This window comes from Variovorax sp. PAMC28562 (assembly GCF_014303735.1).
In the GTDB taxonomy this organism is placed as follows: Bacteria; Pseudomonadota; Gammaproteobacteria; order Burkholderiales; family Burkholderiaceae_C; genus Variovorax.
Window position 1 is genome coordinate 4337118 of record NZ_CP060296.1, and the last position, 56739, is coordinate 4393856.

Genomic DNA, 56739 nt, shown 5'->3' on the forward strand with positions numbered 1-56739 from the left:
CGCTGCTGGCGCCCGTAATCACAATGACCTTGTCCTTGATGCCTGACATGTAGATGTCCTTTCCATACCTGTGCGGTGCCCGATGCGGGCTCAGCGCCGCCGCTCGCTCTCACCCTGTATCGTGGCTATCGACTGGACCGCGGTCGATACTCGAATCGCCTTCATTCATCATCGAACGTACGGACTCATGGACCCACTATCGGACGTCTTTTCGCTGCTCAAAGCGCGATGCGTCACGTCGGCGCGCCTGGACGTTCGAGGACCCTGGGCGATGCGCTTCACCGGGCGCCGTCACATCAAGTTCGCCGGCATTTTGGAAGGCGCGTTCTGGCTTTGGACCGAAGACGGCGAGCCGCCGTTGTATCTGAACACCGGCGATTTCTACCTCCTGACGCGCGGCCAGCCCTACTGCACCGGCAGCGATCCGACACTCGTGCCCATCGATGGGCGCGAAGTGCTTGCCAGTTGCATGGATGCGGATGGCATCGTTCGCTACGGTCAGCACGGCGACAAGGTGAGTGCCGCCGGTGGTCGCTTCGTCTTCGACGCCGATGCGGAGGACCTCTTGCTGAAATTGCTGCCGCCACTCGTCCATGTGCCTGCCGGATCGGAAGGCGCTCCGTCGCTGCGGGCGCTGCTCGAACTCCTTCGCCTAGAAACCGAGGCCGTACGACCCGGCGGCGCGGTCGTCGCGACCAATCTTGCGAACATGGTGCTGATGCAGAGTCTTCGGTTGCGCATGGCGTCCGGGGCTCATCTGCCGGGCTGGCTGGGTGCGCTTGCGGATCCAAAGATCGGAGCAGCCCTGCACCTGCTGCATGCCGACATCGCGCACCGCTGGACAGTCGACGAGCTTGCATCCAGCGTCGCTATGTCTCGCACGACCTTCGCCGAGCGGTTCAAGGCGATGACGGGTGTTCCACCGCTTCGCTACCTGATCGAATGGCGAGTGGCCGTGGCCAGCGCGGCGCTGAAGTCGAACCACCGCAGCATTTCAGAGGTCGCCGAGATCGTCGGCTACGGCTCGGCGGCGGCTTTCAGCTCCGTATTCTTTAAAGTGACCGGGCGGCGGCCTGGGCAGTACCGGGTTGAGAGCGCAGTGGTTGAAAGGGACCCGTGACAGGGCCAGGTTCGCCGCGAGGTAGGCATTGCCGTCCGCCGTGGTTGCGGCCGGCGAGCGGGATGTTGATCTCGTCGCCTCCTTGCGGACCGTGCTCGCTTTCCTTCTCTGGCCGCGGTGCTGCAACAGCACAAGAAGTCATCGCCACGATCGCTACAAAAACACCGACCGTTCGATTTAAGCCAAAAAGTGGCAAGGAGAGCATCCGCCATCTTTTGCAAATTGGTACGGACGCAGCATGTCCCGATCACCCACCGACACAAGCAATTCACATTCTTTTGACTTACATCAGGCAAAGCGCTTATGTCGGATAACTGACAAACTTTACAAATTCATATCACAAAATTCGAAAATATCTAATTAAAACAACAAGTTATAATAGAAATCCCGAAACTGGATGAAATTGACATCGATGAGTGTCGTCAATATCCTACGTACCATGCGTTTATTTGTCTTACCTGCCATCCTTCTCATTGCTTTTGCGGCGCATGCCGCCCCACAACAGGAGCGCAGCGACGACATAGAACGAATGCTTTCGGATAAAGGCTTGATCAGCAAGCTCGATCATGTTCGCCAGACCGTCAGCGATCGCACCTCCGAACTGGTGGTCACCGCCGTCGGTTTCCTGGGCGTACCTTACCGCCGCGGCGGCAACACCGCCGAAACCGGCTTCGACTGCAGTGGCTTTGTCCGTGCCATGTACAACCAGACCATCGGTCTCGTGCTGCCGCGCCGCGCTGTTGAACAGGCTGCAGCCACCGAGCCCATCGCACGCACCGATCTCAAGCCCGGCGACCTCGTGTTTTTCAACACCATGCGCAGGGCGTTCAGCCATGTCGGCATCTACGTCGGTGAAGGCAAGTTCATTCACTCGCCCAAGCCAGGCGCCCAGGTCCGCGTTGAAGACATGAGCGGCAGCTATTGGCAAAGCCGCTTCAATGGCGGACGCCGCGTGCAAGCAGTCCAGGGCGAAGAAGCCAAGGTCGGCGATTGAGCGCTGCCTGAGAGACCGGAGACCGAGGCCCTCCTCTGCAGGGCACGCATGAAAAAACCCGCCGTCGGCGGGTTTTTTGTTGGGCGCGACCTGCTCGACGAGTTCAGCGCTTGACCGGCGGCAAATCGGTGCAGTGACCGTGGAGCGCCTCGGCGGCCAGGCCGATACTTTCACCCAACGTCGGATGCGGGTGGATGGTCTTGCCGATATCGATCGCATCGGCACCCATCTCGATCGCCAGCGCAATCTCGCCGATCATGTCGCCTGCGTGTGTGCCGACGATGCCGCCGCCCAGGATCTGCTCAGTTTCTGCATCGAACAGCAACTTGGTAAAGCCCTCGTCGCGGCCGTTGGCAATAGCGCGGCCTGAAGCGCTCCACGGGAACAGCCCCTTCTTGATCTTGATGCCTTCCGCCTTGGCCTGGTCTTCGGTGAGGCCGACCCAAGCCACCTCGGGGTCGGTGTACGCCACGCTTGGGATCACGCGGGCATTGAAGGCGGCCGCGGCAAGTTGCTTGTCGCCCTTCTGCTCGCCCGCGATAACTTCTGCGGCCACGTGCGCTTCATGTACCGCTTTGTGCTCGAGCATCGGCTGGCCGACGATGTCGCCGACCGCGAAGATGTGCGAGATGTTGGTCCGCATCTGGATGTCGACAGGAATGAAGCCGCGGTCGGTCACGGTGACGCCGGCCTTCTCGGCACCGATCTTCTTGCCGTTGGGGGTGCGACCGACGGCCTGCAACACCAGGTCGTACAACTGCGGCTCTTTGGGCGCAGCCTCGCCTTCGAAGGTGACCTTGATGCCATCCTTGGTCGCTTCAGCGCCGACGGTCTTGGTCTTCAGCATGATGTTGTCGAAGCGTGGCGCGTTCATCTTTTGCCAGACCTTGACCAGGTCGCGGTCGGCGCCCTGCATCAGGCCATCGAGCATTTCGACCACGTCGAGTCGGGCGCCGAGCGACGAATACACAGAGCCCATTTCGAGCCCGATGATTCCGCCGCCCAGGATCAGCATGCGCTTGGGATCGATGCCCAACTCCAGCGCGCCGGTCGAGTCGACCACGCGTGGGTCTTTGGGCATGAACGGCAGGTGCACGGCCTGCGAGCCAGCCGCAATCACGCAGTTGCGGAACTTGACGATCTGCGCCTTGCCGGTCGTGGCCTGGCCATCACCGCTGGTCTCCTGCACCTTCACGTGGAACGCGTCGATGAACTCGCCGACACCGCGCACGGTGGTGACCTTGCGCATCTTCGCCATCGCGGTAAGCCCACCGGTGAGCTTGCTCACCACCTTGTTCTTGCGTGCGAGCAGCTTGGTGCGGTCGATAACGGGCTCGCTGAACGTCACGCCCATTTCGGCGAAGTGCTTGACCTCGTCCATCACCGCAGCGACGTGCAGCAGCGCCTTCGACGGAATGCAGCCGACATTCAGGCAGACACCACCCAAGGTCGCGTACCGCTCCACCAAGATGACCTTGAGTCCAAGATCCGCCGCGCGGAACGCCGCCGAGTAGCCACCGGGACCGGCACCCAGCACGAGCAGATCGCATTCGTGATCCACGGTGCCGCCATACGTACTTGCCAGCGGCGCCTTGCTCCCTCCCCCCACGGGGGAGGGTTGGGGTGGGGGCACGGAAACCGGCGCCGCAGCGGTCGGAGCAGGCGATGCCTGAGCAGCCGCAGCCGGCGATGGCACCGATGCAGCAGGCCCAGCGGCCGCAGCCCCGCTCACCTCCAGCGTCAGCACCACCGACCCCTGCTTGACCTTGTCGCCGACACCCACAGCCAGCGACTTCACGACGCCCGCGGCCGACGATGGAATCTCCATCGACGCCTTGTCGGATTCGACCGTGATCAAAGACTGCTCGGCCTTGACCGTGTCGCCGATCTTCACCAGCACCTCGATCACTGCCACTTCATCGAAGTCGCCGATGTCGGGTACCTGAATTTGTTGTTCGCTCATGGGGACACCTTCAATTTGAGAGTGAGTACATCGGCCGGTCCGGCCGAGTTGCGATCGAATTCACAGCCGGCCGCGATGCCCGCGTCGGCTACCTCACGCGCCGATCGAGCCTTCGCATACACCGCGTGCATCGCGCCAAGTGCAAAGCTGCGTCCGGAGCCGATGCTCCAGAACTGCTTGAACTCGAACACTTCGCGGTAGCTGTAGACGCCATAGATGCCGGTCGCATTCGCCAGCACCAGGCTGAACTGGCTCGACTCGTAAGGGTCGTGCTCGTCTTCCTTGGTCTGCAGAAAAAACGACTCTTTCAGCAGCGGATGCAGCTTGGTGAACGTGCGGTAGATCTCGTCGCGGCTGCGCAGCTTGAGGCCGTCTTTGCCGATCGCTGCCAACGCATGTCGAAGTGCCGGAAAGTGCGCCACCGAACCCGACGCGGCAAAAAGGCTGCGCCCCCCTGCATCGTCGACTTCGAACACCTTGCGGTTGTCTTCCTGCGCATGCGAGAGCCGCGTATCGCCGAAAGTGACCAGCGTGTCCGCCGCGATCACCACCTGGCTGCCCTTGCGGACAGCCACCACCGTGGTCATAGCAAGACTCGACGGAAGTCGGCGAGCACCTGCCCTAAGTAGGTGTTGAAACGCGCAGCCGATGCGCCATCGATCACCCGATGGTCGTACGAGAGCGACAGCGGCAACGTCAGGCGCGGTACGAACTGCTTGCCGTCCCACACCGGCTTCATCGCGCTCTTGGACAAGCCGAGGATCGCCACTTCAGGCGCGTTGATGATGGGCGTGAAGTGCGTCCCGCCGATGCCGCCGAGCGAGCTGATCGACATGCAGCCGCCCTGCATGTCGGCCGAGCCGAGCTTGCCGTCGCGCGCCTTCTTGGCGAGCTCGCCCATTTCAGTGCTGATCTGCAAGATGCCTTTCTTGTCGGCATCTTTGAGCACTGGAACGACCAGACCGTTGGGCGTGTCCGCCGCGAACCCGATGTTGTAGTACTGCTTGTAGACGAGCGTGTCGCCGTCCAGGCTGGTGTTGAAATCAGGAAATTTCTTCAGCGCCGACACGACTGCCTTGATCACGAAAGCCAGCATCGTTACCTTGACGCCGGACTTCTCGTTCTCCTTGTTGGTGGAGACGCGGAAGGCCTCGAGCTCGGTGATGTCGGCATCGTCGTTGTTGGTAACGTGCGGAATCATCACCCAGTTGCGATGCAGGTTCGCGCCGCTGATCTTCTTGATGCGCGACATGTCCTTGCGCTCGACCGTGCCGAACTTGGTGAAGTCGACTTTGGGCCACGGAATCAATCCGAGCGCCGCGCCATCGCCGCCACCGCTGGCCGGCGCTTTTGCCGCCGATGCTTTGGTGCTCGATGCGCCGCTCATCACGGCCTTGGTGAATGCCTGAACATCTTCCTGCGTGATGCGGCCCTTGGGACCCGAGCCCTTCACTTCTTCGAGTGGAACGCCAAGCTCGCGAGCGAACTTGCGAACCGATGGGGATGCGTGCGGCAGGCTCGTGCTGGGTGCGACCGAAGGGTTGTGGCCGATCGGTGGCGACGCCGCCGCTGGCGCCTCAGCAGGTACTGCCACGCTGGCGGCAGCAGGTGCGGCAGCGATTTGCGCGGCCGCTGCTGCCGGAGCCGTTGCCGTCGGTGAAGGAGTCGCAGCGTTGCCGGTGGCGCCTTCCACGATCGCGATCAGGTCGCCGATGTTGACCGTGTCGCCGACCTTGACCTTCAGCTCCTTCAGCACGCCAGCAGCCGAAGCCGGAATTTCCATCGAAGCCTTGTCGGTTTCGACGGTGATCAACGACTGCTCTTGCTTGATCGTGTCGCCGAGCTTGACCAGGATCTCGATGACCGAGACGTCCTTGAAGTCACCGATGTCGGGCACCTTGATTTCGACGGGACCGCCGCTGCTCGCGGGTGCTGCGGCGGATGCCGCCGGTGCAGCGGCTGCAGTAGCCGGCGTCGGCGCGGGAACAGCAGCGGGTGCGGGCGCTGCGGCGGGCGGCGGTGCGGATGCCGCAGCGCCCTCACCTTCCAGCACCAGCACGACCGAACCTTGCTTCACTTTGCTGCCGACCTCGACCTTGATCTCCTTCACCACGCCCGCCTGGCTCGACGGGATTTCCATCGACGCCTTGTCTGTCTCCACGGTGATGAGTGACTGTTCGGCCTTGACCGTGTCGCCTACCTTCACCAGGATCTCGATCACCGCGACTTCGTCGAAATCGCCGATGTCCGGTATCTTGACTTCCACTGCTGCCATGTTTTTATCTCCCGCCTCGAAGGCGTTCTGGTTGTTCGTTTTGGTGCTTCGTCAGGCCGCCGGATCAAGCGTAGAGCGGGTTCACTTTATCGACGTTGATTGCGTACTTCTTGATCGCGTCAGCCACTTTTTGCACGGGGAAGAAACCGTCCTCGCTCAGAGCCTTGAGGGCCGCCACGACGATGTAATGGCGGTTAATTTCGAAGTGCTCGCGCAGCTTGTTGCGGAAGTCGCTGCGGCCGAAGCCGTCGGTGCCGAGGACCTTGTAGGTACGGCCCTTGGGGATGTACGGACGGATCTGCTCGGCGTAGGCCTTCATGTAGTCGGTCGATGCAACCACCGGGCCGGCGCTCGCGGCCAGTTGCTGCGCCACGAACGAGACGCGCGCCGTATCGATCGGGTGCAGCAGGTTCCAGCGGTCGACGTCCTGACCGTCGCGGGTCAGTTCGTTGAAGCTCGGGCAGCTCCACACAGACGCCGAAACACCCCAGTCCTGCTCGAGCAGTTCTTGCGCCGCGAAGCTCTCGCGCAGGATGGTGCCGCTGCCGAGCAACTGCACAGTCGGCGCGTCCTTGCCCTTGACGGCCTTGAGCGCCGGACCCTGTTTGGCCAGGTACATGCCCTTGATGATCTGCTCTTCGGTACCGGGCGTGAGGCCGGGCATCGGGTAGTTTTCGTTCAGCAGCGTCAGGTAGTAGTAGACGTTGTCCTGCTTTTCGACCATGCGCTTCAGACCGTGGTGCAGGATGACGCCGACTTCATGGGCGAAGGTCGGGTCGTAGCTCACGCAGTTGGGAATGGTGTTGGCCAGGATGTGGCTGTGGCCGTCTTCGTGCTGCAGGCCTTCGCCGTTCAGCGTGGTGCGGCCCGAGGTGCCCCCGAGCAAAAAGCCGCGCGCCTGCATGTCGCCAGCAGCCCAGGCCAGGTCGCCGATGCGCTGAAAGCCGAACATCGAGTAGTACACGTAGAACGGCACCATGATGCGATTGTTCGTGCTGTACGAGGTTGCTGCCGCGATCCAGCTCGACATGCCGCCGGCTTCGTTGATGCCCTCTTGCAGGATCTGCCCAGCCTTGTCTTCCTTGTAGTACATGACCTGGTCTTTATCGACCGGGGTGTACTGCTGGCCTGCGGGGTTGTAGATGCCGATCTGACGGAACAGGCCTTCCATACCAAAGGTGCGCGCCTCGTCGACCAGGATCGGTACGACGCGCGGGCCCAGCGCCTGGTCGCGCAGTAACTGCGTCAAGAAGCGAACGTAGGCTTGGGTCGTCGAGATTTCGCGGCCCTCGGCAGTCGGCTCCATGACGCTCTTGAAGACGTCGATCGACGGCACGGTAAAACTCTCGTCGGCCTTGGTACGGCGATGCGGCAGGTAGCCGCCGAGCGCCTTGCGCCGCTCGTGCAGATACTGCATTTCCGGTGTGTCGTCGGCCGGCTTGTAGAACGGCAGTTCGGCCAGTTGGCTGTCGGGAATTGGAATGTTGAAGCGATCGCGAAAGGCCTTGATGTCCTCGTCGCTCAGCTTCTTGGTCTGGTGAACGTTGTTCTTGCCCTCGCCGATCTTGCCCATACCAAAGCCCTTCACGGTCTTGACGAGCAAGACGGTCGGCTGGCCCTTGTGCTTCACGGCTGCGTGGAAGGCTGCGTAGACCTTTTGCGAATCGTGGCCGCCGCGGCGCAGTTGCCAGATGTCGTCGTCGCTCAGCTTGGCGACCATCTCGGCGGTGCGCGGATCGCGGCCGAAGAAGTTCTTGCGCACGTAGGCACCGTCGTTGGCCTTGAACGACTGGTAGTCGCCGTCGTTCGTGTCCATCATGATCTTGCGCAGCGCACCGTCCTTGTCGCGCGCCAGCAGCGAGTCCCAACCCTGGCCCCAGATCAACTTGATGACGTTCCAGCCGGCACCACGGAACTCGCCTTCGAGTTCCTGAATGATCTTGCCGTTGCCGCGCACCGGGCCGTCGAGTCGCTGAAGATTGCAGTTGATGACGAAAACCAGGTTGTCGAGGTTTTCTCGCGCGGCCAGTCCGATGGCACCGAGCGACTCGACCTCGTCCATCTCGCCGTCGCCGCAGAACACCCAGACCTTGCGGTTCTCGGTGTTGGCGATACCGCGCGCGTGCAGGTACTTCAGAAAGCGCGCCTGGTAGATCGCCATCAGCGGGCCGAGCCCCATCGACACGGTCGGGAACTGCCAGAACTCGGGCATCAGTTTCGGATGCGGATAGCTCGACAGGCCCTTGCCATCGACTTCCTGGCGGAAGTTGAGCAGCTGCTCTTCGGTCAGCCGGCCTTCGAGGTAGGCGCGGGCGTAGATGCCGGGCGACACGTGGCCCTGGATGTAGAGGCAGTCGCCGCCGTGCTCTTTACCGGGTTCCGCACTCTCGGCGTGCCAGAAATGGTTGAAGCCGGCGCCAAACATGGTGGCCAACGAAGCGAATGAGCCGATATGGCCGCCGAGATCGCCGCCTTCGGGCGGGTGATGGCGGTTCGCCTTGACCACCATCGCCATCGCGTTCCAGCGCATGAAAGAGCGCAGCCGCTCTTCGATTTCTGCATTGCCGGGCGAGCGTTCTTCCTGGTCGACCTCGATGGTGTTGACGTACGCCGTAGTCGCCGAAAACGGTTTGTCGATGCTGTGCTGCCGCGCATGTTCCAGCAGTTGTTCCAACAGAAAGTGAGCCCGGTCGGGGCCCTCGCTCTGAATGACAGCCGACAAGGCGTCCATCCATTCGCGCGTCTCTTGCGCGTCCGCGTCATTCGCGGCCGAGCCGAACAGGTTCTCGGGATTTGCCGACATGCTTGTCTCCTGCTTATTGGTTGTGAACGTAATTTAGTGCCGGAATTGGCAACGCGCGGCAGTTTCCCACATTATTTAAGCAATTTCAAATGGCAGATGCCGATTTCTTAATGTGATATTTTTGGCATGGCTTCATGGCGGTTCGCAGCCTTCCCCTACACTCGGCCGATGCCCTTTTCTTCCCCGATCGCGGTCGCTCGCAACGCGGCAAATGCGTCTCCCCTGTCGTGGTGGCGGCGCTGGTGGCGGCGCCAGACGCCGGTGCTGCAAGACGCGGTCGCCATGCTCGCGCCGCTGGCCGCCGTGCTGCTGTTTCTGGGCGTGATCGTTTCGGCCTTCTGGTACCTGCGGGCCGAAGAAGTCGAGCGGGAACAGGAGTCGGTCAAGCGCGATGTCGAGTACGCGCAGCAACGCGTCCGACTGCGCCTGCTGGAACGGCAAGAGCAACTGATGCGACTGGCCCGCGATGCGTCGAACCGTGAGATCGATGCGGCCGAGTTCGGCAGCCGCGCCGAGTCGCTGGTGAGCCAATTTCCGGAACTGCAGGAGATCAGCTGGATCGACGATCGCCGGCGCTTCAAGGCGAGCTACGCGGCGCCGAGCGTGCATCCGTCGCAGCAGCATCCGGTCGGCGAAGTGCTGCGGCCCGGCGACACCGAGAGCAACTACGCGCTCGCCCGCGAATTGCGCCAGCCCGTGTTCTCGCAGCCGATGGCCGGGACCGATCCGCCGAGCATGCTGCAGCTCCACATCCCGCTCTTCGATCAAGGCCTGTTCGCGGGCGCAGTGGTCGGCGAATTTTCGGTCGACGGACTGCTCCGCTACGGCATTCCGCCGGAAGTCTCGGCACGGTATGCCGTGTCGCTGCTCGATGCCAAGAGCGGCCTGTTGGCCGGCAACACAGTCAATCCGCGCGCGGCCGGCACGCGCCTGCTGCCCTGGGCCGAGCACACCAACGAATACGAGGTGCCGGTGTCGCCGGTCGGCAATGGCCTGGTCCTGCGCGCACAGGCGTATCGCACGTCGCAAGGCTTTGTCGGCAACGGGCTCTTCTGGCTGGTCGGCGCGCTGAGTGTGCTCACCAGTTGGATGCTCATCGGCACCTGGCGCCACACACGGCGGCGACTGCAGGCGCAACAGGCACTGATCGCGGAAACCAACTTCCGCCGGGCGATGGAAAACTCGATGCTGACCGGCATGCGGGTGCTCGATCTCGAAGGCCGCATCACATATGTCAACGCCGCCTTCTGCGACATGACGGGCTGGAGCGAAACCGAGCTGGTCGGCCAGGCGCCGCCGTTTCCGTACTGGCTCGAATCCGATCGCGAGGTCATGAACGACCGGCTCGAAGAAGAGTTGCATGGCCGTGCCCTGCCGGGCGGTTTTCAGGTACGGGTGCGGCGCAAGAACGGCAGCATTTTCAACGCGCGGCTGTATGTGTCGCCGCTGATCGACGCCCGCGGCCATCAGACCGGCTGGATGACGTCGATGACCGACATCACCGAGCCGACGCGCATTCGAGAGCAGCTGTCGGCCTCGTACGAGCGTTTCACCACCGTGCTCGAAGCGCTCGATGCGGCGGTGTCGGTCGCGCCGATCGGAAGCGAAGAATTGCTGTTCGCCAATAAGCTCTATCGACTCTGGTTCGGTTCCAACACCGTCGGCCACCTGGGCATGGTGGCGCAGGCCGGTGTGCCCGCCTCGCAGGCGCACGACGAAGCACTGGACGATGTCGACCCGTTCGCAGGCTTGCCGATCGACACGCTCACCGCCGCCCAACCCGCCAACAACGAGATCTTCGTACTCGAGCTCGGCAAGTGGCTCGAAGTACGCTCACGCTATCTGACCTGGGTCGACGGCCGGTTGGCGCAGATGGTGATTGCGACCGACATCACACCGCGTCGCGTGGCAGAAGAGCAGGCAGCGGCGCAGGCCGATCGCGCGCAGGCGGCGAGTCGGCTCATCACCATGGGTGAAATGGCGTCGAGCGTGGCGCACGAACTCAACCAGCCGCTGACGGCCATCGCCAACTACTGCAACGGCATGGCGTCGCGCATCCGTGGTCAGACGATCGATTCCGAATCGCTATTGGCCGCGCTCGACAAGACATCCAAGCAGGCGCAGCGGGCCGGCCAGATCATTCAGCGCATCCGGTCTTTTGTTAAACGCAGTGAGCCCAATCGCACGCCGGCCGAGGTGAGCACGATGGTGAGCGAAGCGGTGGAACTGGCCGGCATCGAACTGCGGCGCCGCAATGTGCGACTCAACCACTACGTGGCGGCGCGGTTGCCGATCCTGCAGGTCGACCCGATCCTGATCGAGCAGGTGATGGTCAATCTGCTGAAGAACGCAGCCGAGTCGATCGACAACGCGAACCGGCCACTGGCGCGGCGCAGCGTCGAGTTGCGCGTGCTGCCCAAAACGATCGAGGGCCAAAGCGCCGTCGAGTTCTCGGTGCAAGACACGGGCATGGGTCTGGCACCCGAAGTGATGGACCGGCTCTACGAAGCATTCTTCTCGACCAAACCAGAAGGCATGGGCATTGGCCTCAACCTGTGCCGCACCATCGTCGAGTCGCATCGTGGCCGCATGCAGGCGGAGAACATCTACAATGGTTCGGATGTCGTCGGATGCCGTTTTTCCTTCTGGATTCCGGTGTTGGATGCTCTTAAATCCATAGCAAACGACGAGGCAAAGGTACCTGCATGAGCTTGATTCCGAAGAAGGGCACGGTCTACGTCGTAGACGACGACGAAGCAGTCCGCGATTCGCTGCAGTGGCTGCTCGAAGGCAAGGACTACCGAGTCCGCTGCTTCGATTCCGCCGAGTCTTTTTTGTCCCGCTACGACCCGCGCGAGGTCGCCTGCCTGATCGTCGACATCCGCATGGGTGGCATGACCGGGCTTGAACTGCAAGACCGGCTGATCGAACGCCGCTCGCCGCTGCCCATCGTCGTCATTACCGGTCACGGCGACGTGCCGATGGCGGTCGACTCGATGAAGAAAGGCGCGATGGATTTCATCCAGAAGCCATTTAACGACGAAGAACTGGTGACGCTGGTCGAACGCATGCTCGAACACGCGCGCAGCGCTTTTGCGCAGCACCAGCAATCGGCCAGTCGTGATGCCCTGCTGTCCAAGCTCACCGGCCGCGAAGCGCAGGTGCTCGAACGCATCGTCGCCGGCCGGCTCAACAAACAGATCGCCGACGACCTCGGCATCAGCATCAAGACGGTCGAGGCGCATCGCGCCAACATCATGGAAAAGCTCAACGCCAACACGGTGGCCGATCTGTTGAAGATCGCGCTGGGTCAGGCGGCCCCCGTCAAAGCTTGATGCTCGCCAGGCAGGCGGCGAACCGATGCCTATGGCTTCGATAGCAATCGATGACTTCAACGCCTGCGCAAGCGGGCGTTTTTACTTGGAAAATCGAACCCGATGACAGCTCAACTGATCGACGGCAACGCACTCTCGCGCACGCTCCGCGCCGAGGTCGCCCAACGCGCCGCCGCGCTCAAGATCCGCGGCGTAGTGCCCGGCCTCGCCGTGGTGCTGGTCGGCGAGAATCCCGCGAGTCAGGTCTACGTGCGCAACAAGGTCAAGGCCTGCGCAGACAACGGCCTGCACTCGGTGCTCGAGCAGTACCCGGTCGACCTGACTGAAGCCGACCTGCTGGCGCGCGTCGAGGCACTCAACAGCGACCCCACCATCCACGGCATCCTCGTGCAACTGCCTCTGCCGCCGCACATCGACGCACACAAGGTGATCGAGGCCATCGCCCCGACCAAAGACGTCGATGGCTTCCACGTGGCGAGCGCAGGCGCGTTGATGACCGGCTCACCCGGTTTCTGGCCCTGCACGCCATATGGCTGCATGAAGATGCTCGAATCCATCGGCTTTGACCTGCGTGGCAAGCATGCCGTCGTCATCGGTCGCAGCAACATCGTCGGCAAGCCGATGGCGCTGATGCTGCTCGCCAAGAGCGCGACCGTGACGATCTGCCACAGCGCCACCGCCGACCTCGGCGCGATGACACGGCAGGCCGACGTGATCGTCGCTGCCGTCGGCAAGCGCAACGTGCTGACAGCCGGCATGGTCAAGCCAGGCGCGGTAGTCATCGACGTGGGCATGAACCGCAACGAAGAAGGCAAGCTTTGCGGCGACGTCGATTTCAACGGCGTCAAGGAAGTCGCCGGCTGGATCACGCCCGTGCCCGGCGGCGTCGGCCCGATGACGATCACCATGCTGCTGGTCAATACCGTCGAAGCCGCGGAACGCGTCGCCACTTCCCAGGCTCTCACCGCATAGGCCTCTACTGAACAGGGCGGTCACCACAAGCCGCCTTCCTACTTGTACTCACGCCGCCTCGCCGCCAGATGCACACCATGACCCAAACGACCGCCACGCTCAATCCGCTACTCGACAATCCACTTCTCGATTTCACCGACCTCCCATTGTTCGACAAGATCCAGCCGGAGCACGTGGCACCGGCGGTCGACGCGCTGCTCGCGGAGTCCGATGCGGCACTTGAAACCGTGACAGCCCCGGGCTTTCCGTCGGACTGGACCGCCATCTCGAAAGTGCTCGACGTAGCGTCCGAGCGCTTCAGCCGCGCCTGGGGCGCGGTGGGTCATTTGAACGCCGTCGCCGACACGCCCGAACTGCGTGCCGCCTACAACGAAGCGATGCCGCGTGTCACCGCGTTCTGGACGCGCTTGGGTTCCGACGAGCGGCTCTATGCCAAGTACAAGGCCATCAATGCGACCACGCTCGACACCGAGCAGCGCCAGGCGCACAAGAATGCGGTCCGCAACTTCGTGCTCGGCGGCGCTGAATTGCAAGGCGCTGCCAAAGAACGCTTCGCCGAAATCCAGGAGCGTCAGGCCGAACTGAGCCAGAAGTTCAGCGAGAACGCGCTCGACGCCACCGACGCGTTCGCGTACTACGCATCGCCCGCCGAGCTCGATGGCATCCCGGAAGACGTGGTGAGCACGGCCCGTGCGGCGGCCGAGTCGGAGGGCAAGGCCGGCTACAAGCTCACGCTGAAAATGCCGTGCTATCTGCCGGTGATGCAGTTCGCAAAAAGCAGCGCGCTGCGCGAAACGCTCTACCGCGCCTACGTGACCCGCGCCAGCGAGTTCGGTGACGCCAAGCTCGACAACACCGCGCTGATCACAGAGATCCTTGCGCTGCGCGAAGAAGAAGCCAAGCTCCTGGGCTACAAGAGTTTCGGCCAGCTCTCGGTCGTGCCGAAGATGGCTGAATCGCCTGAACAGGTCGTCAAGTTCTTGCGTGACCTCGGCGTCAAGGCCAAGCCCTACGGTCAACGCGATCTGGCCGACCTGAAGGCTTTCGCAACGACGCAGCTCGGGCTGACCGACCCGCAGCCTTGGGACTGGACCTTCATCGGCGAAAAGCTCAAGGAAGCGCGCTACGCGTTCAGCGAACAAGAGGTCAAGGAATACTTCACCGCGCCGAAGGTGATGGCGGGCCTGTTCAAGATCGTCGAAACCTTGTTCGAGGTGGCCATCCGTCGCGACAGCGCGCCGGTCTGGCACCCGACAGTCGAGTTCTACCGCATCGAGCGCGCCGGCACCACGGTGGGCCAGTTTTACCTCGACCCGTCCGCACGCGCAGGAAAGCGCGGCGGCGCCTGGATGGACGACGTGCGCGCGCGCTGGTTGCGCCCCGATACCGGCGCTCTGCAAACGCCCATCGCACAACTGGTCTGCAACTTCGCCGAAGGCGTCGACGGCAATCCGCCGCTGCTGACGCACGACGACGTGACCACGCTGTTCCACGAGTTCGGCCACGGCCTGCAGCATATGTTGACGCAGATCAACGAACGCGACGTGTCTGGCATCAGCGGTGTCGAATGGGACGCGGTCGAACTGCCGAGCCAGTTCATGGAGAACTTCTGCTGGGAATGGGACGTGCTGCAGCACATGACCTCGCACGTCGACACCGGCGAGCCGCTGCCGCGCGCGCTGTTCGACAAGATGATTGCCGCCAAGAATTTTCAGAGCGGCCTGCAGACGCTGCGCCAGATCGAGTTCTCGCTTTTCGACATGCTGCTGCACACCGAATACCAAGCCGTCACCGCGAAGCCAGGCGACGTGCTCGCGTTGCTGGCGCAGGTCCGCAGCGAAATGGCGGTCATGCCTTCGCCGACCTTCAGCCGGACGCCCAACACCTTCAGCCACATCTTTTCGGGCGGCTACGCAGCGGGCTACTACAGCTACAAGTGGGCCGAGGTGTTGAGTGCCGATGCGTACGCGGCTTTCGAGGAAACTGCGGGCGCCAACGGCGAGCCGAGTATCGAAACCGGCCGCAAGTATCGCGAGGCCATCCTTGAATCCGGTGGCAGCCGCAGCGCCATGGACTCGTTCAAGGCGTTTCGAGGGCGCGAGCCGCAACTCGATGCGTTGTTGCGACACCAGGGCATGGCCGAGCCGCAACTGGCGTGACATTGCGTGGCAGCCGGGGGCGGGTGCTGAGATACTAGGGCGATCGATTCGATCACGGAGCCAGCTGATGAAATTGACCGCCCGACTCTCCGCCCTGCCGCTGTCGCTCGGCCTGTTGCTGGTCGCCGCCAGCGCAGCGGCGCAGCCGGTGTATCGCAACGTCGACAAGAGCGGCAAGATTTCCTTTTCGGATCAGGCACCCGCTGCCAATGCGCAGCCAGCCACCCCGCGGGCTGGCAATTCGAACGCGAGCGCGGAAGGATTGCCGTACGAGTTGCGGCAAGTCGTGCAGCGGTACCCGGTCATGCTCTACACCAGTGACGAATGCGCACCTTGTGTGTCCGCTCGCTCCTTGCTCATCACTCGCGGGGTTCCGTTCGACGAGCGGCTGATCAAGACCGATGCCGACACTGCCGCCCTGCAGCGGCTGAGCGGGCAAACGTCGTTGCCGGTATTGAGCATCGGCTCGCAGCAGCTGAAAGGGTTTTCGGACGCCGAATGGTCGCAATATCTCGACGCGGCCAGCTATCCGAAGAGCTCGCAACTGCCCGCCGGCTATCGACCGGCACCGGCACGGCCGCTGGTGGCTCAATCGCCGGCGCCGGCTGCGACCGGCTCGGCCAAGACGGCGGGCAACGCGCCAGCAGCGGTAGCGCAGCCACCCGTTCCGCAGTCCGTCAACAACGGGCCGACGCCGAGCAATCCGGCCGGCATCAAGTTTTAAGCCAACGGCGGTTACGTTGTTCCGAAGCCGCCTTCTTCCCGCTCAATCGAACTGCAGGGTCTCGACCCCCGTCGGCGTCCCGAGCAGGCACACATCGGCCTTCTGATAGGCGAAGACGCCGACAGTGACGACACCGGGCCACTGGCTCACTTCGGCCTCGAAGGCACGCGGGTCGGTGATCTTCAGGCCCGACACATCGATGATGTGCTGGCCGTTGTCGGTGACCAGCGGTAGCCCGTCCTTCTCGCGCACCTGCGCCTCGCCACCGAGTCTTGCAAACTGCCGAATGATCCGACGTGCCGCCATTGGAATCACTTCCACGGGCAGCGGAAAATCCCCCAGCGTGTTCACCAGTTTCGATGCATCTGCAATGCAGACGAAGCGCCGCGACTGTGCCGCCACGATCTTCTCGCGCGTAAGCGCAGCACCGCCGCCTTTGATCATGTGGCCGCGGTGATCGATCTCGTCGGCGCCGTCGATGTAGACAGACAGCTCCTCGACCTCGTTGCTGTCGAACACCGGAATGCCAGCGGCACGCAGCCGCTCCGACGATGCCACCGAACTCGACACCGCACCCTTGATCTCGTTCTTGATCGTGGCCAGCGCATCGATGAATTTGTTGACGGTCGAGCCCGTGCCGACGCCGACGATCTCGCCGCGCGTCACGTAGTCGAGCGCCGCATGTCCGACTTGGGTCTTCATCTGTTCTTGTGTCAAGGGCGTAGCGGGTGAAGTCATCGCGGAGAATCCAGGAACATTGAAGTCCGGAATTATCCGGTGTCACCAATTCCGGTGATGCAACGTCCGACACCACGCCCGACACCACGCTTGCTCACGCTGATGCCCCTCTCCTCGCTCTACAGCCTTGCCCGCCCTTTTCTTTTTGGCTTTGACGCCGAGCACGCGCATGAGCTCACCCTCGGCACGCTGGCCCTTACGCAGAACACGCCATTCGATTTTGCTTATGCGGCACCGCGCGTCGATGACCCGGTGACATTGGCCGGCCTGACCTTTCCGAATCGCATTGGTCTGGCCGCCGGGCTCGACAAGAACGCACGCTGCATCGATGCCTTTGCCGCGATGGGTTTCGGCTTCGTCGAGGTCGGCACCGTCACGCCCAAAGCGCAATCGGGCAATGCCAAACCGCGCATCTTTCGCTTGCCGGAGCGTGAGGCGCTCATCAACCGGCTCGGCTTCAACAACGACGGGCTGGATGCCTTCATCGCCAATGTTCAGCGTGTCCAGTTTCGCAAACGAAACGCCGCAGCGCCGATGCTGCTCGGCCTGAACATCGGCAAGAACGCCGCGACACCGATCGAGCGTGCGACCGACGACTACCTGCTATGCCTCGACGGCGTGTACCCGCATGCCGACTACGTGACGATCAATATCTCGAGCCCGAACACTGCCAACTTGCGCTCGCTGCAGAGCGACGAAGCGCTGGATGCGCTGCTCGGCGCTGTGGTCGAACGCGGCAGCGTGTTGGCGGCACAGCACGGCAAGCGCGTGCCGCTGTTCTTGAAGATCGCGCCGGACCTGGACGCTGCGCAGGTCGGGGTCATCGCCGCGGCACTGCAGCGCCACCACATGGACGGCGTGATCGCGACCAACACCACGCTCTCGCGCGAGGCGGTCAAGGGTCTGCCGCACGCGGAAGAAGCGGGAGGACTTTCAGGAGCGCCGGTCCGCGAGGCAAGCAATCGCGTGATCGGTCAACTGCGCAAGTTGCTAGGCAAGGGCTTTCCGATCATCGGAGCCGGCGGCGTGTTGAGCGCGACCGACGCTCGCGAGAAGATCGCAGCCGGTGCCGATGTCGTGCAGATCTACACCGGCCTGATCTACCGCGGGCCCGGCCTGGTGCGGGAAGCCGCTGAGGCGCTACGCAAGCTCGGCGACTGAGCGCCCGAGACGCCTGCCGTCGCGCTCAGATCAGCGGCGACCGAGCAACAGGCCCAGCAGCACGCCGACCGCGAGTGCAGCGCCTGCGATTTGCCATGGCTCGTCGTGCGCATAGGTGTTGGCGCTGTCTGCAGCCTCACGCGCCTTCTTGGCGGCGATGCGCGCCTTTTCGGCGGTCAGTTCCTTGGCGATGGCGATCTTGGCATCGACGCGCTGGCGCAAGGCCTTGATGTGCGGCACCGAGTCGAGTTCTTTGCTGGCGAGAACGCCTCGCACGTCTTCAACCACCGCATCGGCGGCTGCTTCGAGATTGCTGGTAGCACTCATTGAAATATTCCCTCCGTGGATTGACGCCGGCACTGTGCCGACGACTTTGACACGCCAGCAATTGGCGTACCGCTCATGGTACAGCCGCCAAACGGCCACCGAGCAATCCGGCGACGTGCGTACCGATCGCCAGGCTACTGGTAAGCCCCGGCGACTCGATGCCGAACAGGTTGACCAGACCCCGTACGCCGTGATCGGCCGGGCCTGATATGACGAAGTCCATCGCCGGCTCTCCCGGCCCAGAGAGCTTGGGGCGCATCCCTGCATAACCCGGCAGCAACGCGCCTTCGCGAAGCTCGGGCCAGTAACGTCTGACTTCGGCGTAAAAGGCGTCGCCACGAGCCGGATCGACCACCAGATCGTCGGGCGACAACGTCCATTCGACGTCGGGCCCGAACTTGGCCTGACCGCCGAGGTCGATCGTCAGATGAACGCCAAGCCCCCCGACTTCGGGCACCGGATAGATGAGGCGGCTGAAGGGCGCGCGGCCCGCGAGGGTGAAGTAATTCCCCTTTGCGAAATACTCGGTCGGGACTGCGTCGGCAGGCAAACCGGCAAAGCGTCGGGCAAGCGAAGGGGCGGACAGCCCAGCAGCGTTGACGACGCTGTTGCAGCGTACGCACGTACCGTCTTCCAGCTCGAGCTCGATCGCGCGGTCGACGCACTTGGCCGCAACGACTGACGACTTGATCGCCAGAACACCACCCGCGTTTTCCATGTCTCCCTGAAAGTTCAGCATCAACGCGTGGCTGTCGATGATGCCGGTGCTGGGCGAGTGAAGCGCGGCCAGACATTCCAGTTCTGGCTCCATGGCCCGCGCTTCAACGCCGTTCAATCGCACGATGTCGAGGACGCCGTTGCGCAGCGCCTTGACCTGAATGGCATCGAGTTCTTCGATTTGCGCAGGGGTCGTTGCCACGATCAATTTTCCGCATCGCCGATGCGGCACGCCTCGCTCTGCCGCGTAGGCATAAAGCGCCGCATTGCCTGCCACGCAAAGGGTGGCCTTCAACGAATCACGAGGGTAGTAGATGCCCGCGTGAATGACTTCGCTGTTGCGGGAGCTGGTGCCGGTACCGATGGCGTTTTCCGACTCCAGGACGACAACTTCGTGCCCCCGCAATGCCAGGGCACGCGCGACCGCCAAACCCACAACGCCGGCGCCGATGACGGCGCAATCGATGGTCTCCATGACACGAGCTTAGCGTCTCGTCGCAGATTGCTCGAGAGGCGTGTCGGTCAGCGCTATCGCGTCGACGCAAAGAATCGAAAGTTTGGGGCAACCAGCCGGTGAGCGAGTGGCCCGATCTGCAGTAGGGCTGTGCAGACGCGAGGATGCATCTAACTTGTGCGACTGAAGGAATTGGTGGGCGGTCCAGGTTTCGAACCTGGGACCCCAGCAGTGTGAATGCTGTGCTCTACCCCTGAGCTAACCGCCCGAGCGCTGCTGCTGCAACACTTTGGATCTCCGCGCTACTGCGCGCAGCCTCAAATTATGCCATAGGGCTCCAGCCGACCTGGCGGAACAGCGTATGTCCGTTGCTGGCCTTGTCGAGCTGTTGCAGCGTCGCGTCGTGTGCCGCCAATTCGACATCGGCTGCGTAGATCACCGGTAAATCGAAGCTGCGCAAATCGATTGCCACTAAGGTACCCAGCGCTGGCTCGTTGGATGCCACATCGATCAGCAAGGCGTCCTGTCCACGCGTGAGGTTGATGTAGACGTCGGCCAGCAACTGGGCGTCGAGCTTGGCGCCGTGAAAGGTCCGATTCGAGCGATCGACGCCGAAACGGTCGCACAGTGCATCGAGCGAATTGCGCTTGCCGGGGTACACCTGCTTGGCCATGGCCAGCGTGTCGGTAACCTGGCCGACGAAAGTCTTCAACGGCGGCAGGCCGACTCGCTCGAACTCCTTGTTGAGAAAGCCGACGTCGAACGCAGCGTTGTGAATGATCAACTCTGCGTCGCGCAGATACTCGATCACGTCGTTAGCAAGCGTCGCGAACTTGGGCTTGTCGCGCAGGAAATCCGTCGTCAGCCCGTGCACCTTGAGCGCGTCTTCATGGCTCTCGCGCTCGGGGTTGAAATAAATGTGCAGATCGTTGCCGGTGAGCTTGCGATTGAACAACTCCACGCAACCGAGTTCGATCACACGATCGCCGTTTTCTGCAGAGAGGCCGGTGGTTTCGGTATCGAGGACAACGAGACGCGACATCAGTGGTTTTCCTTGGCGTGGTTGATCGAGTACTTCGGGATCTCGATGGTCACGTTCTGCTGCGCCAAGATGGCCTGGCAACTCAGGCGCGATTGCGGCTCGAGCCCCCAGGCGCGGTCGAGCAGGTCTTCTTCGCCCTCTTCCGCCTCGTTGAGCGAATCGAAGCCCTGGCGAACCAGCACATGGCAGGTCGTGCAGGCGCAGCTCATCTCGCACGCGTGCTCGATATTGATGTGGTGTTCGAGCAGCGCCTCGCAGATCGACGTGCCGGCGGGCGCGGTGATCTCGGCGCCTTGCGGACAGTATTCGGGGTGGGGCAGGATCTTGATGACTGGCATTTTTTTTCTACAGGGATTCGACTTTGCGACCCGAGAGTGCTCGGGCAATACCGGCATTCATGCGCGCTGCGGCAAAGCCTTCTGTCACATGAGCGAGCGCTTTGGTGGCGGCCTCGACAACCGCGGCATCGGTGCTCCGATGGGCTTGGCGCAGCGCCGTCATCGACTGATCGATCAGCGTGCGATCTTCAGAGCTCAGCAGGTCGCCGTCGGCGTCGAGCGCGCTCTGCGTCGCGAGCAGCATGCGATCGGCGTCCACACGTGCTTCGACCAGAGCCCGCGCCTGCATGTCCTGCTGCGCGGTCGCGAAACTGTCTTGCAGCATCGTCGCGATCTGGTCGTCCGACAGGCCATACGAGGGCTTCACGGTGACGCTGGCCTCCACACCACTGCCCTGCTCCTTGGCGCCGACGCTGAGCAAGCCGTCGGCATCGACGGTGAAGGTGACGCGAATGCGCGCAGCGCCAGCCGACATCGGCGGGATGCCGCGCAAAGTGAAGCGCGCGAGGCTGCGGCAATCGGCAACGAGATCGCGCTCGCCTTGCACCACATGCAAAGCAAGCGCGGTTTGCCCGTCCTGGTAGGTGGTGAAGTCTTGCGCCATCGCGGTCGGAATGGTCTGGTTGCGTGGAACGATGCGTTCCACGAGCCCGCCCATGGTCTCGATGCCGAGCGACAGCGGGATCACGTCGAGCAGCAACAAATCGTCCGCGCCGCCGTTGCCTGCCAGCTGGTTGGCCTGGATCGCGGCACCGAGTGCGACGACTTCGTCCGGGTTCAAATTGGTCAGTGGCGCACGACCGAAGAACTCGCCGACCGCATGCTGGATTTGCGGCATGCGCGTGGAGCCACCCACCATGACGATGCCCTGCAAGTCATCGTTCTTGAGCCTGGCATCGCGCAGCGCTTTGCGAACCGCGGCGATGGTGCGGTCCGTGAGCGGCTTGGTCGTCGCATCGAACTGCTGCCGGGTGAGCTCGAACTGCACGTCCGCGCCTGACACCTGCACATGAACCAGCGTCGAAGCCGAGGTGGTGAGCGCTTCTTTTGCAGCGCGCGCCGCCACAAGCATCGTGGCCCGATCGGCATCGTCTGTCGCGTGCGCACCGGTGTTCGACAGCACAAGATCAGCGATCACGTGATCGTAGTCGTCACCACCCAGCGCAGAGTCGCCGCCAGTCGCGATCACCTCGAACACGCCCTGCGTCAGTCGCAGGATGGAAATGTCGAAGGTGCCGCCGCCCAGGTCATAAACCGCGTAGACGCCTTCGCTCGCGTTATCGAGGCCATAGGCGATGGCAGCAGCCGTCGGCTCGCTGATGAGCCGAAGCACATTGATGCCTGCGAGCTGCGCCGCGTCCTTGGTGGCCTGGCGCTGTCCTTCGTCGAAATAGGCCGGTACGGTAATGACGGCACCGTAGAGCGAATCATCGAAAGTGTCTTCGGCGCGGAAACGCAGCGTGGCCAGAATCTCGGCGCTGATCTCGACCGGTGACTTGATACCAGCTGCCGTCTCGACCTTGACCATGCCGCCTTCGTCCACCAACCGATACGACATCGCATCGCGGTTGACGATGTCGGACAAGCCGCGTCCCATCAGCCGTTTGACCGACGTGATGGTGTTGGCGGCGTCCTGCGCGCGTGCCGCCAGCGCTTCGAACCCGATCTGCCTACGCTCGACGTCGAGGTAGCGAACCGCAGATGGAAGAATGACGCGGCCCTCGTCGTCGGGCAAGCATTCGGCAACGCCGTTACGCACTGCGGCCACGAGCGAGTGCGTCGTGCCGAGGTCGATGCCGACAGCGATGCGCCGTTGATGCGGGTCCGGCGCCTGGCCCGGTTCGGAAATCTGCAGAAGTGCCATCGCTCTATTGTCCCAACTGATCGGCTTTGGACTCAACATCGTCGGCAAAGCGCTCGATGAACATGAGGGCTCTCACCTGCTGCGCTGCCGCAGGGTGGTCGCCCTCTTCGTCGATATAGCGGTCCAGAGATGCGAGAGCCACCGCGCGCGCCGTCTCCACCTCGGTCCGTAACGCGTCGACAGCTTCTACCTTCGTTGCGTCATCGAGCGTCTCGCGCCACTCCATCTGTTGCATCAGGAATGCGGGCGGCATCGCGGTATTGGTTTCGGCGTTGATCGACGAGCCGCGTTGCTCGCACAAATAAGCGGCACGCTTGACCGGATCTTTCAACCGCTGGTAAGCCTCGTTGATGCGCACCGACCACTGCATCGCCAGTCGCTGCGCGGCCGCGCCTTGCGCCGCGAAACGGTCGGGGTGCGCCTCGCGCTGCAGCTCTTTCCAACGCGCGTCCAGCGCAGCGCGGTCCTGTGCAAACATCGTTGGCACGGCGAAGAGTTCGAAGTCGGTGTCGTTAAGGTTCATGGCAATAAAAAAGCCGCCAGCACATGACATGGTGGCGGCTCGGGCGCGAAACGCGCACGGCGTCAAATCCTGAAAGACTCTCCACAACCGCAGCGATCGCGCTCGTTTGGATTAATGAACTTGAAGCCTTCGTTCAAGCCTTCGCGAACGAAGTCGAGCTGCGTTCCGTCGATATAAGCCAGGCTTTTCGGATCGACGAGCACCTTGACGCCGCGGTCTTCGAAAACCACGTCTTCAGGCGCGAACTCATCGACATATTCCAGCTTGTAGGCGAGACCGGAGCAGCCGGTTGTCTTGACCCCCAGACGCACACCCACGCCCTTGCCACGCTTACCGAGGTAGCGATTGACGTGGCGCGCGGCCGCATCGGTAAGGGTTACGGCCATGATCAGTGAACCGCTTCCTGGGGCGCAGCCTTGGCAGCCGATGCGGCGTGCTTCGCTTTGTAGTCGTTGACCGCTGCCTTGATCGCGTCTTCTGCCAGGATCGAGCAGTGAATCTTTACCGGCGGCAACGCCAGTTCTTCAGCGATCTGCGCGTTCTTGAGCGCAGCGGCTTCGTCGAGTGTCTTGCCCTTGACCCACTCGGTGACCAGCGACGACGACGCGATGGCCGAGCCGCAACCGTAGGTCTTGAAGCGTGCGTCTTCGATCACGCCGGTTTCCGGGTTGACCTTGATCTGCAGCTTCATGACGTCGCCGCAAGCAGGTGCGCCGACCATGCCGGTGCCCACAGAGTCGTCGCCCTTTTCGAACGAACCGACGTTGCGGGGATTTTCGTAGTGGTCTATGACCTTGGATGAATATGCCATGAGGTTACCTCTTGTTTTGTATCGTGTTCAGTGCGCCGACCATTGGATAGCGCTGATGTCGATACCGTCCTTGAACATTTCCCACAGTGGGCTCAACTCACGCAGCTTGGCGACGTTGTGCTTGATGGTGGAAATCGCGTAGTCGATTTCTTCTTCGGTCGTGAAACGGCCGATGGTCATGCGAAGGCTACTGTGCGCAAGCTCATCGCTGCGGCCGAGAGCGCGCAACACATAGCTCGGCTCCAGACTGGCTGATGTGCACGCCGAACCCGACGACACCGCCAAGCCCTTGATACCCATGATCAGCGACTCGCCTTCGACGTAGTTGAAGCTGATATTCAGGTTGTGCGGCACACGATGCTCGAGGTCACCGTTGATGAAGACCTGCTCGACATCTTTCAGGCCATCGAGCAAGCGCTTTTGCAGCGCTGCGGCTTTGGCGTTGTCTGCCTTCATATCGAGTTTAGCGATGCGGAAGGCCTCACCCATTCCGACGATCTGGTGCGTCGGCAGCGATCCTGAACGCATGCCGCGCTCATGACCGCCCCCGTGCATTTGCGCTTCGAGCCGGACGCGCGGCTTGCGCCGCACATACAACGCGCCGATACCTTTGGGACCATAAGTCTTGTGCGAAGCCAGACTCATCAAATCGATGGGCAGCTGCGTGATGTCGATCTCGACCTTGCCCGTCGCTTGCGCTGCATCGACGTGAAGCAGCACGCCTTTTTCCCGGCAGGCGTTACCGATGGCGACAACGTCTTGCACCACCCCGATTTCGTTATTGACGAACATGACGCTCGCCAGAATCGTGTCGGGGCGAATGGCCGCCTTGAACTTGCCGAGGTCGAGCAAACCGTTTTCTTCAACGTCGAGGTACGTGACCTCGAAGCCTTGACGTTCAAGCTCGCGCATGGTGTCGAGAACGGCCTTGTGCTCCGTCTTGACGGTAATGAGGTGCTTGCCCTTGCCTTTGTAGAACTGAGCCGCGCCTTTCAGCGCAAGGTTGATCGATTCGGTGGCGCCGGAAGTCCACACGATCTCACGAGGGTCGGCATTGATCAATTCCGCGACGTAGCCGCGGCCTTTTTCAACGGCCTCCTCCGCCTCCCAGCCCCACGCGTGACTGCGGGAGGCCGGATTGCCGAAGTGCTCGCTCAACCAGGGAATCATTGCGTCGACGACGCGCGGATCGACGGGCGTGGTCGCGCCGTAGTCAAGATAGATGGGGAAATGAGGAGTGAAGTCCATGGCTGGCTCTGGCTGGCATTGGTTAATTTGAGGGTCGCTGCAGGCAAGGCACCCGAGGGCGCCCTAATTCATGGCCTTTACGACTTCGCAAAGACATTCCCAAGGGCAAACACCGAATTCGGCGCGTTGATGCGGATAGGCTTCGCCACCGGTTGCGCCGAAATCGCGCGCTTGATCACCGGCTTGTTCTCGATCTGGACACCCTTGGCGAGTTGGTCATCGACCAATTTTTGCAAGGTGACCGAATCGAGGAACTCGACCATGCGCTGATTCAGCGATGCCCAAAGTTCGTGCGTCATGCAGCGACCGGCCTCGCCCAGACAATTCTCTTTGCCACCGCAATGAGTCGCGTCGATGGGTTCATCCACCGAAACGATGATGTCGGCGACAGTGATTTCGGCCGCTTTGCGACCGAGGCTGTAACCGCCGCCGGGACCGCGGGTCGATTCGACCAGTTCGTGGCGGCGCAGCTTGCCGAAGAGCTGTTCAAGGTAGGACAGCGAAATCTGCTGCCGCTGGCTGATGGCCGCCAGCGTGACCGGACCGGTGTTCTGGCGCAATGCCAGATCGATCATGGCGGTGACCGCAAAACGGCCTTTTGTAGTGAGACGCATCGCAAGCTCCTTCAAGTGCTTACCGTTGAAATGACACCGCTGCCAGAGGGCTTCGGGTAGCTTCGTCTCCGCCCTGACCGACCTCTTCAGCTGGTGCTCCAGCCGGTATGAGTCGGTCCTTCATCGCGAAGTTCTTGTGTTGTTGACTAATTCGGTCAAGTATAGCGATAAGCCTTCAGTTTTGCTCGGGTAACTCCCGCCAACCCCCTCGGGGGCTGTAGGCCAATCACTCATTTACGGGGCACTGCCTCGGCAACGTTGTCGGTGCGACCGCCGCCGAAAGCCTGTTCACGCAACTGAGCCAACTGATCCCGGACCCGTGCCGCTTTTTCGAACTCCAGATTGCGCGCGTGCTCGAGCATCAGCTTTTCGAGGCGCTTGATCTCGCGAGCAACATCTTTCTCGCTCATGTCCTCGACCTTGGCGCGCTCCAGATCGAGTTTGGCCATTTCCTTGCCGGTTTTCTCGCTGTAGACGCCATCGATCAAGTCGCGCACTTCTTTCACGATGCTGCGCGGCGTGATGCCTTCGGCCAGGTTATGGGCGATCTGCTTGGTACGACGTCGATCGGTTTCGTCGATCGCCTTTTTCATCGAATCGGTCATCCGGTCGGCATACAGGATGGCTTTGCCGTTCACATTGCGCGCGGCACGCCCGATCGTCTGAATCAGCGAGCGCTCCGCACGCAAGAAGCCCTCCTTGTCAGCGTCCAGGATGGCAACCAGCGATACCTCCGGAATGTCCAGCCCCTCGCGCAAGAGGTTGATTCCGACCAGCACGTCGAAGCTGCCCAAACGCAGGTCGCGCAGGATTTCGACGCGTTCGACAGTGTCGATATCGCTGTGCAAATAACGCACCTTCACGCCGTTGTCGCTCAGGTAGTCGGTGAGCTGCTCGGCCATGCGTTTGGTCAGCGTCGTGATCAGCACACGTTCGTTCTTGTCGACGCGCAGACGGATCTCGCCCAGCACATCGTCGACCTGATGCGTGGCCGGCCGCACCTCGACCTCGGGATCGATCAGCCCGGTCGGCCGTACCAGCTGCTCGACCGTGTTGCCTGAATGGTCCTTCTCGTACTGCGCCGGCGTGGCAGACACGAAGATCGCCTGCCGCATGCGCGCCTCGAACTCCTCGAACTTGAGAGGTCGGTTGTCCATCGCGGAAGGCAGGCGAAAACCGTACTCGACCAGTGTCGTCTTGCGCGCACGGTCGCCGGCGTACATGCCGTTGAGCTGGCCGATCATCTGATGACTCTCGTCGAGGAACATCAGCGCGTCTTTGGGCAGGTAGTCGGTCAACGTCGAAGGCGGTTGCCCCGGCGCAGCCCCCGAAAGGTGCCGCGAATAGTTCTCGATGCCTTTGCAATGGCCGATCTCGGCGAGCATTTCCAGGTCGAAGCGGGTGCGCTGCTCTATCCGTTGGGCTTCGACCAACTTGCCCTGGCTCACGAACTCCTTCACCCGGCCGATCAACTCGTGCTTGATGCCCTCGACCGCAGACATCACCTTGTCGCGTGGCGTCACGTAGTGGCTCGATGGATACACCGTGAAGCGTGGGATTTTCTGGCGGATTCGGCCGGTGAGCGGGTCGAACAGTTGCAGTGTTTCGATCTCCTCGTCGAAGAGCTCGATGCGGATGGCCAGCTCGCTGTGCTCCGCCGGAAAAATATCGATGGTGTCGCCACGCACCCGGAACGACCCACGCGAAAAATCCTGTTCGTTGCGCGTGTACTGCATGCGGATCAGCCGGCCGATCACATCGCGCTGGCCGATTTTGTCGCCGATGCGCATGATGAAGCGCATCTGCGTGTAGTCCTCGGGCGTGCCGATGCCGTAGATGGCGCTCACCGTCGCCACGATGACCGTGTCGCGTCGCTCCAGCACGCTCTTGGTCGCCGACAGCCGCATCTGCTCGATGTGCTCGTTGATGGAGCTGTCTTTTTCGATGAAGAGGTCGCGCTGAGGCACGTAGGCCTCGGGCTGGTAATAGTCGTAGTAGCTGACGAAGTACTCGACGGCGTTATGCGGAAAAAATTCGCGAAACTCGCTGTAGAGCTGCGCCGCCAGCGTCTTGTTCGGTGCGAAGACGATGGCCGGGCGGCCGAGCCTCGCGATCACGTTGGCCATGGTGAAGGTTTTGCCGGAACCAGTCACACCCAGCAGGGTCTGGAACACCTCGCCATCGTTCACGCCTTCGACCAGTCCATCGATCGCTTTAGGCTGATCGCCCGCAGGAGGATAGGGCTGGTAAAGCTCGAAGGGCGAGCCCGGAAAAGTGACGAACGTGCCCGACTTTACGGGCCCGATCGCTGCAAGCTTGTGTGCGTCGGTCACTGCGTCGGTGATGGCTTCGGTGGTCGCTGGCATGGCTGTGTCCGTCAATTGGCGGTGGCGCCGGTAAAATTCAAGGCAACCGGAAAGCTTAAGCGCTTGCCCGGTTGCACGCGAAGCTTTCAATCAAAGGACTTTCTCCATGTCTATGTTTACCGCGGTCGAAATGGCGCCGCGCGACCCGATCCTCGGCCTTAACGAGCAATACGCCGCCGACACCAATCCCGCCAAGGTGAATCTGGGTGTGGGCGTTTATTACGACGACAACGGCAAGCTCCCGCTGCTGAAATGCGTCCAGACCGCCGAACAGAACATGATGAAGTCGCCGACTGCACGCGGCTACTTGCCGATCGACGGCATCGTCGCGTACGACAACGCGGTGAAGAGCCTGGTCTTCGGCGCCGACAGCGAGCCGCTGAAGTCGGGCCGCGTCGCGACCGTGCAAGGCTTGGGCGGCACTGGAGGCCTGAAGGTCGGTGCCGACTTCCTGAAGAAGCTGAGCCCGAATGCCAAGGTGCTGATCAGCGACCCGAGCTGGGAAAACCATCGCGCCCTGTTCACGCAGGCCGGCTTCGTGGTCGAAAGCTACCCGTACTACGACGCCGCTACGCGCGGCGTCGATTTCGAAGCCATGCTGGCAGCGCTCGATGCGTCACCTGCCGGCACCATCGTCGTGCTGCACGCCTGCTGCCACAACCCGACTGGCTACGACATCACCGCTGCCCAGTGGGATCAGGTGGTCGACGTGGTCAAGGCTAAGAACCTGACCGCCTTCCTCGACATGGCCTACCAGGGCTTTGCCCATGGCATCCAAGAAGATGGCGCGGCCATCGGCAAGTTCGTCGAAGCCGGCTTGACCTTCTTCGTGTCGACTTCGTTTTCGAAGAGCTTCAGCCTCTACGGCGAGCGTGTCGGTGCGCTGTCGGTGCTGTGCAAGGACAAGGAAGAAACCTCTCGGGTGCTGTCGCAGCTGAAGGTCATGGTCCGTACCAACTACAGCAATCCGCCGATTCACGGTGGCGCGGTGGTGGCAGCGGTGCTCGGCGACCCCGCACTGCGTGCGATGTGGGAAGGCGAACTGGCGGAAATGCGCGTTCGCATCAAGGCGATGCGGCAGAAGCTGGTCGACGGACTGAAGGCAGCTGGCGTGAAGGATGACATGAGCTTCATCACCAAGCAGATCGGCATGTTCAGCTACTCCGGCCTCAACAAAGACCAGATGGTGAGGTTGCGCTCAGAGTTCGGCATCTACGGCACCGATACCGGCCGAATGTGCGTCGCGGCGCTGAACAGCAAGAACATCGACTACGTCTGCGCTTCGATCGCCAAAGTCATCTGACCCGAGTTGAATTTCTGCACGATCGCGGTCGTGTTTGTAGGGGTTAGGCCCCTACAAACACGGGGAGCCCGCTGATATATTGCACTGCAACATACCGGTACAAAAAAGCAATGCTCTACCAAATCTACGAAGCCCAACGCTCTTTGATGGAGCCCTTTTCGGACTTCGCCCAAGCCGCATCGAAACTATATGGTCAGGGGGCCGTTTGGGGCCAGCTGCCCATGGCGCAACGCATGGCCGCTGGTTACGAGCTGATGTATCGGCTTGGCAAGGACTACGAAAAGCCAAAGTTCAGCATCGAAAGCGTCAAGGTCAATGGGGATGACGTCGTCATCCATGAAGCCATTGCGCTCGACAAGCCATTTTGCGAGTTGCGTCGCTTCAAGCGGTTCACCGATGACCCGGACACGCTGAAGGTTTTGAAGAGCCAGCCTGTCGTGCTCATCGTTGCGCCGCTTTCGGGTCACTACGCCACGCTACTGCGGGACACCGTTCGCACCATGCTGCAAGGCCACAAGGTCTACATCACCGACTGGAAAAACGCCCGCCTGGTGCCGCTGTCCGAAGGCGAATTCCATCTCGATGACTACATCCACTACGTGCAGGACTTCATCCGGCTGCTTCAAGCCGAGTACGGCAACTGCCACGTAATGAGTGTTTGCCAGCCGACGGTGCCGGTGTTGGCCGCAGTGGCGCTTATGGCGAGCAAGGGCGAGACGCTGCCGCTCACGATGACCATGATGGGCGGCCCGATAGATGCGCGCAAATCGCCGACGGCCGTAAACAACCTCGCCACCACCAAAGGCTTCGACTGGTTCGAGAACAACGTCATCTATCCAGTCCCAAAGGGCTTCCCCGGCGAGGGTCGACGCGTGTACCCAGGCTTCCTGCAGCACACCGGATTCGTGGCGATGAATCCTGACCGTCACGCGACCAGCCACTACGACTACTTCAAAGATTTGATGAAGGGCGACGACGCCAGCGCCGAAGCGCATCGCAAGTTCTACGACGAGTACAACGCCGTGCTCGACATGGATGCGGACTACTACCTCGACACCATCAAAACCGTCTTCCAGGACTTCAGCCTGGTGAACGGCAACTGGGACGTGAAGAACGCTGATGGCGAGCTTGAACGCGTGCGTCCGCAAGACATTCGCACGACCGCCTTGCTGACCGTCGAGGGTGAGTTGGACGACATCTCCGGCTCGGGTCAGACGCAGGCTGCGCACGACCTTTGCACCGGTATTGCTGCGAATCAGCGGGAGCACTACGAGGCCAAGGGCGCAGGCCATTACGGCATCTTCAGCGGCCGCCGCTGGCGCGACATGGTTTATCCGAAGGTGCTGAAGTTCATTGCGGCCCATGACGAGGCGCAGCACCGCGCACTCGCCAAGCCTTCAGTAAATGCAGAAGACACGGTGAAGCCTGTGACCAAGGCGATCGCGAAGCCAGCGGTCAAGCCAGCCGATAAGCCGGCCGCGACTGTTCGGCAACCGAAGGCGATGGCAGCAGGCGCGTCGAAACCCAAAGTGCGCGCCAGCACGCGCGCGCGCTGAGCGACCGCGCACAAGTCATGACCGAAGCGCCGTCCGGGACACTGGCCGCGCGCATCAACGACGCCCTTCCGCAGACGCAGTGCACGCGTTGCGGCTATCCGGACTGCAATGGCTATGCCGAGGCCATCGCTGCTGACGACGCGGCCATCAACCAATGTCCACCCGGCGGTGCCGAGGGCATAGGCCGCCTTTCCTCGCTTACAGGCCGACCGGCAATCGCGCTCGACCCTCAGTTCGGAATCGAGGCGCCGCGGCTAATGGCGGTCATTGACGAAACCTGGTGCATCGGCTGCACGCTCTGCCTCGATGCGTGCCCAACCGACGCCATCCTGGGCATCCACAAGCGGATGCACACGGTGATCGAAGCGCACTGTACGGGTTGCGAACTCTGCATTCCGGTGTGTCCGGTCGACTGCATCTCGCTCGAAGTAGAAACGCCGGGCTTGAGCGGATGGGATGCATGGTCGTCGGCACAGGCAGACCATTCACGGCAACGCTACGAATCCCACAAGGTACGCCGCCCGGCGCGAGAAGAAGCCGCAGCGAAACTGGCTCAGGACGCCTCGGCAAATGCACCCAACGCCAAGGTCGATGCCGATGCCGATGCCGATGCCCGCAAACGCTCGGTGGTGGAGGCCGCTATGGCACGCGCGCGGGCTGCGGCAGCTGCGCGCAAACCTTGATGTTCAAGCGTTGATTTGCGGCGTGCCCGCAGCCAGCGCCTCGAAGGCTTTCACCACGCCCGGCGGGGCCTGCACCATCTCGATCAGCACGCCCTCGCCCGCGATGGGAAACTCGTCGTTGGCCTTCGGATGCATGAAGCAGATGTCGAAGCCCGCGGCGCCCTTGCGAATACCACCGGGCGCAAAGCGCACGCCCTGCGCTGTGAGCCACTCGACCGCGACCGGCAAGTCATCGATCCACAAGCCGATGTGATTCAGCGGCGTGGTGTGCACCGCCGGCTTCTTGTCGATGTCCAGCGGCTGCATCAAGTCGACCTCGACCTTGAACGGCCCGCTGCCGATCGCGCAGATGTCTTCGTCCACGTTCTCGCGCTCGCTGCGAAAGGTGCCCGTCACTTCCAGGCCCAGCATGTCGACCCAGAGCTTTTGCAGCCGCGTCTTATCGACCGCGCCGATAGCGATCTGCTGAATGCCCAGCACCTTGAAAGGACGCGGCTTTGAATCATTGGTTGCGCCGGTCAGCATCACACGAACTCCAGGATGATCTGATCGACAGCGAGCGACTCACCCTTGCCCGCGGAGATCTTGCCGACGACGCCATCTTGCGAGGCGAAGAGCACGTTCTCCATCTTCATCGCCTCGATCACAGCCAACTTCTCGCCCGCCTGCACCTGCTGGCCGGGCTGCACCGACACCTCGACCAGCAGACCCGGCATCGGCGACATCAGGAACTTGCTCAGGTCGGGCGGAGCCTTGTACGGCATCAGTTCGAGCAGGCGCGCACCGAGCGGCGACAGCACCATCGCTTCGATCTGCGTGCCATCGTGCGACACGCGCAGCGCCAGCGGATTCTTGCCCGCGCCGCGCTCGACCTGCGCGACGAAAGGCTTGTCGTTGACCGTGCCTTCGACGCGAATACTGCCCAGCGCGCCATTGCTATCGATCTTGAAATTGCTGTCGCCGACAGCGACGGCGCTCGCACCGTTCTTGCCCTGAAAGTCGGTGACGGACACGGGGTGATGAAGGTGCTTTCCTTCCGGCCCAAGCTCGACCACGACAAACTGCTCGCCGACCTTCACGCTGTGGCCTTCGAGTTGGCCGCTGATGCCCGAGGCCCGCGCACGATATCGCCGGTGCACATAGGCGGCCAGCGCGATCAAGAAAGCCGGATCGCTGTGAGGCACGTCCTCCGCATGAAAGCCATGCGCGTAATGCTCGGCGATAAAGCCGGTGTTGAAGTCACCCGCGACGAACTGTGGATGCGCCAACAGCGCCGCCTGGAACGGGATGTTGCTGCTGATGCCGCGGATCACGAAGCCATTGAGTGCCTTGCGCATCTTCGCAATTGCATGCTGGCGATCCTTGCCGTGCACGATGAGCTTGGCGATCATCGAGTCGTAGAACATCGGGATCTCGCCGCCGTCGTACACGCCCGTATCGACGCGCACGCCGTACCGATGCTCGGTATCGGCAGAGAACATCGTCTCTTCCGGCGGCTGGAACTTCACCAGCCGGCCGGTCGACGGCAGGAAGCTGCGAAACGGATCTTCGGCATTGATGCGGCATTCGATGGCCCAACCCTCACGCTTCACGTCGGCCTGCTTCAGCGGCAGCGGCTCACCCGCCGCGACGCGAATCATGAGTTCGACCAGGTCGAGCCCGGTGATGCACTCCGTCACCGGATGCTCGACCTGCAGTCGCGTATTCATCTCCAAAAAATAGAAGCTCTGATCCTTGCCGACCACGAACTCGACCGTGCCGGCACTCTGGTAATTAACGGCCTTGGCCAGCAACACCGCCTGCTCACCCATCGCCTTGCGCGTGGCGTCCGTGATGAAAGGTGACGGCGCCTCTTCGATCACTTTCTGGTGGCGCCGCTGGATCGAGCATTCACGCTCATTCAGGTAGATCACGTTGCCCTGCGAATCGCCCAGCACCTGGATTTCGATGTGGCGCGGTTCGACCACGAACTTCTCGATGAAGACCCGGTCGTCGCCAAAGCTGTTGCGCGCCTCGTTGCGGCAAGCGGTGAAGCCTTCGAACGCTTCCTTGTCGTCGTGTGCCACGCGCAAGCCTTTGCCGCCGCCGCCGGCCGACGCCTTGATCATCACTGGGTAGCCGATCTCCTTGGCGATCTGCACCGCGCGCTCGGCCGACTCGATGGCTTCGTTCCAGCCCGGAATGGTGTTGACCTTGGCCTCGTTCGCCAACTTCTTGGAGGCGATCTTGTCGCCCATCGCCGCGATCGAATAGTGCTTGGGGCCAATGAAGACGATGCCTTCTTCTTCGACCTTGCGCGCGAAGGCCTCGTTCTCCGACAGGAAGCCGTAGCCCGGATGCACGGCTTCGGCACCAGTCTGCTTGCACGCCGCGATGATGCGGTCGACCTGCAGATAACTGTCGCGGCTGGCTGCGCCACCGATGTGCACCGCCTCGTCGGCCAGTTCGACATGGCGCGCTTCCTTGTCGGCATCGGAATAAACCGCGACGGTCAGGATGCCCATCTTCTTCGCGGTCTTGATGACGCGACAGGCGATTTCGCCGCGGTTGGCGATCAGGATTTTTTTAAACATGTTCTTCTTCCGGGAGCTCAGAGCGGAATGTTCCCGTGCTTGCGCCACGGGTTTTCGAGCTTCTTGGCCCGAAGCATCACGAGCGAGCGGCAGATGCGCTTGCGTGTCTCGTGAGGCAGGATCACGTCGTCGATGTAGCCACGTGCGCTCGCCACATACGGGTTGGCAAAGCGCGCTTTGTATTCGGCCTCGCGCGCAGCGAGCTTTTCAGGGTCGTTCTTGTCTTCGCGAAAGATGATTTCAACCGCGCCCTTGGCGCCCATCACCGCGATCTCGGCACGTGGCCATGCGAGATTGACGTCGCCGCGCAGATGCTTCGACGCCATCACGTCGTAAGCGCCGCCGTAGGCTTTGCGCGTGATCACCGTGATCTTCGGCACTGTGCACTCGGCGTACGCATAGAGCAGCTTCGCGCCGTGCTTGATGATCCCGCCGTACTCCTGCCCCGTGCCGGGCATGAAGCCGGGTACGTCGACAAAGGTGACGACCGGAATGTTGAAGCAATCGCAAAAGCGCACGAAGCGCGCTGCCTTGATGCTGCTTTTAATGTCGAGACAACCCGCCAGCACCAATGGCTGGTTGGCCACGATGCCGACGGTCTGCCCCTCCATGCGGGCGAAGCCGATGACGATGTTTTTCGCGTACTCGGGCTGCAACTCGAAGAAGTCGCCGTCGTCGACCACCTTGAGGATCAACTCCTTCATGTCGTACGGCTTGTTGGCGTTGTCGGGCACCAGCGTATCGAGCGAAAAATCGGGTCGGTCGGCCGGATCGCCCTTGCCGTTGTTGCCAAGGCGCACCGGCGATTTCTCGCGGTTGTTGAGCGGCAGGTAGTTGTAGAGCCGGCGCAGCATCATCAGCGCTTCGACGTCGTTTTCGAATGCCCTGTCGGCCACGCCACTGCGCGTGGTGTGCGTGATGGCGCCACCGAGTTCTTCGGCCGTCACGTTCTCATGTGTCACTGTCTTCACGACCTCGGGGCCAGTGACGAACATGTAGCTCGAGTCCTTCACCATGAAGATGAAATCGGTCATGGCGGGCGAGTACACAGCGCCGCCGGCGCACGGGCCCATGATCATGCTGATCTGCGGCACCACGCCCGACGCCATCACGTTGCGCTGGAACACGTCGGCATAACCGCCGAGCGAGGCCACGCCTTCCTGGATGCGCGCGCCGCCGGAATCGTTCAAGCCGATGACCGGTGCGCCAACCTTCATCGCCTGGTCCATTACCTTGCAGATTTTCTCGGCATGCGCTTCACTCAACGCACCGCCGAAAACGGTGAAGTCCTGGCTGAAGACGAAGACCAGCCGGCCGTTGATCATTCCGTAACCAGTGACCACACCGTCACCTGGAATCTTCTGCTCCGCCATGCCGAAGTCGACCGACCGATGCTCGACGAACATGTCCCACTCTTCGAAGGTGTTGTCGTCCAGCAGCAGCTCGATGCGCTCGCGCGCGGTGAGCTTGCCCTTCTTGTGCTGCGCGTCGATGCGCTTTTGTCCACCGCCGAGTCGGGCCTTGGCGCGGCGCTCTTCGAGTTGGTCGATCAGTTCTTGCATGGTGGTTTCTCCAAAGCTGAAGTTCGATTGATTCTTGTATTCCGGGCTAGCTCTGGCCAGCCGCTGTGGCGAGCAAAGTGCGCGCTGCGGCCGACGCAGGCAGCGTGCCTTCGACCACTTGCCGCGTCAGTTGCGGCAACATCTCGCGCACCTGCGGATGATGTCGAAAAGCGTGCTTCAGGCCAGCGTCGATGCGCTCCCACATCCAGGACAGCGACTGCTTTTCACGCCGCTTCGCCAGCTTGCCATTGCCAGCCTGCAGTGCCTTGAACTGTGTGACCGAGTCCCAGAACGCGTCGACGCCGGTACCGGCGAGCGCACTCAACTGCATCACGCGCGGCAACCAGAAGCGCACCTCGGCGCCGTTGTACGCATCGTGCATCGCATGCACATGATCGGGATTGCCCTGATGGCCGAACAGGCGCAGCGCAGAAGTTATCTGCGCCTGCGCGCGCGTGGCGGCATCCTTGTCGAGGTCGGCCTTGTTGATGACGACCAGGTCGGCCAGTTCCATCACACCCTTCTTGATCGCCTGCAAATCGTCACCGGCGTTCGGCAGTTGCATCAGCACGAACATGTCGGTCATGCCCGCCACCGCGGTCTCGCTCTGGCCGACGCCGACGGTTTCGACAATGACGATGTCATAACCCGCAGCCTCGCACACCAGCATCGCTTCACGCGTCTTCTCTGCCACGCCACCCAGCGTGCCCGACGACGGGCTCGGCCGAATGTAGGCGCGCTCATGCACCGAGAGTCGTTCCATGCGTGTCTTGTCGCCGAGGATCGAGCCACCTGACACGGAAGACGATGGGTCGATGGTGAGCACTGCGACCCGATGGCCCTTGTCGATCAACAAGAGGCCGAGCGTTTCAATGAAGGTCGACTTGCCGACGCCCGGAACGCCCGAGATGCCGAGCCGAAACGACTGGCCCGTGTGCGGCAGCAAGGCGGTGAGCAACTCGTCCGCTTGCGCTCGATGGTCGGCTCGGGTCGACTCCAGCAGCGTGATGGCCTTGGCAATGGCGCGCCGCTGTGCGGGGCCTGCTGCACTCAACAAGGAATCGGACGTGACCGTGGTGCGCTCCCCCGGCATGGTCAGGCCGCAATCGAAGCGCGAATCTGCTCCAGCACATCCTTCGCACTCGCCGGGATCGGCGTCCCCGGGCCGTAGATGCCTTTCACGCCGGCCTCGTAAAGCATCTCGTAATCGCCGCGCGGAATCACGCCGCCGACGAACACGATGATGTCGTCGGCGCCCTGCTTCTTCAGCTCCGCGATGATCGCCGGCACCAGCGTCTTGTGGCCAGCGGCAAGGGTCGAGACGCCGACTGCATGGACGTCGTTCTCGATGGCCTGGCGCGCGCACTCCTCAGGCGTCTGGAACAACGGACCCATGTCGACGTCGAAGCCTAGGTCGGCGAAGGCCGTGGCGACAACCTTGGCGCCGCGGTCGTGGCCGTCTTGCCCGAGCTTGGAAATCATCACGCGAGGACGGCGGCCCTGTTGCTCCGCAAACAGCGCGATCTCGTTTTGCAACGCTTCCCAGCCTTCGGCCGAGTCGTAGGCCGCGGCGTAGACGCCAGTGACCTTCTGCGTGTCGGCGCGATGCCGACCATAGACTTTTTCCAGCGCGTCGCTGATCTCCCCGACCGTGGCGCGCAGGCGCACCGCATCGATGCTCAGCGCCAACATGTTGCCCTCGCCGCTTTCGGCAGCGGCCGTCAGCGCATCGAGTGCTACCTGCACGGCTGCCGAGTCACGCGAAGCGCGAATGGTCTTCAGCTTGGCGATCTGGCCGTCGCGCACTTTCACGTTGTCGATCGACAAACTGTCGATCGCGTCCTCGGTCTGCAGCTTGTACTTGTTGACGCCGACGATCACGTCACGACCGGAGTCGATGCGGGCCTGCTTGTCAGCGGCGGCGGCTTCGATCTTGAGCTTGGCCCAACCGCTGTCGACGGCCTTGATCATGCCGCCCATGGCCTCGACTTCTTCGATGATTTCCCAGGCCTTGTCGGCCATGTCCTGGGTCAGCTTTTCCATCATGTAGCTGCCGGCCCACGGGTCGACCACGCTGGTGATGTGGGTCTCTTCCTGGATGATGAGTTGCGTGTTGCGTGCGATGCGCGAGCTGAACTCGGTCGGCAGTGCAATCGCTTCATCGAGCGCGTTGGTGTGCAGGCTTTGCGTGCCGCCAAACACCGCGGCCATGGCTTCGATGGTGGTGCGCACCACGTTGTTGTACGGGTCTTGTTCGGTGAGCGACCAGCCGCTGGTCTGGCAGTGCGTGCGCAGCATCAGGCTCTTGGCGTTCTTGGGCTCGAAGTCTTTCATGATGCGGCACCACAGCAAGCGCGCGGCGCGCATCTTGGCGACTTCCAGATAGAAGTTCATGCCGATGGCCCAGAAGAAGCTCAGGCGCCCTGCGAACACGTCGACATCGAGGCCTTTAGCGAGCGCCGTCTTCACGTATTCCTTGCCGTCGGCCAGCGTGAAGGCCAGTTCCAGCGCCTGATTGGCACCGGCCTCCTGCATGTGATAGCCGCTGATGCTGATCGAGTTGAACTTCGGCATCTTGTGCGCCGTGTACTCGATGATGTCGCCGATGATCCGCATGCTCGGCGCCGGCGGAAAGATGTAGGTGTTGCGCACCATGAACTCTTTCAGAATGTCGTTCTGAATGGTCCCGCTCAACTGGTCTTGCGGCACGCCCTGCTCTTCGCCGGCCACGATGTAGCCGGCAAGCACCGGCAACACGGCGCCGTTCATGGTCATAGATACCGACACCTTGTCGAGCGGAATCTGGTCGAACAGGATCTTCATGTCTTCGACCGAGTCGATTGCTACGCCCGCCTTGCCGACATCGCCCGTCACCCGCGGGTGGTCGCTGTCGTAGCCGCGGTGTGTCGGCAGATCGAACGCGACGCTCACGCCCTGCCCGCCGGCGGCCAGTGCCTTGCGATAGAAGGCGTTGGACTCTTCTGCAGTCGAGAAGCCGGCGTACTGCCGGATGGTCCAGGGCCGCACCGCGTACATCGTGGCTTGCGGCCCACGCAGGTAGGGCTCGAACCCCGGCATCGTGTCGGTGTGCTTCAAGCCCTTGAGGTCGGCGGCGGTGTAGAGCGGCTTGACGCTGATGCCGTCCGGTGTCAGCCAGTTCAGCGCATTGACGTCGCCATCCGGCGCCGACTTGGCAGCCGCTTTGGTCCATGCCTCGAGGCTGACGGGTGGGAAGGTCGGTTCGGGTGTGCTCATGGGCGCCGCTTTTGCAAAGTTGTTCCCAGTGTCTCCGCTGAGTCCGGGCAGTTCAAGACGAGTCTACCCGATCCATAATTATTAATTCAGATAGCGTCATTGCAGTACAGTTCGCGCATGTCCGCTGTCACGCTCACTCCGCGCGCCCTCTACGAAGAGGTGGCCGAGCTGCTGCGCCAACGCATCTTCAATCAGGAGCTGAAACCGGGCGCCTGGATCGACGAACTGAAGCTGGCGGAGGAGTACGGCATCAGCCGCACGCCACTGCGCGAAGCGTTGAAGGTGCTGGCCGCCGAGGGCCTGATCACGATGAAGGTTCGACGCGGCGCCTACGTGACCGAGGTGTCCGAGCGCGATCTGGTCGACGTTTATCACCTGCTCTCGCTGCTGGAAAGCGACGCCGCAGCGACCGTCGCGGTCACTGCCACAAAGTCGCAGCTGGACGAACTCGAAGCACTGCACGCGCAGCTTCAGGCAGCGCTGAGCTTGCCGCACCCCAACTACGCGGCCTTTCTGGCGCTGAACATCGCCTTTCATACGCGCCTGCTGGAAATTGCCAACAACCGCTGGCGGGTGCAGATGGTGGCCGACCTGCGCAAGATCATGAAGCTCAAAGGCCACAGCTCGCTTTTCAAAGAGCCGCGCGCGCGCGAATCGCTCAGGGAGCACGACGCGCTGATGAAGGCGATCACGGCGCGCGACGGGCCGGCCGCCATGCAGCGAATGCAGGAGCATTTTGAGAGTGGATTGAAGGCTGCAACGGGTGCCCACGTTCCCTGAGGCCCCGAAGCTTCGCCCTACCCGCAGCTCGTCGTCGGCCTCATGCACGACGCGGTGACACCCTACTTTTGCTTGCACAATACTTGCATCCATAAAGCAACGGCGCCATTCGGTGACCGAAAACAAGGCAGTTCGAATGAGCAGTGTGGTCGTGACCGGCGCGGGCTCGGGCATCGGAGCAGCGACGTGTCGACGCCTGGCGGCACAGGGCATCGACCTCGTGATCCATACCGGCAGCCGGCATGAAGCGGCCGACGCCGTGGCAGCGGAATGCAGTGCGGTGCGCACCACGGTGGTGGTCGGCGACATGGCGCTGCCATCGACCGTCGATGCGCTTCTCGATGCTGCGATGGCGCTTGGTGGAGCGCCTGGCGAGGCTGGCGGACTGCGCGGCGTGGTCGCCAATGCCGGCTTCGCCGACAAGACCACCCTCGCCGAACTCGACGACGACATCCTCGAACGATCGCTTCGGACCATGGTCGTTTCCGTCGCGCACCTTCTGCGCAAAAGCCTGCCGCTGCTCGCACTTTCTGGGCAAGGCCGCTTCGTGGCCGTCAGCTCCTTCGTGGCGCACCGCTTCACGCTCGGCGCATCGACTTTTCCAGCCACCGCCGCAGCCAAAGCCGGCGTCGAGGCACTGGTGAAAGCAGCGGCGGCCGAGAACGCTGCCCGCGGTGTCACGGTCAACGCGGTAGCGCCCGGCTACGTCCGCAAAGACCGCGCCAACGCCGGTGCGTTGACCGAAGAGCAATGGAAGCAAGCGCTGTTGCGCGTGCCCGCCGGCCGGCTTGCCACGCCCGATGACATCGCAGCACCCATCGCCTTTTTGCTGAGCCGTGAGGCGGCCTTTATCACCGGCCAGATCCTTCACGTCGATGGCGGCATGACCCTGTGACTCGCCGCACCGCCGTTCCATTTCAAAGCGTCTCTTCCTTCGTTTCTTCTCTCATCATCTACGAAAAAAAATCATGACAAACCGTCGTCAGTTCATCGCCAGCGTCGCCGCAGCCAGCGCCGCGACCGCCCTCCCGCACGCCGCCTTCGCGCAGACCGATGCGACCGAAAGCGCATGGGCCCGCATCAACCGCACCAAGGTACTGCGCATGGGCGCAGTGGCCGGCGCGGCGCCCTACTATCACAAGGACCTGGCATCGGGCGAGTGGCAAGGCTTCATGATCGACTTCGGCAAGAGCCTCGCCGGGAGCCTCAACGCCAAACTCGACATCAACGAAACCAGCTGGGGCAACTCGGTGCTCGATCTCCAGTCGAACAAGATCGACGTGTTCTTCGGTCTGAACCCGACGCCGGCGCGCGCGTTGGTCGTCGACTTTTCCGACCCGTTGTTCAACAACGCTTTCGTTCTCGTGGCACGCAAGGGGTTCGACCCGAAGACGTGGGAAGAGCTCAACAAGCCCGACGTCAAGATCGCCGTCGATATCGGCTCGTCGCACGACCAGGTCGTCACCAAGACCTGCCCCAACGCGCAGATCATCCGCCTCGAAAAAGCCGCCGACGCCACGCTCGCGCTGCAGACCGGCCGCGCCGATTGCCAGGTCCTCGCCGTGGTGCTGGCACTCACTGTGGTCAGCAAGAACCCGACCGTCGGGCACATCGTGCTGCCGACGCCGACGCAGGCCACGACAACCAACCTGGGCTTCCGCAAGGAAAGCGACCGTCAGTGGGTCGAGTACGTCAACAAGTGGATCGCGCAGACGCGTTCCAGCGGCAAGGTGAAGGAAGTGGTGCTGGCCAACATGCAGACCCTGTCAGGCGTGAAGCCGGACCAGGTTCCATCGACGATCAGCTTCTGATCCGAATTCAGCACCCGACAAGAAGAGCGAACGAGAGCCGCCGTGTACCACTGGGACTTCGAATTTCTGTGGGGCTTTCGCAAGCTCCTTCTCATGGGTCTCGGCTACACCGTCGCCTACACGGTCATCTGCACTGTGATCGGGCTGGCGATCGGGCTGGCGGTCGCGATGGGTCGGTTGTCGCAACCCGTTTGGCTGCGCGCGCCGCTGCGGGCTTATGTCGAAGTGTTCCGCTGCACACCGGTGCTGGTGCAACTGGTGTGGTTCTATTACGCACTGCCGGTGCTCACAGGCATCCAGATTTCGGCGGCGCTGGCGGCCATATTGGCGCTCTCTTTGTACGGCAGCTCGTTCTACTCCGAGATCATCCGCGGCGGCATCATCTCCATTGATCCGGGGCAAACAGAAGCAGCGCGCGCGCTCGGCATGCGGCGCTTTCAGATGATGCGCCGGGTGGTGCTGCCGCAAGCGTTCAGGCGCATGGTGCCGCCACTGTTGAATCAGTCGATCCTGCAACTCAAGAACACGTCGCTGCTGTCGGTGTTGGCGCTGCCTGATCTGCTTTACCAGGGCCAAAGCATCGCTCACGAAACCTATCGGCCGCTGGAGACCTACACCGTGGTCGCACTCGCCTACTTCCTCGTGCTGCTGCCGGCGACGATTCTGGTCAAGCGTGCTGAAACCCGCCTCTCCGGCGCGGCGCACGCATGACAACGTTGCCAACATCTGCGCCCATGATCGAGGTCACGCGCCTCGGCAAACGCTTCGGCGACAACCGCGTGTTGCGCGACGTGTCGCTCTCGGTCGCAAAGGGTGAAGTCATTGCGCTGATCGGGCCTTCGGGCTCGGGCAAGTCGACCTTATTGCGCTGCCTCAACCTGCTGACGGTTCCCGACGAAGGCACCGTTCGAGTGGGCGAGCAATCGCTGACCTTCACCGGCGCCGCGACCCGGCTGCCGAAAGACGCGGTGCTCTCCGGCTTCCGCGCACGAACCGGAATGGTGTTCCAGCACTTCAACCTCTTCCCTCACATGACGGTGCTTGGCAACGTCATGGAAGGGCCGGTCACCGTCATGAAGCAGCCGAAGGCGCAAGCCGCCGAGAAGGCACGCGGGCTGCTCGCCAAGGTGGGGCTGCTGGACAAGGCCGACGCCTGGCCCGATCAACTCTCAGGCGGCCAGAAGCAGCGCGTTGCGATTGCGCGTGCGCTGGCGATGGAGCCGCAGGTAATGCTGTTCGACGAGGTCACGTCGGCCCTCGACCCGGAGCTGGTCGGCGAGGTGTTGCGCGTGATTCAGGCACTGGCCGAAGAAGGCATGACGATGTTGCTGGTCACACATGAGATGTCGTTCGCGCGCGAAGTGGCTGACCAGGTGGCTTTCATGCGCGACGGCGTCATCGTCGAATGCGGACCGGCGCGGCAGGTCATCGATGCGCCGACGGAAGTCGCTACGCGCGCCTTCCTGGCGCGCTTTCACGAAGGCAGGCCGGTCAGCGCCTAGGCCGAAAGCGCGGCGGCCGGCTTGGCTGCAGACGCGTCGAGCGCGGGTCCGGACGCAGGCTTCGCAATCGATACAGCCGCTGCACTGCGCGCGTCCGCATCAGCCTGCGAATGCGCCAGCGCCATGACCTCGTGCGGCGTCTTGCCCTTCAGCTTATGGTCACTCCACACCTGGCGCCAATGCCGCGCACCAGGCAAGCCGTTGCGCAAGCCGAGCATGTGCCGCGCGATGTTCGACCACGGCGTGCCGTGCGCGGCCGCTTCGCGAACCATGTAGTCGCACATCTGCCGCTCCACATCTTCGCGAGTGAGTTCGACGCCGAGCCCGTGCGGCATGTCCGACCCGTTCGACGCAACACCGAAAAACTCCGCGTCCCATCCAGCCAGCCACCAGGGGTTGTGATACGCCTCGCGGCCGATCATCACGCCGTCGAGCAGGCGCAACTGCGTGTGCACTTCGGCGCTGTCGTGGATGCCGCCATTGATCGAAAAACGAAGCGCCGGAAAATCGTGCTTCAGCCGATGAACCAGCGCGTAGCGCAGCGGCGGCACTTCACGGTTTTGCTTCGGGCTCAAGCCCTTGAGCCACGCATTGCGCGCATGCACGATGAAGGTCTCACAGCCTGCTTCGCTCACCGTGCCGACGAAGTCACGCACGAACTCGTAGCTCTCCGACTTGTCGATGCCGATGCGGTGCTTGACCGTGACCGGCACATCGACCACGTCGACCATCGCCTTCACGCAATCGGCGACCAGTTGCGGCTCGGCCATGAGACAGGCACCGAACGCTCCGCGCTGCACGCGCTCGCTGGGGCAACCGCAGTTCAGGTTGATTTCGTCGTAGCCCCACTCTTCTCCCAGTCGCGCGCAGTGGGCCAGGTCAGCCGGGTCGCTTCCGCCCAATTGCAGCGCCACCGGATGTTCTTCTGCATTGAAGCGCAGGTGTCGCGGCACGTCGCCATGCACCAGCGCGCCGGTCGTGACCATCTCGGTGTAAAGGAGCGCCTGGCGGGTGAGCAGCCGATGAAAGTAGCGGCAATGCGTGTCCGACCAATCCATCATCGGCGCAACGCTGACGCGGTCCGGCGCAGGGCGAAGAATCGGATTGGAGGAAGAAGCGGGCATGGGACTTGGACGTTGCGCCGGCAGCGCCGGCAAAGCCACGGATTGTCACTCAGGGGTTGCCAAGCTGCCCGTAAGACCCGGCAATTGCAACGTTACTTAGTGGCCCTGGACGATGGCCGCTTGAAACTTTCGCATGCTCGTATTTACCGGATGCCGCGCAATATCAGGCACGCGGACCTTCCTTGCCGAACATTCTTCGAATTGCAGCGACGCCCGCGACCAACGCGTTGGCATAGGTGGATTGGGGATCTGTCGCAGATTCAAGCGGAAGGTAGGGCAACGCGTCTTCCATCGCGTAATCCGTTCCTTCCATCAATACCCAATAGAACTCGCCTTCTTCGAGTTCGTGAACGGTCAGTGCGATATTTCGCAGTGTTGACATGGGTTTAGGCAGGGCCGGTAATGTTACGAATGGGACCGATTGATCCTATTCAACGGGCACGACAGCGCCTAAGCACAATTTCACGGTTCCATATAAATGTGACAAATCGTAAGATTTTTGGCGTGAATTTGCCAAGTATTTGTATGCGAACTGGCTGAAATGGCCACGTTACGACAGCTTCCGGTTTTTTCCCTACACCTGACGTCCTAGCCGCCTTCTAAGCTGTTGCATCGCCCTTCCAGGGCCTACAAATCCGGAGATAACGATGAACCAATTTCATATCGAGCCGAGCATGCTGGCGACATTTGGCGGCGCGTTTTATCCGACCGGTTATTCGATGGTGATGTTTCCGGATGCGAAAGATGCGGCTCGTGTCGGCCAGCAACTGATGGACGCTGGCTTCGACGCCCAAGACGTGATGCTGGTGCCGCCCGCCATCGTCTTGTCGCAGATCACACCGACCGTGAGCGGCGCCGACGACCCCTTGCCGTCAGCTGGCACAGAAGGCGCAACCGTGCGCGCCCTGACCGAACTGGCCCGAAAGGGCCACGCAGGCCTGTTGGTCAAGACCCACGACGAAGACACCGCCGATCGAATGATGAAAGTGGTGCGCGAAGTGCCGTATTCGATGGCTCAGCGCTATCGCGCGCTGGTCATTGAAGACCTTTGAGCGACGCCCTCGGAGCTAACTGCGCTGAGCCTCGCAAGGCGTTCAACTCGCCATGTGACTGGTCTTGGCGTTGACGATCTCTTCAGGCTCGTTCGCCTCGACCCAGGTCTCGCCGTTGAGCCCGGCCTGCAGCCGATCCATGTCGAGCTCATTGGTCCACTTGGCCACCACGATCGTCGCCACGCCATTGCCCACCAGATTGGTCAGCGCGCGCGCTTCGGACATGAAGCGGTCGATGCCGAGGATCAATGCCAGTGCAGCGACCGGCACATGACCCACCGCCGACAGTGTGGCAGCCAGCACGATGAAGCCGCTGCCAGTCACGCCAGCCGCGCCCTTGGAGGTCAGCAGCAGCACCAGCAACAGCGTGATCTGCTGCATGATCGTCATCGGCGTGTTGGTGGCTTGCGCCAAAAACACTGCCGCCATCGTCAGATAAATCGAGGTGCCATCAAGGTTGAAGGAATAGCCGGTGGGAATCACCAGCCCGACCACCGACTTCTTGGCACCGAGGTTTTCCATCTTCTCCATCATGCGTGGCAATGCCGCTTCGCTCGATGAGGTGCCCAGCACGATCAGCAGTTCTTCGCGGATGTACTTGACGAACTTCCAGATCGAAAAGCCGTGGTATTTCGCAATGCTGCCCAGCACCACGAAGACGAAGATCAGACAGGTCAAATAGAAGGTTGCCATGAGCTGACCCAACTGCACCAGCGAGCCGACACCGTACTTGCCGATGGTGAACGCCATTGCGCCAAAAGCGCCAATGGGTGCGACCTTCATGATGTAGCCCACGATGACGAACAGCACATGCGAGAACTTCTCGATCAGGTCGAACACCAGGGTGCCCCGGCCACCGAACTTGTGCAGTGCGAAGCCGAACAAAACTGCGATCAGCAACACCTGCAGGATTTCTCCCTTTGCAAAGGCATCGACGAACTGAGTCGGGATCACGTTGAGCAAAAAGTCGGTGGTCGAAGTCATCTTGCCCGGCCCGGTGAAGGCCGCGATGCCCTTGGTATCGAGCGATGCAACGTCGATGTTCATCCCCGTGCCCGGATGCACCAGATTGATGATGACCAGTCCGACGATCAGCGCGATGGTGCTGACCACTTCGAAGTACAGCAGCGCCAGGCCACCGGTTTTACCGACCTTCTTCATGTCTTCCATGCCGGCGATGCCGACCACCACGGTGCAGAAGATGATCGGCGCGATGATCATCTTGATCAGCTTGATGAAGCCGTCGCCCAGCGGTTTCATGGCCTCGCCGGTCTGCGGGTAGAAGTGCCCGAGGATCACGCCGATGACGATGGCGGTGATCACCTGAAAGTAGAGCGACCTGTAGAACGGTGGCTTCACCGCGGGCGCGGCGGCGGATGGTGCGGTAGACATGGCGTCTCCTTCGTATTTCTTGCTGTTGGACTTATGAATTCAGAACATGGCTGCCGATGCGGCTTTCGCAGCTTTTGCGCCGGGGGCGACTTTAGCGCGATCACTCGACGGCGTCCGCTTCGGTCCGCCGTGCGGCGAGCCATGAAAAAACCCGCCGGAGCGGGTTTTCGTCGAGGCGCGTTGCGAGCAACGCGTCAATGCATGTGAAGTCCGCCATTCACCGAGAAGTCGGCGCCGGTCGAATAGCCGCCTTCGTCCGTGGCCAGCCATGAAATGATCGAGGCAATTTCGCTCGGTTTTCCGAGGCGCTTGACCGGGATGGTGGCAATGATCTTGTCGAGCACTTCCTGGCGAATGGCGTTGACCATGTCGGTGCCGATGTAACCCGGGCTCACGGTGTTGACCGTCACGCCCTTGTTGGCCATTTCTTGCGCCAGCGCCATCGTGAAGCCGTGCATGCCGGCCTTGGCTGCCGAGTAGTTGGTCTGACCAGCCTGGCCCTTGGCGCCGTTGACCGAGCTGATGTTGACGATGCGGCCCCAGCCCTTTTCGACCATGTCGCCGACCACCTGCTTGGTCACGTTGAACATGCTGTTGAGGTTGGTCTCGATCACCGCGCTCCAGTCTTCCGGCGTCATCTTGATGAACATCCGGTCGCGCGTGATGCCGGCGTTGTTCACCAGCACGTCGATGGCGCCGTGGTCGGCCTTGGCCTTCGCAAAGGCGTCGACAGTGGAAGCCCAGTCGCCGACGTTGCCAACCGACGCGAAGAATTCATAGCCTTCGGCCTTTTGTTCGGCCAGCCACTTAGCGTGATCGCGCGTCGGGCCGCAGCCGGCGATGACGGTAAAGCCGTCCTTGTGAAGACGCTGACAGATGGCGGTTCCGATGCCACCCATGCCTCCGGTGACGTATGCGACTTTTTTGCTCATGTTATTTCCTGGAATTCGGTACAGCCGGAACTGGCAAGGTGACTTTAGCGAAATTTGCCCTTGCGTCTTCTGAGGAAAACACTGACACGCGCGTGCAACCAGCTGTCACAAGCCGTATCTATACTCGTTCGATGTCATCGATTGAGCTTGCCGGCGTTGCCAAATCCTGGGGCCAGACCACCGCCCTCCACGCCATCAACCTCCAGATCGAAAAAGGCACCTTCTGCGTCTTGCTCGGCCCCTCGGGCTGCGGCAAGTCGACGACATTGCGCATCATCGCCGGGCTCGAAGTGGCAACTGCCGGCCAGGTGCGCATCGACGGTCGCGACGTGACCGACGCGCCGCCGGCGCAGCGCGGCATCGCGATGGTGTTTCAAAACTACGCGCTCTTTCCACACCTGACCGTCGCCGACAACATCACCTTCGGGCTCTCGGTTCGCAAGACGCCTGCTGCAGAAATGGCAACGCGGCTGAAAGAAACCGCGACGCTGCTCGGCCTGACGGCCTTGCTCGATCGCCGCCCCGGCCAACTGTCGGGCGGTCAGCAACAACGCGTCGCGCTCGGCCGTGCGCTCGTCGCGCAGGCGAGCGTCTGCCTGATGGACGAACCTCTCTCCAACCTCGATGCGCAGCTGCGCCAAGAAATGCGGCTCGAACTGCGCGACCTGCAGCAAAAGCTCGGACTCACCGTTGTCTACGTCACGCACGACCAGACCGAGGCGATGAGCATGGCCGACCAAGTGGTGCTGCTGAACCTGGGCCGCGTCGAGCAGGCCGGCGCACCGCGAGAGCTCTACGCGCAACCCGCCACGACCTTTGCGGCCCGCTTTATCGGCACGCCGCCGATGAATCTCGTGGCCATCGAGGCCGGCCGCATCGCGGGAAGCGACGTCGCCATCGGACTCACCGCAACAACGCTCGGCGTGCGCCCAGAGTCGATCTCGCTGGCGCCGCACATCGACAACCCCGAGAGCCTGGGCGTGCCGGCGCGCGTCGCCAGCGTCGAGTACCTGGGTGCCGATCTGGTCTTGCGCTGCACGGTCGGCACTCAAACGCTGCTGGTGCGCGCCAACGGCCGCTTCCGGATGCAGCCCGGAGACACCGTGCGACTGCACTGGTCGCCGCGCGACAGCCACGGCTTCGACGTCGCCGGTCAACGAATTCACTGACCTGCTTTCTTTCGTAGTTTTTTCGAGGACCACTCCCATGAGACGAGATACCTTTCTGCGCGCCACCACCATCCACCTCGCCGCGGCCATCGCCGTGCTGGCCGGTGCGACGACGCCGTTGCACGCGCAAACACCGGTCGAGGTTCAGTTCTATTACCCGGTCGCCGTCGGCGGCCCGATCGCCAAGACCATCGACGGCTTTGCCGCGGGCTTCATGAAAGACAACCCCGGCATCAAGGTGACGCCGATCTACGCCGGCACCTACCAGGAGACCATCGTGAAAGCGCTCACCGCGCACAAGTCGGGCACGCCGCCGGTGACGTCGGTGCTGCTGTCGACCGACATGTTCACGCTGATCGACGAAGACGCCATCGTGCCGTTCGATACTTTCGCCAAGACGGCTGAAGACAAGGCGTGGATGGGCAGTTTCTACAAGGCCTTCATGCTCAACAGCCAGAGCGGCGGCAAGACCTGGGGCATTCCGTTCCAGCGCTCGACCGTCGTCATGTACTGGAACAAGGAACTCTTCAAAGAGGCAGGCCTTGACCCGGAAAAAGGTCCGACCAATTGGGCCGAGCTGAAAGAAGCTGCCACCAAGCTCACGAAGAAAGACGCCAGCGGCAAGACCACGCAGTACGGCGTTCAGATTCCGTCGAGCGGGTTTCCCTATTGGCTGTTCCAGACACTGACGACACCCAACGACGCGATCCTGGCGAACGAGGCCGGCACGCAGGTCAAGTTCGACGATCCGAAGATCGTCGAGGCGCTGCAGTACTGGGTCGACCTGGGCAAGGCCGGCATCCATCCGCCGGGCGTGGTCGAGTGGGGCACCACGCCGAAAGACTTCTTCGAGAAGAAGGCCGCGATCATCTACACGACCACCGGCAATCTGACCAACATCAAGGCCAACGCCAAGTTCGATTTCGGCGTCGGCATGATCCCCGGCAACAAGCGCAAGGGCTCGCCCACCGGTGGCGGCAACTTCTACATCTTCAAGAAGTCGACCCCGGCGCAGCAAGAGGCTGCGTTCAAGTTCGTTCAGTGGGTAACGCAGCCGGAGCGTGCCGCGCAGTGGAGCATCGAGACCGGTTACGCCGGCACCTCTCAAGCGGCCTACGACACGCCCGCACTGAAGAAGTACGGCACCGATTTCCCGGTCGCGCTGGTGGCGCGCGACCAGTTGCCGGTGTCGGTGGCCGAGTTTTCGACGCACGACAACCAGCGCGTGACCAAAGCGCTGAACGACGGCCTACAGGCCGCGCTCACCGGCACCAAGACGCCGGCGCAAGCCATGAAGGACGCGCAGACAGAAGCCGATCGCATCCTGCGCGCCTACAAGTGAATCGGCGATCGGTCCATGCGTGGTTGATGCTGCTGCCGGCACTCGTGCTGCTGGTGGCCTTCACGCATTGGCCGGCCGTATCGACACTCGTCGACAGCTTTTTCTCGACGCCGAAAGGCGGCCGCGCGGCCGTGTGGGTCGGCCCTGAAAACTACCGGGCGATGGCAGCCGATCCGGTGTTCTGGAAGGCGGTGAGCAACAACCTGTGGTTTGCCGGCGCGACGATTCCGAGCTCGATCGGCCTCGCGTTGCTGATGGCGTTATGGGTCAACGAGCGCATTCGCGGCCGCGCGTTCCTGCGCATGGCGTACTTCACGCCGACCGTGCTGCCGATGATCGCGGTCGCCAACATCTGGCTCTTTTTCTACACGCCGCAATACGGCTTGTTGGAGCAAATCACCGGTGCGCTCGGCCTGCCTTCGCACAACTGGCTCGGCAGTCCGAGCACGGCTCTCGGGGCGGTGACGGTGGTTGCGATCTGGAAGGAGTCCGGCTTCTTCATGATCTTCTAATTGGCCGCGTTGCAAACGCTCAACCCCAGCCTGCGCGAGGCTGCGGCCATCGAAGGCGCATCGCGCTGGTACTTCTTCAGGCGGGTGCAGTGGCCGCTCCTGATGCCGACCACGTTGTTCGTGCTGGTCAACGCTTTCATCAACGCCTTTCGCATGGTCGACCATCTGTTCGTGCTGACGCGCGGCGGGCCCGACAACGCGTCGACGCTGTTGCTCTATTACCTGTACGAGGTGGGCTTCAGCTATTGGGACACGGCCTATGCATCGGCGATCACCGTGGTGCTGGTGGTCGTGCTGGTGAGCATCGCGTTGTTCCAGTTCTTCGTGTTCGACAAACGGGTGCACTACAAATGACCGCGCGTGCGCCCTCACAACAGCTGGCCTACAACGCGCCCGGCTGGCTCGACACCATCGCTGCCTGGCTGCTGGCTCTGTTATGGATCTTGCCGCTCGTCTACGCGGTGTGGACCGCCTTTCACGCGCCCGAGTTTTCAACGCGTTTCAGCCTCACTGCGCCGCTCACGCTCGATAACTTTCGCCGCGCCTGGGCGGCCGCGCCGTTCGCGCGCTACTTCCTCAACACCACGCTACTGGTCGCGATGATCCTGATCGCGCAGCTGGTACTCGGCACGCTCGCCGCCTACGCGTTCGCGCGCTATGAGTTCAGAGGCCGCAACATCGCCTTCGCACTGGTGCTCGTACAACTGATGGTGATGCCCGACATCCTGGTGGTCGAAAACTACAAGACGATGGCGCGGCTCGGCCTGGTCGACACGCTGCTCGCGATCGGCCTGCCCTACTTCGCATCGGCCTTCGCCATCTTCCTGTTGCGCCAGACCTTCATGGGCATTCCGAAGGAGCTCGACGATGCAGCGCGCGTCGAAGGAGCCAGTGCCATGCAGATGCTGTGGCGCGTCTATATGCCGCTCGCCAAGCCGGTGTACACCGCCTTCGCGCTGGTCTCCGTCAGCTTTCACTGGAACAATTTTCTCTGGCCGCTGATCGTTACCAACAGCGTCAACGCACGGCCGCTCACGGTCGGGCTGCAGGTGTTCTCGTCGGTGGACCAGGGAGTCGACTGGTCGATCATCACGGCCGCGACGCTGATGACGTCGGCGCCACTGCTGGTGGCCTTCCTGTTGTTCCAGCGGCAATTCGTGCAGAGCTTCATGCGGGCGGGGATCAAATGAAACTGGTGACGTGGAACACGCAATGGTGCCGCGGCCTCGACGATGTGGTCGACGTGGCGCGCATCGTCGACGGCGCGCGCGCCATGGCCGACTTCGACGTGCTGTGCCTGCAGGAAATCGCGCACGGCTTCGACACGTTGCCGGGCCAGCCAGGCAACCAGCCGGCTCAACTGCAGGCCCTGTTACCAGGCTTTCGAATCTTCTTCGGTGCCGCGGTCGACGAGTTCACTGCCGATGGCAAACGCCAGCGCTTCGGCAACCTGATCGCTACGCGTCTTCCGGTCCTGCAGGTGCAGCACCACGCGCTGCCCTGGCCCGCCGATGCCGGTGTGCACAGCATGCCGCGCATGTGCAGCGTGGTGACCGTGCGTGACGCCGCTATCGGGCCGGTTCGCGTGATGACGACGCACCTCGAGTACTACTCCAAGGTGCAGCGCATGGCGCAGGCGCGTGCGCTGCGGCAATTGCACATCGATGCCTGTGCGCAAGCCGCAGCGCCGCCGCTGAAAGATGACAGCGGCTCGCCGTTTCAAAGCAAGACGCACACGCCGCACGCGATCCTCTGCGGTGATTTCAATCTGGCGGCAAGTGAGCCGGAGTACCCGGTGATCCAGACGCCGTTTCAGCTCGACGGCGATGCCGCGGCGCATGCGTTGCACGATGCGTGGCCGCTGGTGCATGGCGCGGCGTTGCACGCGCCGACCTTCCGGCTGTTCGACCGGACCTATGGCCCCGAACCGGTTGCCTGCGACTTCGTCTTCATCAGCGAAGGCTTGGCGTCGCGTGTGCGCCGCATCGAAGTCGATTCCGTCACGCGTGCGTCGGACCACCAGCCGGTCGTCGTCGAATTGGGTTGAGGGTCTGCGCGCAGTTTCGACGCGCCGGTTCGTTTGCGCTTCGCTCTGTCGCCTGTATCAGCGGTCGGGATGTTTCTTCTCGAACCGCCGCTCTGCGCCGACCAGGTGACTGATCAAGAGGTGCGAGATCAGGTTGACGCCGATGCCGCCGAACATCAGCGGAAAAAGATAGAGCGCGAACGACACTTCGGAGTCGAAGACAGCGTCGTCGACCAGCGACGGCGTGCCGCGAACCGCCGTTTGCATGTGCTGCAGAAAGTAGACATCGAACCCGGCGATCGCGACCAGCGCGAGGCCCAGCGCCAGCACCGTGTAGCGCGAGACGCTCGGCTTCGTGAAGAGCACGGCGTAGATCGTCACCGGCAGGATCACCGACACGGCGACCATTGCCCAAAAGCTCAACTCCGCGAAGACAGAGTCGATCATGTTGAGCCCAAGCCGCGCACAGGGTCAGGCGTTCAGCGCTCGATGGTCAACGCTACGCCCATGCCGCCGCCGATGCACAGCGAGGCAATGCCCTTCTTCGCGTTCTGTCGCTGCATCTCATGCAGCAACGTGACGAGGATGCGGCAACCGGACGCGCCGATCGGATGGCCGATGGCAATGGCGCCGCCGTTCACGTTGACCTTGTTGACGTCCCAGCCCATCTCGCGATTCACGGCGCAGGCTTGTGCAGCGAAGGCTTCGTTGATTTCGAGCACGTCGAGGTCTTGCGGCTTCCAGCCGGCGCGTTGCAGCGCCTTGGTCGACGCGGCCACCGGTCCCATGCCCATGATCGCCGGGTCGAGACCCACGGTCGCGAAGCTGGCGATGCGGCCCAACGGCTTCAGGCCGAGTTGTGCCGCCTTCTTGGCGGTCATGACCATCACGGCGGCGGCGCCGTCATTGAGGCCCGACGCATTGCCCGCTGTCACGCCCCCCGCCTTGTCGAAGGCGGGGCGCAAAGCGGCCAGACCTTCGGCGCTGCTCTTGCGGTTGATGAACTCATCCTTGTCGAAGACGAGCGGGTCGCCCTTCTTCTGCGGAATGTTGACGGCGACGATTTCGTCCTTGAACTTGCCGGCGTCCTGCGCGGCCGCAGCCTTGGTCTGGCTGCCCAGTGCCAGCTCGTCTTGCGACGCACGGCTGATGTCGAACTTCTTGGCCACGTTCTCGGCCGTGATGCCCATGTGGTACTGGTTGTACACGTCCCACAGGCCGTCGACGATCATGGTGTCGACCAGCTTCCAGTCGCCCATGCGCTGGCCGTTGCGCGAGTTGGGCAGCACGTGCGGCGCCATGCTCATGTTCTCTTGACCACCGGCGATGACGATCTCGCTGTCGCCCGTTGCCACCGCTTGTGCCGCCAGCATCACGGCCTTCAGGCCTGAGCCGCACACGGCGTTGATGGTGAGCGCCGGGACCGACTTGTCGATGCCGCTCTTCAGCAGCGCCTGACGCGCCGGGTTCTGGCCGGCACCGGCCGCCAGCACCTGGCCCATGATGACTTCACCGATCTGGTCGGGTGTGAGCTTGGCACGTGCCAGAACTTCTCGGATGACGATCGAGCCGAGCTCGGTGGCTGCGATGCCGGCGAGCGAGCCGCCGAACTTGCCGACGGCTGTGCGTGCGGCCGAAACGATGACGATGTCTTCCATGCTTTCTCTCCGATGGTGTGATTGAAATGAATGTATTGCAAACAAGCTTCAGGCAGCGACCGGCGCCTTGGCCTTGGCCTTGACGTAACGCCCCGGTGCCGGCTCGCTCGCCTTGTATGCGCTGCCCTTGCCGTACGCCTTGGGCGCAGCGATCTGCTTGCCCGCGTGTCCCTTGAGCCATTGAGCCCAGTCGGTCCACCAGCTGCCGGGATGCTCCTGCGCGCCGGTCAGCCAATCGGCCTGCGACGCCGGCAACTTGCCGTCTTCGCGAATCCAGTGGCTGCGCTTTTTCTTGGCCGGCGGATTGATCACGCCGGCAATGTGGCCCGACGCGCCCATCACGAAGCGCTTCTTGCCCTTCAGCAACTGGGTCGATGCATAGGCACCGCCGATCGGCACGATGTGGTCCTCACGCGAGCCGTAGATGTACACCGGCGCATCGATGGCGCCGAGGTCGATCTTCTCGCCGCACACCGTCAGCGCGCCCGGCACTTTGAGCTTGTTCTCGTGGTACGTGTTGCGCAGATACCAGACATAGAACGGGCCAGGCAAATTGGTCGCGTCGCAATTCCAGTACAAAAGGTCGAACGGCGGCGGCGTTTCACCCTTCAGGTAGTTGCCGACGACGTAGTTCCAGACCAGGTCGTTCGGCCGTAAAAAGCTGAAGGTCGATGCCAGTTCGCCGCCGTCCAGCAAGCCGCCGGAGCCCATCTGCATTTCGCGAAACTTGACCATCGCCTCGTCGATGAAGATGTCGAGGATGCCGGTGTCGGTGAAGTCGAGCAGCGTGGTCAATAGCGTGACGGAAGCGGCCGGCTTTTCGCCGCGTGCCGCCAGCACCGCCAGCGCCGTGCTGAGGATGGTGCCGCCGACGCAGAAGCCGAGCGTGTTGATCTGCTTGCTGCCCCCGATCTCCTGCACCAGATGGATCGCCTTGATGGCAGCGTCTTCGATGTACTGGTCCCACGTGGTGTCTCGCAGCGATTCGTCCGGATTGCGCCAGCTGATGACGAACACGCGATGGCCCTGCTCCACCGCATACCGTATGAGCGAGTTCTCGGGCTGCAGATCGAGGATGTAGAACTTGTTGATGCAGGGCGGCACCAGCAGAAACGGTCGCTCGCAGACCTTGGGCGTGAGCGGCTTGTATTCGAGCAACTGAAAGAGTTCGTTCTCGAACACCACCGCACCCTCCGTTGTCGCCACGTTGCGACCCACTTCGAAAGCCGTCTCGTCGGTCATGCTCAGATGACCCCGCTTCACATCGTCCAGCAGGTTCTTGAGGCCCCTGGCGATGCTCTCGCCCTGCGTGTCGATCGCACGCTTTTGCGCCTCGGCATTGAAGGCGAGCGAGTTGCTGGGCGACGACGCCGCCATCCATTGCTCGACCGCAAAGCGCAGTCGCGACTTGGTCTTGGCGTCGGCCTCGACCGCTTCGACCATGTTGAGCAAGGTGCGGCCATTGAGCAGGTAGACCGCAGCCGTGAAAGACGAGACCGGGTTGCTGCCCCAGGCCTCGCCGGCAAAGCGACGATCGCTGCTGGCCGTGGTGGGTGTCATGCCGGCCTTCCACAGTTCACCTGCCTCCGCCAGATACTGCTCTTGCAAGCTTTGCAGCTTGTCGGGGGCGAACGAAAGCTTGGGGAGATCGAAAGATGGCGCGGCACCGTTGGCACCGATCGACTGCAGAGACGTCAGTGCCTTGTCCCAGCCCTGCGCCAGCGCCTGTTGAAAGGGTGCGAAAGCATCGACCCCGGTGGCTTGTTTTTTCATGTGGTGTCTCCTGCTGCTTCGCCTGAATCGGGTGGCTTTTGAGTATGCTGCATTCGACCAGCGCTCACAACGCCGTGTTTTCGCCTAGCCCTTGTTTTCGACTCCGACAACGACAACGCCCACTCATGCATCTGGTTGTAATTGCCTGGCTCTACGTCACGATGATGATGGCCGTGGCGGAGGCCA

Annotated in this window: 51 protein-coding genes, 1 tRNA gene and 1 pseudogene (2 of these 53 running past the window's edge); 23 read left to right on the top strand and 30 right to left on the bottom strand. The window is 62.2% G+C overall.

Going from position 1 to position 56739, the window contains the following annotated elements; all coding sequences use genetic code 11:
• On the bottom strand, positions 1 to 49 hold the 5' end (the start) of the coding sequence (locus H7F36_RS20305; protein WP_187052470.1) for an SDR family oxidoreductase. It extends 689 nt beyond the left edge of the window; the window shows 49 of its 738 coding nt (coding positions 1-49); its start codon is at positions 47 to 49; its stop codon lies off the left edge, out of view.
• Between the two features lie 138 nt (positions 50 to 187).
• On the opposite strand from H7F36_RS20305, the gene H7F36_RS20310 reads away from it, so the two are divergent.
• The gene (locus tag H7F36_RS20310; RefSeq protein ID WP_187055120.1) at positions 188 to 1120 is read left to right on the top strand and encodes an AraC family transcriptional regulator; all 933 of its coding nucleotides are present in this window, start codon (positions 188 to 190) and stop codon (positions 1118 to 1120) included.
• Between the two features lie 439 nt (positions 1121 to 1559).
• Positions 1560 to 2114 (top strand): C40 family peptidase, encoded by a 555-nt coding sequence (locus H7F36_RS20320; protein ID WP_187055121.1) that lies wholly within the window; start codon positions 1560 to 1562, stop codon positions 2112 to 2114.
• 103 nt (positions 2115 to 2217) lie between these two features.
• Here H7F36_RS20320 and lpdA read toward each other — a convergent pair whose 3' ends face one another.
• The 4 genes from lpdA to aceE all read right to left on the bottom strand — a co-directional run bounded on the left by lpdA (position 2218) and on the right by aceE (position 9155).
• On the bottom strand, positions 2218 to 4077 hold the full coding sequence (gene lpdA / locus H7F36_RS20325) for a dihydrolipoyl dehydrogenase (RefSeq protein ID WP_187052472.1): 1860 nt from the start codon (positions 4075 to 4077) through the stop codon (positions 2218 to 2220).
• Positions 4074 to 4664 (bottom strand): MFS transporter, encoded by a 591-nt coding sequence (locus H7F36_RS20330; RefSeq protein WP_187052473.1) that lies wholly within the window; start codon positions 4662 to 4664, stop codon positions 4074 to 4076. The genes lpdA and H7F36_RS20330 overlap by 4 nt, the downstream gene beginning before the upstream one ends.
• On the bottom strand, positions 4661 to 6352 hold the full coding sequence (gene aceF, locus H7F36_RS20335; protein WP_187052474.1) for a dihydrolipoyllysine-residue acetyltransferase: 1692 nt from the start codon (positions 6350 to 6352) through the stop codon (positions 4661 to 4663). The genes H7F36_RS20330 and aceF overlap by 4 nt, the downstream gene beginning before the upstream one ends.
• Positions 6353 to 6416: 64 nt before the next feature.
• Entirely contained in the window at positions 6417 to 9155 is a 2739-nt protein-coding gene (gene aceE / locus H7F36_RS20340) for a pyruvate dehydrogenase (acetyl-transferring), homodimeric type (RefSeq protein WP_187052475.1), read from the bottom strand.
• A 168-nt stretch (positions 9156 to 9323) separates the two neighbouring features.
• Here aceE and H7F36_RS20345 point away from each other — a divergent pair, with 168 nt between their 5' ends.
• The 5 genes from H7F36_RS20345 to H7F36_RS20365 all read left to right on the top strand — a co-directional run bounded on the left by H7F36_RS20345 (position 9324) and on the right by H7F36_RS20365 (position 16345).
• Positions 9324 to 11864 carry a PAS domain S-box protein gene (locus H7F36_RS20345; RefSeq protein WP_187052476.1) on the top strand — a complete coding sequence of 847 codons (2541 nt, stop codon included), beginning with the start codon at positions 9324 to 9326 and terminating at the stop codon, positions 11862 to 11864.
• Positions 11861 to 12490 (top strand): response regulator transcription factor, encoded by a 630-nt coding sequence (locus tag H7F36_RS20350; RefSeq protein WP_187052477.1) that lies wholly within the window; start codon positions 11861 to 11863, stop codon positions 12488 to 12490. The genes H7F36_RS20345 and H7F36_RS20350 overlap by 4 nt, the downstream gene beginning before the upstream one ends.
• A 102-nt stretch (positions 12491 to 12592) precedes the next feature.
• A complete protein-coding gene (folD, locus tag H7F36_RS20355; protein ID WP_187052478.1) occupies positions 12593 to 13462 on the top strand; it encodes a bifunctional methylenetetrahydrofolate dehydrogenase/methenyltetrahydrofolate cyclohydrolase FolD in 870 nt (289 codons plus the stop codon).
• Positions 13463 to 13539: 77 nt separating this feature from the next.
• Positions 13540 to 15621, top strand: a complete 2082-nt coding sequence (locus H7F36_RS20360; protein ID WP_187052479.1) for a M3 family metallopeptidase — start codon at positions 13540 to 13542, stop codon at positions 15619 to 15621.
• Between the two features lie 67 nt (positions 15622 to 15688).
• The gene (locus H7F36_RS20365) at positions 15689 to 16345 is read left to right on the top strand and encodes a glutaredoxin family protein (protein WP_187052480.1); all 657 of its coding nucleotides are present in this window, start codon (positions 15689 to 15691) and stop codon (positions 16343 to 16345) included.
• A 42-nt stretch (positions 16346 to 16387) separates the two neighbouring features.
• Here H7F36_RS20365 and rpiA read toward each other — a convergent pair whose 3' ends face one another.
• Entirely contained in the window at positions 16388 to 17083 is a 696-nt protein-coding gene (rpiA, locus tag H7F36_RS20370; protein ID WP_187052481.1) for a ribose-5-phosphate isomerase RpiA, read from the bottom strand.
• A 102-nt stretch (positions 17084 to 17185) separates the two neighbouring features.
• On the opposite strand from rpiA, the gene H7F36_RS20375 reads away from it, so the two are divergent.
• On the top strand, positions 17186 to 18244 hold the full coding sequence (locus H7F36_RS20375) for a quinone-dependent dihydroorotate dehydrogenase (RefSeq protein WP_187055122.1): 1059 nt from the start codon (positions 17186 to 17188) through the stop codon (positions 18242 to 18244).
• A 30-nt stretch (positions 18245 to 18274) separates the two neighbouring features.
• On the opposite strand, the gene H7F36_RS20380 is transcribed toward H7F36_RS20375, so the two are convergent.
• The 12 genes from H7F36_RS20380 to uvrB all read right to left on the bottom strand — a co-directional run bounded on the left by H7F36_RS20380 (position 18275) and on the right by uvrB (position 28548).
• Positions 18275 to 18571 (bottom strand): glycine zipper domain-containing protein, encoded by a 297-nt coding sequence (locus tag H7F36_RS20380; RefSeq protein WP_187052482.1) that lies wholly within the window; start codon positions 18569 to 18571, stop codon positions 18275 to 18277.
• A gap of 73 nt (positions 18572 to 18644) precedes the next feature.
• The gene (locus tag H7F36_RS20385) at positions 18645 to 19763 is read right to left on the bottom strand and encodes an NAD(P)/FAD-dependent oxidoreductase (RefSeq protein WP_187052483.1); all 1119 of its coding nucleotides are present in this window, start codon (positions 19761 to 19763) and stop codon (positions 18645 to 18647) included.
• Positions 19764 to 19935: 172 nt separating this feature from the next.
• Positions 19936 to 20010 (bottom strand) — tRNA-Val (locus H7F36_RS20390).
• A 54-nt stretch (positions 20011 to 20064) separates the two neighbouring features.
• Positions 20065 to 20784, bottom strand: a complete 720-nt coding sequence (gene dnaQ / locus H7F36_RS20395; RefSeq protein WP_187052484.1) for a DNA polymerase III subunit epsilon — start codon at positions 20782 to 20784, stop codon at positions 20065 to 20067.
• On the bottom strand, positions 20784 to 21122 hold the full coding sequence (gene fdx / locus H7F36_RS20400) for an ISC system 2Fe-2S type ferredoxin (protein WP_187052485.1): 339 nt from the start codon (positions 21120 to 21122) through the stop codon (positions 20784 to 20786). Before fdx ends, dnaQ begins: the two co-directional genes overlap by 1 nt.
• A 7-nt stretch (positions 21123 to 21129) precedes the next feature.
• Positions 21130 to 22986, bottom strand: a complete 1857-nt coding sequence (gene hscA / locus H7F36_RS20405) for a Fe-S protein assembly chaperone HscA (RefSeq protein ID WP_187052486.1) — start codon at positions 22984 to 22986, stop codon at positions 21130 to 21132.
• Positions 22987 to 22990: 4 nt separating this feature from the next.
• On the bottom strand, positions 22991 to 23509 hold the full coding sequence (hscB, locus tag H7F36_RS20410; protein WP_187052487.1) for a Fe-S protein assembly co-chaperone HscB: 519 nt from the start codon (positions 23507 to 23509) through the stop codon (positions 22991 to 22993).
• Between the two features lie 62 nt (positions 23510 to 23571).
• Positions 23572 to 23895, bottom strand: a complete 324-nt coding sequence (iscA, locus tag H7F36_RS20415) for an iron-sulfur cluster assembly protein IscA (RefSeq protein ID WP_187052488.1) — start codon at positions 23893 to 23895, stop codon at positions 23572 to 23574.
• Positions 23896 to 23897: 2 nt separating this feature from the next.
• Positions 23898 to 24320 (bottom strand): Fe-S cluster assembly scaffold IscU, encoded by a 423-nt coding sequence (gene iscU / locus H7F36_RS20420; RefSeq protein ID WP_187052489.1) that lies wholly within the window; start codon positions 24318 to 24320, stop codon positions 23898 to 23900.
• A 27-nt stretch (positions 24321 to 24347) separates the two neighbouring features.
• A complete protein-coding gene (locus tag H7F36_RS20425) occupies positions 24348 to 25568 on the bottom strand; it encodes an IscS subfamily cysteine desulfurase (RefSeq protein WP_187052490.1) in 1221 nt (406 codons plus the stop codon).
• A 77-nt stretch (positions 25569 to 25645) separates the two neighbouring features.
• Positions 25646 to 26182, bottom strand: coding sequence for a Fe-S cluster assembly transcriptional regulator IscR (gene iscR, locus H7F36_RS20430; protein ID WP_187052491.1), 537 nt, complete (start codon positions 26180 to 26182; stop codon positions 25646 to 25648).
• A gap of 230 nt (positions 26183 to 26412) precedes the next feature.
• Positions 26413 to 28548 (bottom strand): excinuclease ABC subunit UvrB, encoded by a 2136-nt coding sequence (gene uvrB, locus H7F36_RS20435; protein ID WP_261802418.1) that lies wholly within the window; start codon positions 28546 to 28548, stop codon positions 26413 to 26415.
• Between the two features lie 106 nt (positions 28549 to 28654).
• Between uvrB and H7F36_RS20440 the strand changes: the two genes are divergently transcribed.
• From H7F36_RS20440 to rsxB, 3 genes are all read left to right on the top strand, one after another.
• Positions 28655 to 29851, top strand: coding sequence for an amino acid aminotransferase (locus tag H7F36_RS20440; protein ID WP_187052492.1), 1197 nt, complete (start codon positions 28655 to 28657; stop codon positions 29849 to 29851).
• Positions 29852 to 29961: 110 nt separating this feature from the next.
• Positions 29962 to 31407, top strand: a complete 1446-nt coding sequence (locus H7F36_RS20445) for a polyhydroxyalkanoate depolymerase (RefSeq protein ID WP_187052493.1) — start codon at positions 29962 to 29964, stop codon at positions 31405 to 31407.
• Between the two features lie 17 nt (positions 31408 to 31424).
• Positions 31425 to 32090, top strand: coding sequence for an electron transport complex subunit RsxB (gene rsxB / locus H7F36_RS20450; protein ID WP_187052494.1), 666 nt, complete (start codon positions 31425 to 31427; stop codon positions 32088 to 32090).
• 3 nt (positions 32091 to 32093) lie between these two features.
• On the opposite strand, the gene H7F36_RS20455 is transcribed toward rsxB, so the two are convergent.
• From H7F36_RS20455 to scpA, 5 genes are read right to left on the bottom strand one after another with little or no spacing between them, the layout of a single operon-like run.
• Positions 32094 to 32615 (bottom strand): VOC family protein, encoded by a 522-nt coding sequence (locus tag H7F36_RS20455; RefSeq protein ID WP_187052495.1) that lies wholly within the window; start codon positions 32613 to 32615, stop codon positions 32094 to 32096.
• On the bottom strand, positions 32615 to 34663 hold the full coding sequence (gene accC, locus H7F36_RS20460; RefSeq protein ID WP_187052496.1) for an acetyl-CoA carboxylase biotin carboxylase subunit: 2049 nt from the start codon (positions 34661 to 34663) through the stop codon (positions 32615 to 32617). Before accC ends, H7F36_RS20455 begins: the two co-directional genes overlap by 1 nt.
• Positions 34664 to 34680: 17 nt before the next feature.
• On the bottom strand, positions 34681 to 36225 hold the full coding sequence (locus H7F36_RS20465; protein WP_187052497.1) for an acyl-CoA carboxylase subunit beta: 1545 nt from the start codon (positions 36223 to 36225) through the stop codon (positions 34681 to 34683).
• A 46-nt stretch (positions 36226 to 36271) separates the two neighbouring features.
• The gene (meaB, locus tag H7F36_RS20470; RefSeq protein ID WP_187052498.1) at positions 36272 to 37318 is read right to left on the bottom strand and encodes a methylmalonyl Co-A mutase-associated GTPase MeaB; all 1047 of its coding nucleotides are present in this window, start codon (positions 37316 to 37318) and stop codon (positions 36272 to 36274) included.
• A 2-nt stretch (positions 37319 to 37320) separates the two neighbouring features.
• On the bottom strand, positions 37321 to 39480 hold the full coding sequence (gene scpA, locus H7F36_RS20475; protein WP_187052499.1) for a methylmalonyl-CoA mutase: 2160 nt from the start codon (positions 39478 to 39480) through the stop codon (positions 37321 to 37323).
• Positions 39481 to 39597: 117 nt separating this feature from the next.
• Here scpA and H7F36_RS20480 point away from each other — a divergent pair, with 117 nt between their 5' ends.
• The 5 genes from H7F36_RS20480 (at position 39598) to H7F36_RS20500 (ending at position 43573) form a co-directional block, all read left to right on the top strand.
• Positions 39598 to 40260, top strand: coding sequence for a GntR family transcriptional regulator (locus H7F36_RS20480; protein WP_187052500.1), 663 nt, complete (start codon positions 39598 to 39600; stop codon positions 40258 to 40260).
• 136 nt (positions 40261 to 40396) lie between these two features.
• Positions 40397 to 41155 carry an SDR family NAD(P)-dependent oxidoreductase gene (locus tag H7F36_RS20485; RefSeq protein ID WP_187052501.1) on the top strand — a complete coding sequence of 253 codons (759 nt, stop codon included), beginning with the start codon at positions 40397 to 40399 and terminating at the stop codon, positions 41153 to 41155.
• 73 nt (positions 41156 to 41228) lie between these two features.
• Positions 41229 to 42071 (top strand): transporter substrate-binding domain-containing protein, encoded by an 843-nt coding sequence (locus tag H7F36_RS20490; RefSeq protein ID WP_187052502.1) that lies wholly within the window; start codon positions 41229 to 41231, stop codon positions 42069 to 42071.
• A gap of 42 nt (positions 42072 to 42113) precedes the next feature.
• Positions 42114 to 42782 (top strand): amino acid ABC transporter permease, encoded by a 669-nt coding sequence (locus H7F36_RS20495; protein WP_187052503.1) that lies wholly within the window; start codon positions 42114 to 42116, stop codon positions 42780 to 42782.
• A gap of 23 nt (positions 42783 to 42805) precedes the next feature.
• A complete protein-coding gene (locus H7F36_RS20500) occupies positions 42806 to 43573 on the top strand; it encodes an amino acid ABC transporter ATP-binding protein (RefSeq protein ID WP_187052504.1) in 768 nt (255 codons plus the stop codon).
• Here the strand turns inward: H7F36_RS20500 and dusA are convergent.
• Complete coding sequence (gene dusA, locus H7F36_RS20505) at positions 43570 to 44697, bottom strand: tRNA dihydrouridine(20/20a) synthase DusA (RefSeq protein ID WP_187052505.1); 1128 nt, start codon at positions 44695 to 44697, stop codon at positions 43570 to 43572. The genes H7F36_RS20500 and dusA overlap by 4 nt on opposite strands.
• A gap of 163 nt (positions 44698 to 44860) precedes the next feature.
• Positions 44861 to 45079 carry a hypothetical protein gene (locus tag H7F36_RS20510; protein WP_187052506.1) on the bottom strand — a complete coding sequence of 73 codons (219 nt, stop codon included), beginning with the start codon at positions 45077 to 45079 and terminating at the stop codon, positions 44861 to 44863.
• 265 nt (positions 45080 to 45344) lie between these two features.
• On the opposite strand from H7F36_RS20510, the gene H7F36_RS20515 reads away from it, so the two are divergent.
• A complete protein-coding gene (locus tag H7F36_RS20515) occupies positions 45345 to 45749 on the top strand; it encodes a hypothetical protein (protein ID WP_187052507.1) in 405 nt (134 codons plus the stop codon).
• A 42-nt stretch (positions 45750 to 45791) separates the two neighbouring features.
• On the opposite strand, the gene H7F36_RS20520 is transcribed toward H7F36_RS20515, so the two are convergent.
• A complete protein-coding gene (locus H7F36_RS20520) occupies positions 45792 to 47141 on the bottom strand; it encodes a dicarboxylate/amino acid:cation symporter (RefSeq protein ID WP_222620407.1) in 1350 nt (449 codons plus the stop codon).
• Between the two features lie 194 nt (positions 47142 to 47335).
• Positions 47336 to 48073: an acetoacetyl-CoA reductase gene (gene phbB, locus H7F36_RS20525; RefSeq protein WP_187052508.1), complete on the bottom strand. Its 738-nt coding sequence runs from the start codon at positions 48071 to 48073 to the stop codon at positions 47336 to 47338.
• A 131-nt stretch (positions 48074 to 48204) separates the two neighbouring features.
• Here phbB and H7F36_RS20530 point away from each other — a divergent pair, with 131 nt between their 5' ends.
• The 5 genes and pseudogenes from H7F36_RS20530 (at position 48205) to H7F36_RS20550 (ending at position 53143) form a co-directional block, all read left to right on the top strand.
• Complete coding sequence (locus H7F36_RS20530) at positions 48205 to 49242, top strand: ABC transporter ATP-binding protein (RefSeq protein WP_187052509.1); 1038 nt, start codon at positions 48205 to 48207, stop codon at positions 49240 to 49242.
• A 37-nt stretch (positions 49243 to 49279) separates the two neighbouring features.
• Positions 49280 to 50584, top strand: a complete 1305-nt coding sequence (locus H7F36_RS20535; protein WP_187052510.1) for an ABC transporter substrate-binding protein — start codon at positions 49280 to 49282, stop codon at positions 50582 to 50584.
• A gap of 26 nt (positions 50585 to 50610) precedes the next feature.
• Positions 50611 to 51450: pseudogene (locus H7F36_RS20540) on the top strand (carbohydrate ABC transporter permease).
• On the top strand, positions 51447 to 52286 hold the full coding sequence (locus tag H7F36_RS20545) for a carbohydrate ABC transporter permease (RefSeq protein ID WP_187052511.1): 840 nt from the start codon (positions 51447 to 51449) through the stop codon (positions 52284 to 52286). The pseudogene H7F36_RS20540 and the gene H7F36_RS20545 overlap by 4 nt, the downstream one beginning before the upstream one ends.
• A complete protein-coding gene (locus H7F36_RS20550; RefSeq protein ID WP_187052512.1) occupies positions 52283 to 53143 on the top strand; it encodes an endonuclease/exonuclease/phosphatase family protein in 861 nt (286 codons plus the stop codon). The genes H7F36_RS20545 and H7F36_RS20550 overlap by 4 nt, the downstream gene beginning before the upstream one ends.
• A gap of 57 nt (positions 53144 to 53200) precedes the next feature.
• On the opposite strand, the gene H7F36_RS20555 is transcribed toward H7F36_RS20550, so the two are convergent.
• Genes H7F36_RS20555 through phaC form a run of 3 tightly spaced genes read right to left on the bottom strand, consistent with a single transcriptional unit; the run spans position 53201 to position 56553 of the window.
• Positions 53201 to 53569 (bottom strand): hypothetical protein, encoded by a 369-nt coding sequence (locus H7F36_RS20555; RefSeq protein WP_187052513.1) that lies wholly within the window; start codon positions 53567 to 53569, stop codon positions 53201 to 53203.
• A gap of 32 nt (positions 53570 to 53601) precedes the next feature.
• A complete protein-coding gene (locus H7F36_RS20560; RefSeq protein ID WP_187052514.1) occupies positions 53602 to 54780 on the bottom strand; it encodes an acetyl-CoA C-acetyltransferase in 1179 nt (392 codons plus the stop codon).
• A 48-nt stretch (positions 54781 to 54828) separates the two neighbouring features.
• Positions 54829 to 56553, bottom strand: coding sequence for a class I poly(R)-hydroxyalkanoic acid synthase (gene phaC, locus H7F36_RS20565; RefSeq protein WP_187052515.1), 1725 nt, complete (start codon positions 56551 to 56553; stop codon positions 54829 to 54831).
• Positions 56554 to 56678: 125 nt separating this feature from the next.
• Here phaC and H7F36_RS20570 point away from each other — a divergent pair, with 125 nt between their 5' ends.
• Positions 56679 to 56739, top strand: the start of a protein-coding gene (locus H7F36_RS20570) for a hypothetical protein (protein ID WP_187052516.1). Its footprint extends 293 nt past the window's final position; only the first 61 of its 354 coding nucleotides appear in the window; the start codon lies at positions 56679 to 56681; its stop codon lies beyond the right edge, outside the window.

Excerpts from the sequence above, each read along its gene's own strand:
- H7F36_RS20310 (WP_187055120.1), top strand. The coding sequence starts at position 188 with ATGGACCCACTATCGGACGTCTTTTCGCTGCTCAAAGCGCGATGCGTC.
- H7F36_RS20320 (WP_187055121.1), top strand. The coding sequence starts at position 1,560 with ATGCGTTTATTTGTCTTACCTGCCATCCTTCTCATTGCTTTTGCGGCG.
- lpdA (WP_187052472.1), bottom strand. The coding sequence starts at position 4,077 with ATGAGCGAACAACAAATTCAGGTACCCGACATCGGCGACTTCGATGAA.
- H7F36_RS20330 (WP_187052473.1), bottom strand. The coding sequence starts at position 4,664 with ATGACCACGGTGGTGGCTGTCCGCAAGGGCAGCCAGGTGGTGATCGCG.
- aceF (WP_187052474.1), bottom strand. The coding sequence starts at position 6,352 with ATGGCAGCAGTGGAAGTCAAGATACCGGACATCGGCGATTTCGACGAA.
- aceE (WP_187052475.1), bottom strand. The coding sequence starts at position 9,155 with ATGTCGGCAAATCCCGAGAACCTGTTCGGCTCGGCCGCGAATGACGCG.
- H7F36_RS20345 (WP_187052476.1), top strand. The coding sequence starts at position 9,324 with ATGCCCTTTTCTTCCCCGATCGCGGTCGCTCGCAACGCGGCAAATGCG.
- H7F36_RS20350 (WP_187052477.1), top strand. The coding sequence starts at position 11,861 with ATGAGCTTGATTCCGAAGAAGGGCACGGTCTACGTCGTAGACGACGAC.
- folD (WP_187052478.1), top strand. The coding sequence starts at position 12,593 with ATGACAGCTCAACTGATCGACGGCAACGCACTCTCGCGCACGCTCCGC.
- H7F36_RS20360 (WP_187052479.1), top strand. The coding sequence starts at position 13,540 with ATGACCCAAACGACCGCCACGCTCAATCCGCTACTCGACAATCCACTT.
- H7F36_RS20365 (WP_187052480.1), top strand. The coding sequence starts at position 15,689 with ATGAAATTGACCGCCCGACTCTCCGCCCTGCCGCTGTCGCTCGGCCTG.
- rpiA (WP_187052481.1), bottom strand. The coding sequence starts at position 17,083 with ATGACTTCACCCGCTACGCCCTTGACACAAGAACAGATGAAGACCCAA.
- H7F36_RS20375 (WP_187055122.1), top strand. The coding sequence starts at position 17,186 with ATGCCCCTCTCCTCGCTCTACAGCCTTGCCCGCCCTTTTCTTTTTGGC.
- H7F36_RS20380 (WP_187052482.1), bottom strand. The coding sequence starts at position 18,571 with ATGAGTGCTACCAGCAATCTCGAAGCAGCCGCCGATGCGGTGGTTGAA.
- H7F36_RS20385 (WP_187052483.1), bottom strand. The coding sequence starts at position 19,763 with ATGGAGACCATCGATTGCGCCGTCATCGGCGCCGGCGTTGTGGGTTTG.
- dnaQ (WP_187052484.1), bottom strand. The coding sequence starts at position 20,784 with ATGTCGCGTCTCGTTGTCCTCGATACCGAAACCACCGGCCTCTCTGCA.
- fdx (WP_187052485.1), bottom strand. The coding sequence starts at position 21,122 with ATGCCAGTCATCAAGATCCTGCCCCACCCCGAATACTGTCCGCAAGGC.
- hscA (WP_187052486.1), bottom strand. The coding sequence starts at position 22,986 with ATGGCACTTCTGCAGATTTCCGAACCGGGCCAGGCGCCGGACCCGCAT.
- hscB (WP_187052487.1), bottom strand. The coding sequence starts at position 23,509 with ATGAACCTTAACGACACCGACTTCGAACTCTTCGCCGTGCCAACGATG.
- iscA (WP_187052488.1), bottom strand. The coding sequence starts at position 23,895 with ATGGCCGTAACCCTTACCGATGCGGCCGCGCGCCACGTCAATCGCTAC.
- iscU (WP_187052489.1), bottom strand. The coding sequence starts at position 24,320 with ATGGCATATTCATCCAAGGTCATAGACCACTACGAAAATCCCCGCAAC.
- H7F36_RS20425 (WP_187052490.1), bottom strand. The coding sequence starts at position 25,568 with ATGGACTTCACTCCTCATTTCCCCATCTATCTTGACTACGGCGCGACC.
- iscR (WP_187052491.1), bottom strand. The coding sequence starts at position 26,182 with ATGCGTCTCACTACAAAAGGCCGTTTTGCGGTCACCGCCATGATCGAT.
- uvrB (WP_261802418.1), bottom strand. The coding sequence starts at position 28,548 with ATGCCAGCGACCACCGAAGCCATCACCGACGCAGTGACCGACGCACAC.
- H7F36_RS20440 (WP_187052492.1), top strand. The coding sequence starts at position 28,655 with ATGTCTATGTTTACCGCGGTCGAAATGGCGCCGCGCGACCCGATCCTC.
- H7F36_RS20445 (WP_187052493.1), top strand. The coding sequence starts at position 29,962 with ATGCTCTACCAAATCTACGAAGCCCAACGCTCTTTGATGGAGCCCTTT.
- rsxB (WP_187052494.1), top strand. The coding sequence starts at position 31,425 with ATGACCGAAGCGCCGTCCGGGACACTGGCCGCGCGCATCAACGACGCC.
- H7F36_RS20455 (WP_187052495.1), bottom strand. The coding sequence starts at position 32,615 with ATGCTGACCGGCGCAACCAATGATTCAAAGCCGCGTCCTTTCAAGGTG.
- accC (WP_187052496.1), bottom strand. The coding sequence starts at position 34,663 with ATGTTTAAAAAAATCCTGATCGCCAACCGCGGCGAAATCGCCTGTCGC.
- H7F36_RS20465 (WP_187052497.1), bottom strand. The coding sequence starts at position 36,225 with ATGCAAGAACTGATCGACCAACTCGAAGAGCGCCGCGCCAAGGCCCGA.
- meaB (WP_187052498.1), bottom strand. The coding sequence starts at position 37,318 with ATGCCGGGGGAGCGCACCACGGTCACGTCCGATTCCTTGTTGAGTGCA.
- scpA (WP_187052499.1), bottom strand. The coding sequence starts at position 39,480 with ATGAGCACACCCGAACCGACCTTCCCACCCGTCAGCCTCGAGGCATGG.
- H7F36_RS20480 (WP_187052500.1), top strand. The coding sequence starts at position 39,598 with ATGTCCGCTGTCACGCTCACTCCGCGCGCCCTCTACGAAGAGGTGGCC.
- H7F36_RS20485 (WP_187052501.1), top strand. The coding sequence starts at position 40,397 with ATGAGCAGTGTGGTCGTGACCGGCGCGGGCTCGGGCATCGGAGCAGCG.
- H7F36_RS20490 (WP_187052502.1), top strand. The coding sequence starts at position 41,229 with ATGACAAACCGTCGTCAGTTCATCGCCAGCGTCGCCGCAGCCAGCGCC.
- H7F36_RS20500 (WP_187052504.1), top strand. The coding sequence starts at position 42,806 with ATGATCGAGGTCACGCGCCTCGGCAAACGCTTCGGCGACAACCGCGTG.
- dusA (WP_187052505.1), bottom strand. The coding sequence starts at position 44,697 with ATGCCCGCTTCTTCCTCCAATCCGATTCTTCGCCCTGCGCCGGACCGC.
- H7F36_RS20510 (WP_187052506.1), bottom strand. The coding sequence starts at position 45,079 with ATGTCAACACTGCGAAATATCGCACTGACCGTTCACGAACTCGAAGAA.
- H7F36_RS20515 (WP_187052507.1), top strand. The coding sequence starts at position 45,345 with ATGAACCAATTTCATATCGAGCCGAGCATGCTGGCGACATTTGGCGGC.
- H7F36_RS20520 (WP_222620407.1), bottom strand. The coding sequence starts at position 47,141 with ATGTCTACCGCACCATCCGCCGCCGCGCCCGCGGTGAAGCCACCGTTC.
- phbB (WP_187052508.1), bottom strand. The coding sequence starts at position 48,073 with ATGAGCAAAAAAGTCGCATACGTCACCGGAGGCATGGGTGGCATCGGA.
- H7F36_RS20530 (WP_187052509.1), top strand. The coding sequence starts at position 48,205 with ATGTCATCGATTGAGCTTGCCGGCGTTGCCAAATCCTGGGGCCAGACC.
- H7F36_RS20535 (WP_187052510.1), top strand. The coding sequence starts at position 49,280 with ATGAGACGAGATACCTTTCTGCGCGCCACCACCATCCACCTCGCCGCG.
- H7F36_RS20545 (WP_187052511.1), top strand. The coding sequence starts at position 51,447 with ATGACCGCGCGTGCGCCCTCACAACAGCTGGCCTACAACGCGCCCGGC.
- H7F36_RS20550 (WP_187052512.1), top strand. The coding sequence starts at position 52,283 with ATGAAACTGGTGACGTGGAACACGCAATGGTGCCGCGGCCTCGACGAT.
- H7F36_RS20555 (WP_187052513.1), bottom strand. The coding sequence starts at position 53,569 with ATGATCGACTCTGTCTTCGCGGAGTTGAGCTTTTGGGCAATGGTCGCC.
- H7F36_RS20560 (WP_187052514.1), bottom strand. The coding sequence starts at position 54,780 with ATGGAAGACATCGTCATCGTTTCGGCCGCACGCACAGCCGTCGGCAAG.
- phaC (WP_187052515.1), bottom strand. The coding sequence starts at position 56,553 with ATGAAAAAACAAGCCACCGGGGTCGATGCTTTCGCACCCTTTCAACAG.